This is a genomic window from Acinetobacter sp. CY17 (assembly GCF_059515825.1).
Window position 1 is genome coordinate 114,610 of the sequence record NZ_JCAKMX010000007.1, and the last position, 40,785, is coordinate 155,394.

A 40,785-nucleotide genomic window follows, 5' to 3' on the forward strand; every position below is an offset into this window, starting at 1 on the left:
AGGACTCATCCAAGCGCAAAAACACGGTCAATGGTCTTACTTCTCACGCAACGAAGCCTTAATTCAGCAATATATTGATCATTTACAACACTCGCTGTAATTCGAGTGATGAGGTAATTATGGCTGAACTCAATACTCCCTTAAGCTTGGGCGAATTAAAACTTAAAAACCGTGTGGTAATGGCACCTTTAACGCGTAGCCGTGCGACAGCTGAGCGTGTGCCTACAGCGATGATGGCAGAATACTATGCACAGCGTGCCAGCGCGGGTTTAATTATTGCAGAAGCAACTGTCATTTCAGAACAAGCCAACGGCTATTTAAATACCCCAGGCCTATTTAACCAAGCACAGGTTGAAGGTTGGAAGTTAGTCACTGATGCAGTGCATGCTAAAGGTGGTTTAATCGTATCGCAGTTATGGCATGTAGGCCGTGTTTCACATCCTGATTTACTCGGCGGTGAAACCCCAGTTTCGGCAAGTTCTGTACAACAAGCAGGGCATGTCAGCTTATTGCGTCCAAAACGTCCTTATGTGTTGCCACGTCCTTTGGAAATTGCAGAAATTCATGCGATTACCGAGCAATATAAACAAGCGGCAATTTATGCCAAAGATGCAGGTTTTGATGGCGTTGAATTGCATGCGGCCAATGGTTATTTAATTGACCAGTTTTTACAAAGTAGTACCAACCAACGTGAAGATGAATATGGTGGTTCGATTGAAAACCGTGCCCGTTTCCTACTCGAAGTGGTTGATGCCTTAATTGAAGTCTGGGGTGCGGGACGTGTTGGTGTCCATTTGGCCCCGCGTGGTGATGAGCATGATATGGGTGATGCGACTCCACGTGAAACATTTGGCTATGTGATGCAAGAATTGGGCAAACGTCAGATTGCCTTCTTCTTTACTCGAGAATATTTGGCTGACGACAGCATTTCACAAGACATGAAAGCACGTTCTAATGGCGTACCGTATATTGCCAATATGCGTTTAAGCCGTGAGGATGCCGTTGAGCTATTAGCTTCAGGTCAAGCCGATGCAGTGTCTTTTGGTAAGGCGTATATTGCTAATCCAGATTTATACGAGCGTTTATTAGTAGATGCGCCTTTAAATGAATTAAAGCTTGAAAATATGATTGGAACAGATGTAGCAGAAGGTTATATCGACTATCCAACACTCGAACAGATTTAAGCCTAAATTGCTTATTTCAGCGTCAAGCAATCGCTTGGCGCTTTTTTTATGCCTAATTTTCATGATGTTGCATAGATTTATCCTCTAAACTGTTGGCCTGTTGCTAGATGCTATGTCCGAACACCCGCAGATGATTTTAATCCATTTGAGTTGATATCGGTTGTTCATCGAGCAGATATCATCCAGCATTAATTTGCGTTAAATCTTAATATTTAGACAGATTTCTTTGTTTAAACACTTGATGACTTTTAACTTTAAAATCTTTTATGGGGGCAGCATGGCTGAGCTTTCTTCTGCAATCACTTTTGGTGAATTGCATCTTAAAAACCGCGTGGTTATGGCACCATTAACACGTACTCGAGTGGCGGATGATTTAATCCCAACGCCAATGATGGCAGAGTACTATGCGCAGCGTGCCAGTGCTGGCTTGATTATCTCTGAGGCGATTATTGTCTCGCAGCAGGCGATTGGTTATGCCAACACTCCTGCCTTGTTTACCCCTGAGCAGATTGCGGGCTGGCAGCGTGTAACCAAGGCTGTACATGATAAAGGCGGCTTAATTATGGCGCAGCTCTGGCATGTTGGTCGTATTTCACATCCGCATTTTCAAAATGGTAATCTGCCTGTGTCGGCAAGTGATGTAAAACCTGCAGGTCAGTTAAGTCTGTTACGACCTAAACAAGATTATGTCGCACCGCGTCCACTCACGCTTGCTGAAATTAAAACCACCATTGCTGACTTTAAACAAGCTGCAATCCATGCCAAAGCAGCGGGTTTTGATGGGGTAGAGTTACATGCGGCCAATGGTTATTTGGTTGATCAGTTCTTACAAAGTAGCACTAACTTGCGCGACGATGAATATGGTGGCTCTGTTGAAAATCGTGTGCGTTTTTTACTCGAAGTCATCGATGCTTTAATTGAGGTTTGGGGTGCGGGTCGTGTAGGTGTACATTTAGCACCACGTTGTGATGAAAATGACATGGGCGATGCTGATCCCAAAGAAACTTTTGGCTATGCAGTAGAAGCGCTTGCGCAACGTAAGATTGCCTTTTTCTTTACCCGTGAATATTTGGCAGATGATAGCATCTCGGGTTATATGAAATCGCGTGCCAACGGTGTGCCGTATATCGCCAATATGCGCTTAACCCGTCAAGATGCGATTGATTTACTGGCTTCCAATAAAGCCGATGCAGTGGCATTTGGTAAAGCTTACATTGCCAATCCTGATTTGTATGAGCGTTTGGTTGCAGATGCACAGTTAAATGAGGTGCAGCTCGATAAAATGATTGGTACAGATGTAGCAGAAGGTTATATCGACTATCCAACCTTACAACACGCTGAAGCTTAAATTGATACTCAAGCGTCAAGCAATCGCTTGGCGCTTTTATGCTTAGGAGAGATTAGGCTTTCTATTCTTCTGGCTGCTTCTCTGCTATATTCTGCGCTTTCCTTTCTTGTTATTTGAGGCGAATTCTTGGCTACTCCGTTTTGGTATAACGCAGCGCTCACTTTGATTAAGCCGATCTATCGTGCCCGTATTAAAAAACGTGCCACTAGCCCAGAACAACTTGCCCAAGAACTCACAGAACGCTTTGGCCCTTTTCAAAAGCCTAAGAATCAACAGGCGCTATGGTTTCATGTGGTTTCGGTCGGTGAGACCAATGCCGCGCAGCCAATGATCGAACATTATTTAAAGCAAGGTCATGCAGTTTTGGTGACGAATACCACCAAAACTGGTCAGGAGCGTGCCAAAGCTTTATTTGTAAAACCAGAATTTGAACACTTATTTCAAGCGGTGTACTTACCCGCAGATCAACGTGACTTAGTACGTGATTTTTACCAAAAATATCAACCTAAAATGTTGGCACTCATGGAAACTGAGCTATGGCCCAATTTGATTGATATTGCGCAAGAGTTTAAAGTGCCGTGCATCTTGCTCAATGCACGTTTATCGGCAAAATCAGCGCAAGGTTATGCCAAAGTTAAGCGTTTAACTCAAGGGATGCTCAATGGCTTAACTGCGTTATTAGCACAAGATCAAGCCACCCAAAAACGCTATATTGAATTGGGTATAGCAGCGCAGAACAGCCAAGTTTTAGGTAATGTAAAATTTGATATCAGCCCACCCACACACTTTATACAGCAGGCTCAAAAACTAAAGCAGGACTGGCAATTACAAGGTCGAAAAATGCTGACCCTTGCCAGCACGCATGCGCCTGAAGAAGCAGAGTTGTTGGCACAGCTTAAACCGGCTTTAATGGCAGACCCTCAGTTAACCTGTATTGTCGTACCGCGTCATCCTGAGCGTTTTGATGAGGTTTTTGCTGCCAGTCGCGCTTTAAATTTAACTACGCAACGGCGTAGTTTGGGCGAAAAAATTCAACACGATACTCAAGTCTATTTGGCTGACTCTATGGGTGAAATGTGGCTCTGGTATGCCTTAAGTCAAGCCTGCTATGTAGGGGGTTCACTGAATCAACCCGGTGGTGGGCATAATATTCTAGAGCCAATTGCTTTAAATGTGCCAACGGTTTTAGGAAAGAATTATTTTAATTTTCAAACTATTGTGGATGAGTTTGTTGCTGTAGATGGCGTTAAAGTGGTGAATGATTTTAGTGCGGCAAGTCAGGCATTATTGGCTTTAGTACAGGATCCTAGGCAAGCCCAAGCACTTAATGTGGCTGCGCAGCAGGTGATGCACAATAATCAAGGGGCTTTACATAAACATATTCAGATCATTGATCAATATGTATAAGGAAAGCCAATGAATATTGTCCTACTTGATCCTCGTCAAACCAGTAGCGATACTTGGTCAATTACAGCCAAACGTCAATTAGAGCATTTAAAAACCCATGTTGATGTGCAAGTGGGTGATACCTTAAAAGTAGGTATTGCTGAGGGAAAGCGTTACTTAACTGAAGTGGTTGCAGTAAATGAACAGCAAATTCGCATCAAACCCTTACATGAAGAAAGTGTGCCACAAAAGCTGCCGGTAACCTTAATTGTAGCGTTACCGCGCCCCAAGGTTTTACGCCGTTTAATTATGGATGCAGTGACCTTAGGGGTTGAACAAATTATCCTGATTCATAGTTATCGAGTAGATAAAAGTTATTGGCAAACGCCTCTCTTACAGCAGGTTGAGCATTATGTCACCCTTGGGCTTGAGCAAGCCGGTGATACCATTGCCCCAAAAGTAGCCATGTATAAACGCTTTAAACCTTTTGTTGAAGATGTATTACCAACCCTGATCAGCCAACAGCAACCTGCTTTTTTAGCGCATCCTTATGTAGAGCAGGTCATGCCACATGCAATCAACCAACCCTGTACTATTGTAATTGGGCCAGAGGGTGGTTTTATTCCTTATGAAATTGAATTACTTGTAAAAAACGGCTGCCAAGCCGCAAGCTTAGGCAACCGTATTATCCGGACTGAAACTGTGATTCCGTATTTAATTGGACGCTTATTTAGCAGTTGATGCTGCTGTCTGTTCACCGCGATAAACTTTAACTTCCTGTACAGGATAAGGAATCGAAATCCCGTGTTCAGCAAAGGCATGAATGACACGTTGTTGTACATCACTAATGGAAGCTGACATGGTGGTTTCGGTAGTATTGACCCACCACGTCACCGTTAAGTTGACTGAGAAATCTGCCAACGCATTGACGTTTACGCTAAAGCCTGGCTGACTTAAAATTGCTTGATCTTGATCTAAGATGGTTGTGATCACATCCTTGGCTTTTTGGACATCATCTTCATAACCAATACCCACCACAAACTGACAACGACGACGTGAATACGCGGTGTTTACTGTGACAGGGCTGGTATAAACGGTGGCATTTGGAATCACAATACGACGACCATCTGGTGAGCGTAAGAAAGTCGCACGAATCTGAATATCTTCAACCGTACCTTCCATGCCTGAAACAATAATGTCATCACCAATTTTAAACGGTTCGCCAAGTAGAATTAAAATACCAGATAATAAGTTTTGGAAAATATCTTTAAACGCAAAACCAATCGCGACCGAACCAATCCCTAGCGCACTCATTAATTGCCCTGGTGTAAAGCCGGGAATAGCAATCACCATGGCAATTAAAAAGCCAAAGAAGATAATAGCTGAACTACCGACACGGTTTAAGACCAAAACTAAGTTTTGCTTGGTATAGCTACGGTCAGATAAAGCTTTACGAATAAATAACTTAAACAGTTTTGAGAGCATGTAGAACACTGTAAACACAAAAATGGCGATACAGATATACGGTAAGCGTTCCCAAAATAGATTAATGAAATGGTCAATGGTCGAGTAAGCTTCGAGTGATTTATCGGTATACTCAGCCACAGTTTGAGCGGTTTTTGCGCTTGCTTCTTGTAACAGCTCAGAGGTGCCCTGAGTCACCTCTTTTAAGGTACTTTCTTGTTCAGCCACACGTATTCCAGTCAAAGTTATTTTGTTAGTATTTTGCCTGAAAAACGCTGAGAACTTAAGAATAGTTCGAGCTTAACTGTGTAATTATGCCGCAGCTTCGTGAAGTTGTTAGAAGAACTCGCTGCCTTTTTCTACGATCCGTTCGGCAGGTAAAAAGTCAATGCTTTGTTCATAACTACTTAATAACAGCAGCATACTAATAATCAACACTAGCATCAGCACAATACATGACCATGCAACGAATTTTTCCCAAAATGGGGTGATTCGCGCTGGGGCGTACATGTTACTGGTCGGATGGCCTTTTTTGACTAATAAATAAACAGAGAAAAACAAATTAATCATGGGCACAAAGCTTAACAGTGACCACCAGCCACTGGCATTAATATCATGTAAACGCCGAATAGTGATTACAAAAGCAAAATAGGTATATAGCCCAAAAAAGAGTAAGCTAAAAATATGATTAATAGTAGGTAAAAGGTAGGCGGCCGAATCTAAACTAAATGTGGCAAAGTTAAATAAACCTAAACTAAGCAATAAGCCAAAACCAATACAACAACTCGCCCACCACAGCACAGCATGCCATGCAATAAAGCTTAAACGCCCAAAACGACCTTGATAGCTTTTTAAACGTGGCGTAGATGGTAAGGGAGGTGTATCAAGAGGACTCATAACAGACCATTTTTATCGTAAAGGAATCAAAGATGCTGCAGCATCTAGCGGCATAACACAGCAAAATTATAAGAGTAAATGTTAAACAAGTAAAAATTCAGGGCGACGCGATGTTGCCATTCGATCAAGGAAGTTCGCTATGCAAGAAATTTATCCTGTTCCTGAACATCTTAAAAAAACGGCGCGCACCAATGAAGAACAATATTTTGCGCGCTATCAACATTCCATCACCAACCCAGAGGATTTTTGGCGTGAACAAGCCCTAAAACTCGATTGGACTAAGCCTTTTACTCAAGTCAAAAACAGCAGTTTTAATAAAGATGATTTTAAGATTGAGTGGTTTAGTGATGGTGAGCTCAATGTGTCTTATAACTGTTTAGATCGACATTTAAAAGAACATCCGCATAAACCTGCCATTATTTGGGAAGGTGATCATCCTTCGCGGCATAAAGTGATTTCTTTTGTGTCACTGCATGATGAAGTCTGTCGCTTTGCCAATGTATTGAAAAAAAATGGTATTCAAAAAGGTGATCGGGTCATGCTATATATGCCGATGGTGCCAGAGGCGGCCATTGCCATGTTAGCTTGTACGCGTATTGGTGCAGTGCATTGCGTAGTGTTTGGCGGCTTTTCACCAGAGGCTTTAGCCAGTCGTATTGAAGACTGCCAAGCTAAAATGGTAATTACCGCAGATTCAGCCATGCGCGGTGGCAAGCCCATTTATTTAAAAGCCAATGTTGATTTAGCCCTTGAGCAGCCCAATACCCACTCCATTGAACAGGTGATTGTGGTGCATCGTACGGGCAACGCCATTCATATGCAAATGGGGCGTGATGTGTGGTACCACATTGAAATCATGCAAGTCACAGATGATTGCCCGCCTGAACCGATGAACGCGGAAGATCCTTTATTTATTTTATATACCTCAGGTTCAACGGGTAAGCCTAAAGGTGTATTGCATAGCACAGGGGGCTATTTGACCTATGTCAATTGTACCTTCCGTGAAGTGTTTGATATTAAACAAGATGATGTGTTTTGGTGTACCGCAGATGTGGGTTGGATTACAGGTCATTCTTATGTTTTATATGGCCCTTTATCCAATGGTACTTCAACCGTGATGTACGAAGGTGTGCCGCAATACCCATCATGGGCGCGTACAGGTCATATTGTAGATAAGCATGATATTACCATTTTATATACTGCACCTACTGCGATTCGCTCCATGATGCGTGAGGGTGATGCTTTTGTACGAGAAAGTGATCGTAGCTCATTACGTCTGTTAGGTTCTGTAGGCGAACCGATTAACCCTGAAGCGTGGAATTGGTATTACAACGTTGTTGGAGAAGGGCGTTGTCCGATTGTTGATACGTGGTGGCAGACCGAAACTGGTGGTTTTATGATTAGCCCAATCCCTGGTGCTACAGCACTTAAACCGGGCTCAGCTACGCGCCCATTTTTTGGGGTGCAACCTGCGATTGTTGATGCAGAAGGACGTGAGCTTGAGGGTGAAGCAGAGGGTAACTTAATTATTAAAGACTCTTGGCCAGGGCAAATGCGTGGCATTTGGGGTGACCCAGCGCGTTTTTTTGACGCCTATTTTAGTACCTATGCCAACAGTTACTTTACTGGTGATGGCGCGCGCCGTGATAAAGATGGCTATTATTGGATTACTGGGCGGGTCGACGATGTGCTGAATATTTCCGGTCATCGTTTAGGTACAGCAGAAGTTGAAAGTGCTTTGGTGGCACATGATGCTGTGGCAGAAGCTGCGGTCGTCGGTATGCCACATGAGATTAAAGGTCAAGGTATTTGTACCTTTGTGACTTTGCAAGCCGACGTAGAAGCCACCGATCAATTGCATGATGAATTGATTCAATGGGTACGGAAAATTTTAGGCCCTGTAGCCACACCTGATGCATTGTACTTTGCGCCTGCTTTACCCAAAACCCGCTCTGGTAAAATCATGCGACGTATTTTAAGAAAAATTGCTGCCAATGAACTCGACAGCCTAGGCGATACCTCAACCTTAGCCGAGCCTCAAGTGGTAGACAATTTAATTCAAACAGTTTATCCAAAGCCCGATTAAGAACAACATGCCGCTTGCTTACAGCGGCATTGTATTTTTTTCAATAAGCACAGCAGGCATTTAGCTAAAGGCTTTACAACAGTTCTGCTAAGCTAAAATCACTCGAAGAATCCAGTATTATTATGAATATTGCACACAACAAAATCACTGATCCATTCAAAATTGCCGAAGATTTAGCCCAACAATTTGCCCAAACTGCAGCCGAGCGTGATAAGCAAGGCGGTAATCCTAAATACGAACGTGATTTAATCCGTGCAAGTGGCTTACTGAGTTTGTCGATTCCAAAGGAATTTGCTGGGCAGGAGGCAGATTGGGCCACTATTTTTAAGACTATTCAAATAATTGCCCGTGCGGATAGCTCATTAGCCCATGTATATGGTTTCCATCATTTACTGATTGCTACCGTAGAATTATTTTCTCAAAAACAACAATATGCAGCTTGGTTTGAGCGAACCGTTAAAGAAAATTTATTTTGGGGCAATAGTTTAAATCCCCTAGATCGTCGGACTAGCGCAACCAAAATTTCTGAACATGAGTACATTTTCCATGGGGATAAAAGCTTTTGCTCAGGCTCAATCGATTCGGATATGTTGTTGTGTTCGGGTTATACCCCTGAAGGTCAATTAGTGATTGGTGTCATTCCAACCCAGCGCGAAGGGGTGAGCTTTTTAGGCGATTGGAACAATATGGGGCAACGCCAAACAGACAGCGGCACCAGTCATTTTGAACAGGTTAAAATTCATCAACATGAATTACTGCTCAATCCTGGCCCGTTAAGTACTCCTTATTCGAGTTTACGTCCTTTAATTGCTCAATTGATTTTTGTGCATATGTTCTTAGGCGTAGCAGAAGGTGCATTTAATATTGCCAAAGAGACAGTGCACAACCAAAAAGCATGGTCTAAATCTTTAGCTGAAAATGCAGTCAATGATCCTTATACCCAGCGTCATTTTGCTGACTTTTATGTACAACTTGAAAGCGTACGTTTATTGGCAGCCAAAGCCGTAGCAACCTTACAGCAGGCGTGGGAGATCGGTGAGAACTTAACCGCAGAACAACGTGGTGAGGTCTCAATTGCCATTGCTACAGCTAAGATAGCCGCCACGAATACCTCACTCAACATTACCCAAAATATTTTCCAAGTCATGGGCGCGCGGGCCACTACAGCAAAACTCAATTTAGATCGTTTTTGGCGCAATGTACGCACACAAACTTTACATGACCCAGTCGATTATAAATATCAAGAAATTGGCGAATGGGTGCTCACTGATAAAGTCCCTGATCCAAGTTTCTATTCTTAAACAAAAAGCCCGCATCTGCGGGCTTTTTTATTAGGCTGCACGAGCCAGAATGCCTACTTGCCCCACAAAATAATTGTCACTGTTAGATAGATGCAGTTGATAGACCGGAAGTACCAAAGTTTTTTTATTAATGTGATTCCAGTTCACGCTATTGCGTGAAAAGGGCGCTGTGACCTTAGCAAAGGAATAGTGGTCACTTAAAGGTTGATGATGCACTAAGCCTTCTGGTGAAATATAAATAAATTCATCATCTTGACCATTGGGTTGCAGCTCTTGACTAAAGGTTGAGGCATTTAAACCAAAGGTTTGTTGTTTACGATTGCTGGCAGCAAACACCGGTTTGGGCTGCCATAGACTCAAAGGCTGCTGGCTTAAATTATAAGTACTACAACGATGTTCTTCACTTTCTAGCACTTTAATCCACTCACTGTCAGTGAAAATTTGCTGTTCGGCAGTGGTAAATAGATAATGTACAGTGCAAGGTTGGTCTTGTTGATGTTCTAACAAAGTGCAGCGATAAATTGCCTGCACAGTTTTATCAATTTTCAGAATAGGTTGATAACTGGTTGTACCTTGAGGTGAACGTGTCAAAACTAAATCGCCAACTTGTAAGGCTTGAATAGGTTGTAAACCGCATGGTGTATGCACCACAGTACCACTGACAAATCCTGTCTTTTGATTTTTCACGCTGTTATTCTCTTAATTATGCTGTTGCGAGGGTATTGTAATCGAATGCTAAAAAAATGCACAATTTATGCCAGAAAAATAAGCAATTTAGCTCAAAGTTGTAGATAAGTTGTCAGCTCATTTAGGTAGTATGAAAGATGTAATTAATAAATATAAAAAATATGGCATAAAAAAATCCCTTAAGCCGAGCCTTAAGGGATAAATCTTGGTGCATTTATTATTATTAGAATTTTTAAGCAGATTTTTGTTGCTGTTGTTGCTCAAGCTCGCGCACTAAAGGCAAGACCTTGGCACCAAAATATTCCACTTCTTCAATAAAATGTAAGAAGCCAGATAAAATCAGATCAACACCAATACTTTTCAGTTCAACAATTCGCTCAGCAATTTGCTGTGGCGTGCCAATTAAATTGGTTTTAAAACCATCGTTATACTGCACCAGGTCTTCAAAAGTTGATTTGGCCCAGTTACCTTCGCCTTCAAGGGTTGCAGCACCGGCTTCACGCGTAGCATCGCCAAAAGACTTCACTGCGTCTACATGTGCTTTATCGATAATCTCTTGCAATACAGCTTGCGCTTCTGCTTCGGTATCACGGGCGATAATAAAAGCATTCACGCCAATCTTAATCTGATGCTGATTGGCTGCAGCTTTTTCACGAAGATCATCAATTTGTTTTTTGAGTTCAGTGACTGTATTGCCATTGGTAAAATACCAATCGGATACACGGGATGCCATATCACGCGCAGCACGCGAACTGCCGCCTTGGAAAATTTCAATATGCGGCTTTTGCACAGGTTTTGGACTTAAGGTGTAGTTTTTAAACTGATAGAATTTACCGTCAAAGCTGTAATTATCTTGTGTCCAAACGCCTTTTAATGTGCGAATAAATTCTTCTGAGCGCTGATAACGCACGTCATGCTCAGGCCATTGTTCACCAATCGCATCAAATTCACCGCGGAACCAACCACTCACCACATTAATGGCAATGCGTCCGTTGCTCAGATGGTCAATGGTAGCCAATTGTTTGGCTGCAAGGGCAGGTTTCCAAGGTCCCGGTAAAATTGCTGCAATCACTTTTAAGCGTTCAGTTTTGGCTAATAAACCGTGACTAAAGCTCACTGATTCATGCTGATTTTCTGCATTATAACCGGCAGTAAAACGAATTTGGGTGAGGGCATAGTCAAAGCCTGCTTTTTCCGCAGTTTGTGCTAAACGCACATTGTAGTCATAGCTCCAATCGGTGCGTTGCTCAATGGTGCTGACCACTAAACCGCCACTGACGTTAGGTACCCAATATGCAAAAGTAATTGGCTGAGACATATGCTGACCCTCTGATAAAAATATGAAGATTAAGCCACTTCAGATGTCGCTTTTTTGCCATGTAGGCGTGCTTCGGCTGCATCTAGGCTAGGGACCGCGGCAGAAGGGAGCACTTCTTCTTGTTCAATTTGTTTGTTAATGCCTAGGTTTTGGCTGGCTTGAACAGTTTTCTCTTTCACCACTGCAGCACGTTGGCCTTTAGCAGGAGCCCACTCTAAAATTGGTAAAGCACGTGCAACAGCTAAGGTAATACGGGCACGCAGTAATTCGCTTTTAACGGTATATTCAGGCGTGAAGTCTTTATCTGTGGCATAGACGCCAATTGGTAAAGTTTGTGCTTGGAAGAAGCTAAACAATGGGCGTAATTGGTGCTCAAGAACTAAAGCATGACGCTCAGAACCGCCAGAAGCTGCTAATAAAACCGGTACATCAACTAAGGCAGTTTGTTCTACAAAATCAAAGAAATGCTTAAAAAGACCTGTAAATGATGCACGATACACTGGGGTACCCACAATTAAGGCATCGGCAGCTTCAACCGCAGCTAAATCATTTTGTACACGTTGTGGTAATTGGTTGCGGTAAATCGCTCCACCAAGTAAGTGTCCAATTTCACTAAACTTGATAAAATGCACGTTGATTGGTGTGGCATCACCTAGTTCATTTAAAATTTCTTGTACCAGTGCTTCAGTTTTTGATGGATTATTTAGACCGCCAGAAACAGCGACAATGTTTAATGGTTTTTGTGTTGAAGTTGTCATAATAAACTGCCCAATAGGTTCAATCTCGGATTGCTGTTTATTAATCAATACATCCCCTAATGTGTAAAATAATGAAAAAAAAATAGGTTATCTGTTTTTAAGATATAAGCTTTTTTTTTAGATTTTATGAATTAAAATAAATATAAGTATTTGAATAATAAATTTATATTTCATATGTATAAGGTTTGCGCTGTTCTGAATAAAATTTATATCAAAATCTGCTTAGATTATTCGGAAACGCTGCAAAAAGCGGCTTTTCTTTAACAAAAATGCAGCTTTAGTAAAAAATAATCAATTCTTGCGTATCGCTTCGGCTCGATGTGTGGTTAGAATAGAGCCTAATGTGCACCAGATCTTTCGCGTCACTACTTATGAATATTTTAATCGTTGATGACCATCCGTTATTTCGTCATGCGCTGATTCAAGCCGTACGTTATAGCTTACCGCAAGCCCAAATTCATGAGACTGCTGCTGTAAATGAATTTTACGAACGCTTAGAAAATGGCCCTGAACCTGATCTTGTTTTATTAGACTTAAACCTACCCGGTGCATCAGGCTTTTCGGCGCTGGTGCATGTACGTGCGCAGTATCCGGCACTGCCGATTATTGTCGTTTCAGCGCATGAAGAAGTTTCTATTATTCAACGTTCAATCGCGCACGGTGCGATGGGCTATATTCCAAAATCAGCCCATCCAAGCCATATTGGTGAAGCGATTCGTCAAGTCTTAGAGGGCGAAATTTGGCTACCACCAAATTTACCTGCCAATATGAACTTTGATCCGCGTGCGGCTGACGAGACGGCACTGGCTGAACGTATTCAATCGCTCACGCCACAGCAATTTCGCGTACTAATGATGGTGGCAGAAGGCTTGCTTAATAAGCAAATTGCCTATGAGCTCGATGTGTCAGAAGCTACGATTAAAGCGCATGTGACGGCAATTTTCCGTAAATTAGGCGTGCAAAACCGTACTCAAGCGGTGCTTGCCATTAACGCTTTAAATATTGAAGAACGTAAAGTTTAAAAATATTTAAAAAAAAGACCGCAACTGCGGTCTTTTTTATTTTAGGTGTTAGAGATTTTCAAACCTGACAGCCAAGCACGTAAGCCTGCTGGTTTAAGCGGTTTACGCAGTAGCATAATACTTAAGTCCTTGAGGCGCTGTGGTAACTCCGGATCAGAATCAGCAGTGATGAGTGCTACAGGCACTTGCTCTTGACGATGCGCTAAAATGAAATCCAAGCCTATTTTTTCATGATTCAAATGCTGGTCAACCAACCAAACCTGAATATTTTCGCGCTGAATAATCTCTGCTGCTTGTTCAGGTTCAGTGGCTTTAAACACTTGATAACCCCATTTGGTCAGTAGCGTGCTCATGCCCTCTAAAATGGTTTCATCATTATCTAAACATAAAATTTTGTACGCTTTGGTTTTCAGTGGAACAGCTTGCACCGGTTGTGCCACCACTCTAGGTGCTGCCACAATAGGTACTTCGATCATAAAGCAAGAGCCACGTCCTTGCTCTGAGTAAACATGCACAGGATAGTCCAACATGCTGGTCATGCGTTGTACGATGGCCAAGCCCAGTCCTAGACCTTGCTCACCCCAAGGTGAGGTATGTCCACAGCGTTCAAATTCTTGGAACAGTTTAATGCGCTGTGCTTCAGCAATACCAGGTCCTGTATCCCATACCCCAATTCGAATATGATGGGCACGTTCAGCGGAGCGTAATACCCCAACCACTACACGCCCTTTAGCCGTATAACGTAATGCATTACTGACAAAGTTTTGAATAATACGACGAATCCATTGTGGATCAGTATCAATCCAGAACTGTACATCGTGTACATTAAACTCAATGCCGCGTTGGGCTGCAATCGATTTAAATTGCAGCTCTAAATCGCTAAGTAAATCATGTAAGGGATAAGGCTGACGATTCGGTTGAATGGTTCCGCCCTCTAAACGCGCGATATCGAGTAGGGCAGAGAGCATGCTTTCTGCACCGTGTAAAGAACGGTCAAGCTGTTGCAGTGTCTTACGGTCTTCTTCAGACTGTACGCTTTGTTCAAGTGCAGTACTAAATAAACGTGCCGCATGCATTGGCTGTAATAAATCGTGACTTGCCGCGGCAATAAAACGACTCTTGGACATGTTGGCTTTATCAGCTTGTTCACGTGCCAATTGTTGTTCGGCTAAAGCATCAGCAAGCTGTTGCGTCCGATCTTGTACCCGTCCTTCGAGCAGGGCTTCATTTTCACGGAAAGCGGTAATATCGGCAAAAGTTGTTACAAACCCCCCACCTTCAATCGGATTACCACGCATTTGAATCACGCGGCCATCTTTACGCACGCGTTCAAATTCATGTGCACTACCCACTTTCATCCAATGAATACGTTTACGCACATGTTCTTCGATTGAGCCTGGACCACATTCGCCGCGTTCGGCGTTATAACGAATTAAATCGGCAATTGGGCAACCGACATAAACAATATCTTTTGGATAATCAAATAGTTTTAAATATTGATTGTTCCATGCCACTAAACACATATTCTCATCGACCACACTGACCCCTTGGGTCATATGGTCAATCATGGTCATAATGAGGTTTTGGTTAAAGCGTTGCCATTGAGAAGCTTGGTCTAAAATATTGGCCACCTGACCTAAAGCGAGACCATTATTCACCATGGCGGTGGTGAGTAAGGTTCGTGCTGAGGCTGCACCAATGGTGCCAGCTAAGTATTGTTCGGTAAAACGCCACCACATGCCATTGGCACTGCTATTTTCATTCAGAATAACGTTGTTTTGCGCGCAAAATTGCTGGAAGGCTTGAATGGTTGGACCATCACCGGTAATACGCTTGGCTAAGGCAATTAAATCCCCGACCTTTAGGCGTGCTACATCATGCTGCAAATAGCTCATTTCAGTTGAGCTACTTTGTGCAGGTAAAGGTTTGGTTTCGTAATAGAAGAAACTTTCTGCTTGGATTTGTTCAGCAATACTCGGGCGGAAAATTTTAGAGACCCAAATATACAATAAAACATTTAAACCTAAGGCCCAAATCACGCCATGGGTCAGTGGAGCAAAAGATTGAAAACCAAATAAAGCTTCAGGACGCAACCATGCTAAACCAAATGGACCTTGGTTTAAAAAGGCTTCGCTCATGACCAAATAATCAATTGGTAGACTGCGTAATACAGTAGGTAAAAATAGGGTATAGGCCCACATCGCAAAGCCTACAATCAGACCGGCATACACCCCTTGCTTACTGCCACCACGCCAATACAAACCGCCAATTAATGCAGGAGCAAACTGCGCCACAGCACTAAATGCGAGTAAACCAAATACCGAAAGTTGATCAATATCATTAAAGAAATGGAAGAATAAAAAGCCCAGTAGCATGACTGCCAAAATACAGACACGGCGCGTAAATTTAAGCACTAAAGGTAAGCGCTTATCATGACGTGACAACAAGCCTAAACGCCAAAGCCCTGGCATAATCAGGTCGTTACTGAGCATAATGGATAATGCCACCGAAGACACCAATAACATCCCTGTAGAGGCAGAGAAACCGCCCAAAAAGGCCAAGATGCTGAGCCAATCTTGGTTATAGCTTAAAGGTAGAGATAACACTGCAACATCTGGAATCGCCAGATATTCAGGCGCTGCATGTAGAGCCCAACTGGCAATCGGAATAATGGCAATGGTGGTTAAAATTAAATAAGTCGCAAACCAACGCCGCGCCCCGCGAATATGTTTTTCATCACGCAATTCCACCACAGCAACATGAAATTGACGCGGTAAACAAATAATCGCCAGTGCAGCAAGGAGGGTTTGAATCCAGAAGGTATCTGGCACCCCAAACAACTGTACTTGATGAAAAGTATGTGCAGCATCACGAGAAATTTGTTGTAAATTTCCAGGGTCAGCGCAAATAAAAAAGATCGCTACAGCAAGCAGCGCAAATAATTTAACAAAAGACTCAAATGCCACTGCCAGCATTAAACCACCATGCTGTTCGGTATTGGCAATTTGCCGAGTCCCAAAAATCATGGCTAAGATGGCTAAAATCGCAGTGAGTAACAGCACGCCATTGCTGGTAGCAGCTAAACTGGTGTTCTGATCCATAATCACCGTTGCACTTAAGGCAATGGCACGTAGCTGTAAGGCCAAATAGGGAATAATGGCAATTACTGCCAAAATGGTCACCAGTGAAGCTAAAGAGCCACTTTTGCCATAACGCGCTGCCACAAAGTCAGCAATTGACGAAATAGCATGATGCTGACGGACGCGTCCTAGACGGCGCCAGATATCGTAGCCTAAAGCCACAAACAAGAGTGGACCTAAATAAATAGGTAAAAAGATAATCCCTTCACGTACCGCAGCCCCTGTTGCGCCATAAAAAGTCCAAGATGAACAGTACACACCTAAAGTTAAACTAAACAATAACATGCGACCGCGCGTGCTTAAGCGACTGGCGTGTTTTTCACCAAAGAATGCACAGATAAAGAGAAGTGCGATATAGAGGGCCAGCACCCCCATGATAAGCCAACTGTTCATATTGCCTACAGGGTACAAATTATGCAGCTATGATAACCGATTGCTGAACTGCTCAGTCAGAATTGCTTAATTTTTAACGACCAAAGTCTAAATTACAAGCCCAGCGCAGATTGCTACTTTGGCAGCATAGATAATTCGAATTAAAAAATCGCGCTGAATGGTTTTCGCGCAGGGAGTACAACATGGATCAGGTACAAGTAGAACGTATTCTACAAAATCCAAAATTCAAAGAAATGGTGGCACGAAAAAGTCGCTTGAGCTGGACGCTCACGGCAATCATGCTTTTTGTTTATGTCGGTTTTATGCTCCTTGTGGGCTATAACAAAGAATTCTTATTGCAGTCCTTAAATGGCGGTGTCACGACTATAGGTATTCCCTTGGGTCTTGGCATTATTGTGCTGTCGTTTGTGCTATGCGGCGTGTATTCGTATATCGCCAACAACAAGCTCGATAGTTTAAATGACGACGCGATTCGCGAAGTTGAAGCCATTGCTCAGGAAAAAGGACCGCAGGTATGATTAAAGCTAAAGTTTTTGCTGCAGCAAGCTTGCTGCTGACGTCAGGTCTCGCATTTGCGGGCCCTGATTTGGGTGCCGCCGAGAAGCAACCGACCAACTGGCCTGCAATTATCATGTTTATGATCTTTGTTGGCGCAACCTTATTTATTACCAAATGGGCCGCAAAACAAACCACCAATACCAATGATTTCTATACTGCAGGTGGTGGTATTTCAGGTTTCCAAAATGGCTTAGCGATTGCGGGTGACTACATGTCTGCTGCATCGTTTTTAGGTATTTCAGCGATGGTGTTTATGTCAGGCTTTGATGGCTTGCTGTATTCACTCGGCTTCATGGTTGGCTGGCCAATCGTCCTGTTTTTAGTGGCTGAACGCTTACGTAACTTAGGTAAATTTAACCTTTCTGACGTGGTGTCTTTCCGTTTACAAGAAAAGCCAGTACGTACTTTGGCGGCTTTTAGCTCGCTGGTGGTGGTTGCGTTTTACCTCATTGCACAGATGGTCGGCGCAGGTCAGCTCATCAAACTACTGTTTGGCTTAAACTACAATATTGCAGTAGTGATTGTCGGTCTATTGATGATGGCGTATGTGATGTTTGGCGGCATGCTGGCAACCACATGGGTACAGATCATTAAAGCAGTCATGCTATTGTCTGGTGCAACGTTTATGGCCTTTATGGTAATGAAGGGCGTGGGCTTTAGCTTTACTGGCATGTTTGAACAATCAATCCAAGTGTTCTCTAAAGTACATGATCTTAATTTAGATGATGCAGCAAAAATTATGGGGCCGGGCAGTTTAGCGTCTAACCCAATTGATGCGATTTCTTTAGGCTTGGCGCTGATGTTTGGTACAGCTGGTTTACCACATATCTTAATGCGTTTCTTTACCGTTAAAGATGCCAAAGAAGCACGTAAATCAGTGGTAGTGGCAACAGGCTTTATTGGTTACTTCTACCTACTCACCTTTATTATTGGTTTCGGTGCGATCCTTTACGTATCAAACAACCCACAGTTCCTTGATGTAGCTAAAATGGCTGTTACAGGTAAGTTAGAGTTGGTGGGTGGTAATAACATGGCTGCGGTGCATCTATCTGATGCTGTGGGCGGCGACTTGTTTATGGGCTTTATTTCTGCGGTTGCCTTTGCCACGATTTTGGCGGTGGTTGCAGGTTTAACCCTGTCTGGCGCTTCAGCAATCTCGCATGACTTATATGCCAATGTATTTAAGAAAGGTCAAACCACCCCTGAATCTGAGCTGCGTATGTCAAAAATCGCAACTTTAGGTTTAGCGATCTTTGCCATGATTTTGGGTATTTTGTTTGAAAAACAAAACGTGGCCTTTATGGTGGGCTTGGCTTTCTCTGTAGCAGCATGTGCCAACTTCCCAGTTTTAGTGCTATCCATGTTCTGGAAAGGCTTAACCACACGCGGTGCAGTGGTGGGTGGTTTAGTGGGTCTTCTGCTTGCAGTATTGTTAATTATCTTATCTAAAGCCGTTTGGGTAGATACTTTAGGTATTTCGGATACAGCAGTGAATCCATTTAATGGCCCAGCCATCTTTGCAATGCCATTGGCTTTCCTTTGCTGCTGGTTATTCTCTGTTACCGATAATTCGCCACAAGCACAAGAAGAACGCCGTGCTTTTGATGCGCAGTTTGTACGTTCACAAACAGGTATTGGTATCTCGGGTGCATCTGATCACTAAGAGATGTTAAACCTAAAAAAAAGACCCTATTGGGTCTTTTTTTTATTCAGGTACACGATATTGGCTTGGCTCAATCAAAATATTACGCCAATAGACAGTTAGATTTTGTGCCACAATTTTATTGGGTAAATAGGCAGAATAAAGCGTCTGTTCAGGCTGATTGGTAGCCTTTAAACTAGAATATGTTCTTGAATCTGCGACATCCTGAATTCTCAGCTCACCTGCGTTAGGCAGGGTATTAGGTGCTTTAATTTGCCATGCAGTCGGGGTGCTAAATTTCACATGATAAGGAGTAGAGGCTGTTGTGACTTTGAGCTCACCACTCATAGCATAACGTTGGGTGGTGGCAAATTCATCCTCAGGTAAAGCCCGTTTTAAATCTGTAAAAAGATACTGCGTCCCTTGTGAATCAGCAATACTAAAATCTTGACTGGTGATGTACTGCGCTTCATAGGCATGCGGCTGATGAATTCGACCGTTTAAAGTAAATTTTTGACCATTAAGATCTAATACCAGATCGTAGAAGTCGAGTTCATAGCCATCTTGGTAATACACCACATTATCCACGCTATGAATGCCAAAATATGAAGTCTTGGCAATAGAGCCTGAACGGACAATAAAATCATCGCCGTGGTCATAAGCAATACGGCAAACTGCTGCTTCAGGGTCGACCTCTATACCCTCAACCGCTGGTCCATCTACTGTGGCCGATGCGTAATAAAGTACACTATCAGGACAGCGCTCAGCCAGTTCATCGTAGGTATATAAACCACGGTCTAAAAAGCCCCGATTGAGGCTTTCATTGCTAATCACATTACGCAAAAAGTCAGCGCTGATTCGTTCGGGACCATCCTTAGGTAAGGTTGAAGCATTTTTTTTACTGTCTGAGCCGCAACCTGCCACAAACACAGTACTTAAAGCTAAACTCAGACAAAGGAGCTTCGACATAGTTATTGTCCTTAAATTATTATTGTTTAGCGTATATTGAATAAAATTTAAGCGAAAAATACAAATACAGGCGATTTATTACATAACTATTCGGATGATTTAAAGTTGATTTAGCGCTTAAATTTCTGTTGTAGATCACGGTATAAGGCACTGTCTTGATCAAACCATGTGGCTTTGGCATTCAGTAATAAGCGTGCCACCAAATACGCACCTGTGACTTGTCCAATCACTGGTAAACCCAGCATTAAGCCAATGGCAGCAATTTTACTCACCTTTAAGCCAGAAACTTTGGCTGCCATCCATTTAAACTCTTGCCAACTGATCTCTTGTTGTTGATAGCGTTTAAATAATGCATAAATAGCCAACGATACGCTAACAATAGAAATAGCAGGGAAATAATCCCAAAAATGCTCATCGTTAGGATCTTTGGCAGTGACCCAAAGATCTACTGCATCTTCAACACTTTGCAACAGGAGTTTATCCGCACTGCTATTTTGATCTGGCAGAGACGCTAAAATTTGCTGTCCGGCAATTAAACTTTCTTCAGTGTTTTTTAGCTGCCAATGGCTTTGACCAGCGTGTACACTCACTTCAAACGTTAAGAGAAGGCCATCGCCCCACAGGGTTTGCATACACACTTCAAGCTGTTGAGTTTGATGTTTTAAATAGGCGACAAAGATGTAATCTTGCTCATGCTGTAATTTTAAAACATGGATGACAGCAAGCTGTGCTTTAATTTTTGCTACCACGTTGACAATCTGCGCTGCATCAATATGGCTTAAAAATTCCTGAATTTCAGGCAGATCAGCAGATTTTAATTGCGGCTCACTTAAGCGCAATGCCAACAGTACCGTATGAATTTTTTCATTTAAGCGCTGTTGCTGTAAGACGCTGACCAAGCATTGTGTGATGCTTAAGCGATTTATTTGTGTGTCTAAATAACAATATGGTTTTGGCACTTAGTCATCCTTTTGCTGTTGTTGTGCTTGGCCTTGTTGTTTACCTTGCTGAAAGGCTTCTTGCCAAATGGCTTTAATTTGCGCTTCACTGACACTTTCATGACGCGCTTTAGCTGCAAAATATCGATCCGCGACTTTCATAATGGCATAAGTTAAGGCATAGACCAGCGGAATAGACAGTAAGCCACCAAAGCCAAAAGTCACCGTTTTCCATACCCCAAGTGCCAATTGCTGCGCCAGCATGCCCAAACCTACCAAGCCAATCATTTCTTTAACCCAATCTAAAGCTTCATTTTCAGTGAGCGGTACGCCATGAATAGCCGCAATACGACTGGCAAAATAACCCTGTAATGGGGTCAACACTAAAATGTCGGCAAAGGGTAAGGGCTGAATCGAGACACCCGCACACGTCGCACAGGCGATATGTGTAATATTAGAAATTTTCTTCTCTTTTGATAAATCATCCCGTAATTCAATCTGTGTGATTTCTTGGCGTAGTTTAGCTGTGATTTTCATACAATTTTTGCTCATCGGCAGATGAGCTTCATGCTAAGTTAAGATTGCATAAAAAGACAACAGTGAACATCACATGCAAGCATTTGTGGATTTCTGGCGCACCTTTCGCCGTTTACCGTCAGCATGGCTTTTGGCTTTACAGTGCTTGATGTTGCTGTTGGCCCTGTTTAGTAATTATAGCCAGTCCTATCGTGCTTTAACGTGGTTACTTGGGGTATTAGTGTTATTGGTGATTGCTAAAGTCATCCGTCAGACCCCCGTATTTACCATTTTAGGGCTGACCTTTGTCGGGGTGGCAGTGTTATTTTCATTTTTAATTTTGCTGGGTTCATCTTCAGGTTTAATACAAATTATTGCTCATATATTTGAAGCATTTGCCTATTTTAGTGCTGCTTATGGGCTATTACGTTATATGTTTGAAGATCGTTATTTAACCTTAGATGAGTTATTTGCCGCAGCGGCAGTATTTACCTTATTGGCATGGGGCTTTGCCTTTTTATATAGTGCTTGCCAGTTGCTGATTCCAAATAGTTTTAGTCATTCAAGCGCGGCAGAACTGCAGAACTGGTTAGATTTACTGTTTTTAAGTTTTAGCTTGCAGTCTGCTACAGGCTTGTCGGACGTTATGCCCATCAGTCCTTTGGCACGGGTATTGGCCATGCTACAAATGTTTTGTGGTGTCATGTATTTGGCGGTCATCGTGTCGCGTTTAATTGCCTTACAATATATCCGTCATCTGCCAAAATCTTAAAGCTTACAGTAACCTTACTGTTTTTTTATGTAGTTTATCTTAGTCTTATTTAGAGTTTATTTTTTAATCTTGAACTCCGCTCTTGTTCTTTAGAACGCTATTTTTGATCGTTTGATCTGTCTTTATACAATAATATTTGGAGGAGTTATGCCCTCAAAAAATACATCTTGGTCGAGTAATATCAAGCCAAATGTTTTTTTCAGTACGGTTGCCATCATCGTTAGTTTTTTAGCAATCGTTATTCTTGCCCCAAATGCGTTTGAGTTAGTCACGCAACGTTTAAACCAATGGATTACTCATTCCTTTAGCTGGTTTTATGTATTAAGTGTTGCGATTTTTCTGATCTTACTGATTTATATTGCTGCCTCTAATATGGGCAAAATCAAATTAGGTCCTGACCATAGCCAACCTGAATATAGCAATGCCTCTTGGTTTGCCATGCTATTTACTGCAGGGATGGGGATTGGCTTAATGTTCTTTGGCGTCGCAGAGCCTGTGATGCATCATATCTCGCCACCCATTGGCGAAGGGCAAACAGTTGCCGCTGCTCAACAGGCCATGCGAGTGACGTTCTTCCATTGGGGCTTACATGCTTGGGCAATTTACGCCATTGTCGCTTTGGCATTGGCTTATTTTGCTTATCGACATAATTTACCTTTAAAAATCCGTTCTGCCTTGTATCCCTTAATTGGCAATAAAATTTACGGACCGATTGGCGATAGTGTCGATACCTTTGCCACAATTGGTACCGTATTTGGGGTTGCCACCACTTTAGGTTTTGGTGTTACACAAATTAATTCAGGTCTCAATTATTTATTTGGCTTACCCCAGTCCAACACGATGCAAGTGCTGTTAATTGTCGTGGTCAGTGCTATGGCAGCCACATCAGTCTGTCTAGGTCTAGATAAGGGAGTAAAACGTTTAGCTGAACTGAATTTGTTACTTGCCATTATTTTATTGCTATTTGTATTTTTGAGTGGACCAAGTATTTACTTGCTACAAACAACGATTCAAAACATTGGACAGTACAGCTCTAATTTATTTGCCATGACCTTTAATCTATATGCTTATCAATCGGATGATTGGATTGGGGGCTGGACCATTATGTATTGGGCTTGGTGGATTTCATGGTCACCTTTCGTGGGGATGTTTATTGCCCGCGTGTCGAAAGGACGTCAAATTCGTGAATTTATTGTAGGGGTAATGCTGATTCCTACTGGATTTACCCTGATTTGGATGGGCTTTATGGGGAATGCGGCTTTATATAGCATTTTGCATGACGGCAATAATGCTTTAATGGCAGCTGTACAGCGTGATTCGTCTATGGCTTTGTTTGAATTTTTACAACATTTACCATTTAGCCAAGGCATGAGTATCTTAGCGACCTTACTGATTATGCTGTTTTTTGTGACCTCGGCAGATTCGGGTGCCTTAGTGACAGACTACTTAACGGCTAAATCTGAAAACTCTCCAACATGGCAACGCCTATTTTGGATTGTGATCATGGCGACTTTAGCCATTAGCTTACTTTTAGTGGGCGGCTTAAGTGCTTTGCAATCAGCGACCATTATGAGTGCATTACCCTTTACTTTGATTATGCTGTTGATCTGTTGGGGCTTATTAAAGGCATTACGTTTAGATGCGATAAAAATGCAGGCCTTAGCAGCAGCACGAATTACGCCACGTGCTATTCAAAATCCACGCAGTTGGCAACAACGTTTAGGTTTGATTATGCATTATCCACATAGTCAGCCAGAAGTTGAAGCTTATATTCAACGCCAAGTGTTACGTGCCTTTAAACATATACAGGCAGAGTTTCATCGTCGTGGTTTACAGGTCAAAATTGTGCATGTAGAACATGGTTTACAATTGCGTGTGAATCATCAAAATGAGATGAATTTTGTCTATCAAGTGGTGGCTCGTGAAACACTGCCCCCAAGTTTTATGCCACAAGATCAGCAAAGTAGTTACTACCAAGCGGAAGTCTTTCTACGTGAGGGTGGACAAAACTATGATGTGATGGAATGGACGGAAGAAGACTTATTACAAGATATTATTGATCAATATGAACGTCATTTGCATTTTTTAAACTTGGTTCGCCAAGAATAAAAAAAGGACGCTTAGCGTCCTTTTTTAGATTCAGTTTCTAAATATTAGAAACGGAATTTAGCATTTAAGCCAACAGTTTCTGTATCAAGACGAGAGTTGTCTTCTGCATTTGCTTTCACAAATGATGCGCCTACTGCAACAGCTGGAGTGATGAAGTAGTTTACGTTCGCACCTAAAGCTGAGTCGGGAGAAGTAGCAAAGCTAGACTCGTAGTAAGACACGCCTAAACCTAATTTAGGTGTTACATAAAGCGTAGAACCTAAGTTAAATGCAGTGTCGTCGCCATAAACTAAGCCAGATTCAAATGCAACTGACATATTAGTACCGTCAATACCACCTACGTATTTAGTACGTGCAGTGATTGCATCTTGGTCTTCACCTAAAGTTTCAGCTTCGCCGTAACCTGCAACAACACCGTTGTTGGCTACTTTGAATGCGTCATAAGCAGTTTGGTTAGCAGCACTTGTATAACCTACCGCAACTAAGAAGTTAGGTAATGCTAAAGCACCAAGTTCTAATGCATAACGGTCGCCATTGTCTTCTAAACCAGCAGCTTTAGTAAGTTGGTTTTTCGCATCAGCGATTGTTGCGCTGTAAGATGCGCTTGCATATACAGGAACAACTGAAGTTGGGATGTAAGCTTCACCTTTAGCACCAAAGTTGTGTGCTACAAGGTCGATACCGTCGTTGCCTAATTCAGCATAGTTGTATGCAACTGCAACGTTAGAAGCATGGTTTAAGAATGCAGCTTCAGCTAAAGGACCTTTAGTCGCATCCACATTTTTAAAGTAGTAAGTACCTTGAACACCACCAACAAAATCTTTGTCATTTACTGTAGCGTCTACGTATTCAGCTTGGCCTTGTACTTCGAATTGGTAAGCTTGAGCACCGGTTACGGCTAAAAGTAGAGCAGTGGCTAAACCGAGTTTTTTCATAAGAGATACCAGCGATATTTAAAAATGTATTAAATTTACACTAGTAATTGTATTGTAACATTTTATTAAGTCAATGAAGTAAAAGAAGATTGTATTTTGGTTATTTGCTCTAAAATATGCTATAGAGCGAAAAATAAGCAAATAGAAAAATAGCAGTCAACGCGGAAAAAACTTTTCAGAACAAAAGAATAAGTAAATTTTGTGACAAGAAAAGTCAAAAAATATGAAAAATAGTGTGAAAAATATCCAAGATAAAATCGATAAAAATCAGTAAATTTATCGTTAAAAACTTTTATAGTGTTGTATTCGTGTAACTCAATTCATGTGATATTGAAATTAAAACTTAAAAATTCTCTATATAAGTAGCTGTGAATGGCTAGAAAATCTCGAGCTAAAATTTTTTTCAGATATTATGTGATATATACCACATTTTAAAGAGAAAAAACGTTTAAAAAAAATACATATCGTTAGAGCAGGCTTTACTTCGTCTATATTTTATTTCATAATTTTCTACACAAAGTTGACTAGTTTAGTCGGCTTTTGTTGGTTTTCGATTTTCTATGAATCATTCAAATCGTAAGCTCTAAAACCTTGTGATTCTCCACGATATTGATATCGTTTTTATCCGCCCAGCTTTCCCCAAGGCTGGGCTTTTTTTTAGCTAAAATTTGTAATTTATCTAATCAATTTTCTATATTTATTGCACTAAATTGGTGCAATTTTAGGATGAGATAGATTTTCATTGGCATAAAAAAAACCCACTTTTCAAAGAAAAGTGGGTTTTTTAGCCAAAATCTGCGGGAAAATTAAAAAATCTGCTGAGGAATATTTTAATCTGCCCTAATGCGGTGCATTATGCACTTGTTTGTGGCATGTGTAAATATTTTCTTAAGATAAATATTGAAAAAAGACTAAATTTTTCAGCACTTTTTTTGCATTAATAAGGGTATCTAATTTTAAGTTTTTAATTTTTATATAATTTTTAATTCAGGCTTTTCATTATGTTTTTTTGATTGTTACAAGCGAAGATCATAAAATAACTTGGTCATTTGTACTTAGGCATTGGGATGCTTTTGCTTTGAAGTCATGCCATGAATAGATAACGTTTTATAAATTTTACTGGGCTTTAGGGCGTATAGATTGATGTATAAGCTACGTTCTGAGCGTATTCGCACGCATTTGCAGATTTCAATTATTGTTATTTTTGTCTGTTTAATTATTTTGGCAGTGCCCTTAATTTCTAAAACCTATCAGCAATATCAAAAAGATCAACATAACTTATTAGAAATTCAGGCATTAATCGCAATGTCGGATTTGTCTGAGATGATGTTAGCTGAAAGAATGCCTATGAATTTGCTGAATCATAGTCCTGCCCATCAGCGTGCGTTTTATTTGAATCAGCTACAGCAGCATCGTAAGCAGGTGAATCATAAACTGCTAAAAACTGCAGATATGTTACAACAAGCAGGTCTTTACGATATTGCATTGCAATTGCGTGAGCAGATTGTGCCTGAATTGGCACAGGCCAGACAATCCATTGACCATTATATGCAGCAGCCCTATGCACAGCGCCAACCACAACAGCTAAACCATGAGATTCAGAAAATTTTTCAGGCATGGGGTAAAGTTCATCTCCTGTTAAAAAAAACTCTAACTGAATCTAAAAGTTATGGGATGGAAAGTAGCCATCACTATACCATGTTGCTGATCTCGAGTTTGCAAGAACATGCCAGCCGAATTGCTTCTTACATTAAAGCCCCGGTAAGCTTTGGTCAGCCCATTCAAGAACAACAAAAACACAGCACACTGCAGACTTATCATCATGCGCTTTATTTATGGGGTTTGATTGGTAATATTCAGCCCTTTAATGAACGTAATCCTAAATTTATAGAGTTACAACAACGAGTTAAGCATGATTTTTTAGATGCAAGTGACAAAATGCTGCAAACTTTATTGGCGCAAAGTGCAGCAAAACAGCCCTATAGTTATACGCCCAAACAAATTACAGCCATAGCAGTAGACAGCTTTAGCGTAGTGCTCGATTTGCAACGTTATGTGTTAAACCAACGTTTAGATATGATTCAGCAACAACAGCAACAGACCCAACACGCCTTTTGGGTTACGTGTTTGGTGGTGGGTATTTGTTTACTGGCAGTTTTATTTACGGTCTTATACGCACGGCATCGAGTATTTTTACCGTTAATTTTGGCGCGTCATATGTTGCTAGAGCTCATGGATAATGAATCTAAGCGTGATTTAAATCATTCGCCAACCTTGATTGAGGCCATTGAAAAGATGAAGGAAACCCTTAAGCAGCGCGATGCCTTAGCCTTTCAATTAAAAAATTTAGCCAATACCGATGCTTTAACTGGTGTATCCAATCGAGTCGCTTTAGAAGAATATTTAAATTTAAAAGCTTACCAAGAGCAGGCTTTTGCTCAGACTGCCTTAATTGTTTTAGATATTGATAATTTTAAGCAGGTGAATGACCAGTATGGACATTTGCTAGGGGATGATGTGATTCGGCATATTGCCGAGCAACTTAAAGCCAATGTACGCAGTAGTGATTTAAGTGGTGCGTTATGGTGGTGATGAGTTTTTAGTCATTTTAGAAAACTGTACTTCTGGTGCGGCTTTATACATTGCCGATCAGATACGCTGTGCGATTAGTCATACCCCAGTAAATGTTGAAGGGCACTCGAGTTTATATGTGTCGGTGAGTGCTGGTGTGGCTGTAGGTGCAGATTCTTGGAAAGCTTTATTAGATAAAGCCGATCAAAGTTTATTAAGGGTTAAAGCGAGTGGGAAAAATGGGGTGGAGGGATAATGGATAAAAAAGCACAACGCTTAGAAGAAATTTTTAAGAAAAATAACAATGCAGGGATAGCAATAGCTATTACAGGAAGTTGGGGAATTGGAAAGTCTTTCTTTTGGAATAAATTCATAGAATCTAGAGTAAAAGAAGAAAAAAATACAAGGGATTCTTATCACTATAGATTAGCCAGTTTAAGTGACCATAAGGCGATTTTTAATAAGAAATATGCTTATGTTTCTCTATTTGGTGTTGAAAGTTTGGGTGATTTAAAAACCCAAATTTATACGCAGTTAAGTGGACATCATTTCTCAACGAAAGATCAGCCTAAATTTGAAGTACCGCGTTGGATGAAAGCTATTGCTTCGGGTTTAAAGGACGAAAAATTTTCACAGTGGGGCTTTTCGGCATCCATGCGATTTTTTGATGCTATGTTATTTACCCAAATCAAAGATGCAATTATTTGCTTTGATGACTTTGAAAGGATGTCGAATAAATTAGACATTAAAGATGTTATGGGTTTGGCAAATCAGTTGAAGTTAGAAAAGAATTGCCAAGTTTTTTTAATTTTAGATGAAAATAAAACAGAAGGTGAAAGTAAGAATAAATATGCTGAATATAAGGAAAAGTTAATAGATGAAGTCATAAAAATTACTTCTGTTGAGCCTTTAATTCGAGCTAAAGCAAAAGAAGTAAATATAGACGATGAATTGATTGATTTAATGATGAAATTTGCTGATGAGTTAGAAATTCATAATTTTCGGTTTTTTCAAAAAGTCATTAAATTATATAAAAAATTTAGGGAAGAGTTGCCTGATGAAGTTGCTTTCTCAACTAAAAAAATTATTTTAATTAGAGTTTTACAGGGATATTTAATTGAAGATTTTGGATCATTTCTACATATCAAATGGGAAGATTTTAATCTGTCTCATAGTATTGCTCGCAGAGTAAAAGAAGATAAAGATAAAAATAATATATTTAATAGACTAGAAAAAATTAATTTTAGCTTAGGCAACGCTAGTGATGAATGGGCATTAGAATTTCAAAAAGAATTTCAGCAAGAGGGGCAGACTGATTTTGATTTACTAAGTAAGCTAGCTAAATCACATTTAATCTCTAATGAAAACAATGCTGTAAAAGATGAATTTCATAACTTAATACAAAGTTTTTGGGGGTTACAAGCGGATGAAGATTTTGCGGAAAACCTTTATAAAAGCACCCAAAAGGTTATTGGCTTAGAAAATTTAAGCAACATTAGTTTTGCAATCAATTTAATAGAGCTAACCCAACCAAACAAAGAAATTAAAGAATTGGAAATACTGACTATAGATTGGATTAAAGAAAAAATAATTGCTGATAAGAGAGCATTTTATGGTGCAGAAAATTGGGGGGAGATTAGAGAAATTTTTAAAAATTCTATAGAAAATTTTCAAGAGAATTCAGTTTGTTTACCCAATTTAATAGATGCAATCTTTAAAAGATATATTCAAGGTGCTTTTAGTCCAGAGGATGAGTTAACCTTAGAAACAGCAAGTAAAGCTCACTGGAAAGAGTTGCTTTTTAATGAGATACCTCAAGACGAAAGGTTTTATAATGTGAATAGCAGTTATGTAGTAAAAAAAATCTTAACTGACTCTAGCAGCTTAGAATTTAAAAACTCATTTAGGAAAATAGTTATAGAGATATATGAGGAAAAAGGAAAAGAATCAGAGTTTTATAAAAACTATATGAATTATTTAATTTCACGACTAGACAATTAAAGACGGGCTCTTACGAGCCCTTTCTAAATCACTTTAACATCGGTTTTAAGAAACGACCAGTATGTGAAAGCTCAACATTTACAATCTCTTCAGGTGTCCCTTTAGCAATAATCATACCGCCACCTGAACCACCCTCAGGACCTAAGTCTACAATCCAATCTGCAGTTTTAATCACATCCAAATTATGCTCAATCACCACAATGGTATTACCCTTGTTACGCAGTTGATGCAAAATATCTAGCAACTTGGCAATATCATGGAAATGCAAACCTGTGGTTGGCTCATCTAACACATACAAAGTTTTACCTGTATCACGCTTAGCTAATTCACGCGCAAGTTTTACACGCTGTGCTTCACCACCTGATAAGGTGGTTGCCGATTGACCCAAACGGATATAACCCAAACCGACTTGATGTAAGGTTTCTAAACGACGATGAATCACCGGAATCGCATCAAAGAAATGCATTGCATCTTCTACGGTCATTTCTAAGACATCGGCAATGTTTTTGCCTTTGTAGCCCACTTCCAAGGTTTCGCGGTTATAGCGTTTGGCATGACAAGCATCACACGGCACATACATATCCGGTAAGAAATGCATTGCCACTTTAATCATGCCGTCACCTTCACAGGCTTCACAGCGACCGCCTTTGACGTTAAATGAGAAACGCCCTGCGGTATAACCACGCGCTTTGGCTTCTTGCGTTTGTGCAAACAATTCACGAATTGGGGTAAACAAACCTGTGTAAGTTGCAGGATTGGAACGTGGGGTACGGCCAATTGGGCTTTGGTCAATATCAACCACTTTATCTAAGAACTGCAAACCGTCAATCGAATCGAATTTCTCAGCGGTTAAGGTGGTGGCACCGTTTAATTGCGTGGCTGCTAAAGGCAATAAAGTCCGATTAATTAAAGTTGATTTACCTGAACCTGAAACACCTGTGACACAGGTCATGATGCCAAGGGGAATGGTGAGATCGACATTTTTTAGGTTATGACCTGCCGCACCCATGAGCTTAATCTGCTCATCAGGCTTAGGGGGGTGAATACGTGTTTTAGGCACTTCAATCTTCAGTTTGCCTGATAGATACTGACCCGTTAATGAATCAGGATTTGCCAAAATTTCATCATAGGTCCCTTCAGCAATCACATGACCGCCATGCACACCTGCACCCGGGCCAATATCAATAATATGATCGGCAGCGCGAATGGCATCTTCATCATGCTCTACCACAAGTACCGTATTACCCAAATCTCGTAAACGTACCAAGGTTTCTAATAAACGGTCGTTATCACGTTGATGTAAACCAATTGATGGTTCATCCAACACGTACATAACACCCATTAATCCTGCGCCAATTTGCGAAGCCAAACGAATCCGCTGTGCTTCACCGCCCGATAAGGTTTCGGCAGAACGCGATAGACTTAAATAATTTAAACCGACTGAAACTAAGAAATGCAGACGGTCTCGAATCTCTTTAAAGATTTTGTCGGCAATTTCACCTTTAGCGCCTTGCAGCTCTAAGCCTTGATAATATTGCTCAGCATCACCAATCGACATTTTGGTAATTTGGGCAATGGTCTTGTCCAAAATTTTGACATGCCGCGAAATTTCATTTAAACGTGAACCATCACAGGCATCACAAGCAGCATTGGATAAATACTGGGATAAATCGTCACGCACATAATTGCTTTCAGTTTCGCGGTAACGGCGCTCTAAATGCGGCAAAATTCCTTCAAAGGGCATGATCCGATTATGACGACGACCACGTTCATCAATATAACTTAAGTCAATTTTGTCGCGACCTGTGCCGTATAAGAATTTCTTTTGCGTGTCTTTATCCAATTCATTCCATGGCGTTTCCATAGAAAAACCATAATGATCCGCGACTTTTTGCAGCATGCTGTAATAATACGGACGTTGACGATCCCAACCACGAATCGTACCTTGGCTAATCGACAGTTCTGGATTATGAATCAGTTTATCTGCGCTAAAATGATTACGTGTTCCTAAGCCATCACAAACAGGGCAGGCACCAAAGGGATTGTTAAATGAGAATAAACGTGGCTCAAGTTCTGCAACTGCACGGTCACATTCAGGGCAAGAGTGTTTCGCTGAAAACACACGATCTGGATGTTCGCCTTTCATCCACGATAAAATCGCAATATCGCCACCTAAACGTAGTGCGGTTTCAAAACTTTCCGCAATACGGTTGCCTAAGTCGTCACGCACTTTAAAACGATCCACCACCACTTCAATGCTGTGTTTTTTCTTTTTGTCTAATTCAGGGATTGGATCTAAATCGACAATTTCACCATCGACACGGGCACGCACAAAACCCTGACCTTGTAACTGCTCAAATAAATTTGAATATTCACCTTTACGTTCACGTACTACAGGCGCAAGTAGCATTAAGGCAGTGCCTTCCTCTAAACCTTTGACCACATCGACCATTTCTGACACAGTTTGCGCCACCATCGGCAAATCATGTTCAGGGCAGTATGGCGTACCAACACGGGCATATAGCAAACGCAGATAGTCGTAAATTTCTGTGATTGTTCCTACGGTTGAACGCGGGTTATGACTGGTCGACTTCTGCTCAATGGCAATCGCTGGACTTAAACCTTCAATCGAGTCGACTTCAGGTTTTTCCATTTGCGATAAAAATTGGCGCGCATAAGCAGACAGTGATTCTACATAGCGACGTTGACCTTCGGCATATAAGGTATCAAAAGCAAGGGATGATTTACCTGAACCCGAAAGCCCCGTAATCACCACAAACTTATCGCGTGGAATATCAAGGTTCACATTTTTTAAATTATGGGTACGTGCACCTCGAATACGGATGTGACTTTGGCTCATGCAATGATCCTAAACATTAATCTTAAGAGCTTTATATGATAGCGCATGAAAAATGTTCAAGTGGACTTTGACTACATTTGTACGTCAAATTATGTCGGATCGTTTTGTTTGTGGGCAAAATGCTTGGCGTGATGCCTGAGATCAGAGCAAAAGCACCATGACCTAAAGGCACTTATTGGGTCAATCAAAAAGCCTGAGGATAGATCATCAGGCTGGGTATGCTTGATTGAAGTGATTTTAATGTTAGTCGTCTTATAGCGGCCAAGTGCGCTCATGGTAAGCACTGTCCCAAAATAGCCATTCTAATTCTGCACCGCGGCGATACGCTGCATGCATTTTAGCTAAGGTGTCAGCATCACAACGTGCCGCAACACGGTCAATGGTGGCCACCACTTCGCGTACTGCACTATGGAATTCTTCGCCAGCATAGGTATCAATCCAAGCTTGATACGGATTATTGGGTACCGATTGCGCCACAATATCGCGGCCGACTTCGGCATAAATCCAAAAACACGGCAACAGTGATGCTAACACTACAGGATAACTTTCTGACCATGCTGTCGCGGTTAAAAAGCTGGTGTAATGATGACAAGCTAAAGACAAGGGCGTGTTTTCAAATTCAGCTTGGCTGATTTGAAATTGACCTAAAAAGCTATTGTGCATTTCACGTTCAAACACAATTGCCAGTTTGGCGGCTTCGGCAAATTGAATCACATCTTGCGTATCAAAGGCTTTAGCGGCACACACTGCCAATGCACGGCCGTAGGCCACTAAATAATGTGCGTCTTGAATAATATAATGTTGAAAAGCAGTTTTGCTTAAGTTGCCTTGGCTTAAATGTTGATTAAATGGATGCGCTAAAATTTTTTGATAAATGTCGGCATGTTGTTGCCAAAGTTGGGCTGAAAAAAGCATTTTCTATTCTCATATGAAAAAACGCCTCGACTATAACAATTAAAACAACAGCGCCATAGGGCAAAAAATGCCGTGCTTTGAGCAATAAAAGCAGTCGGTATTTTGGCCTTTAGGAGTACAATAGCGCCAAATTATAAAATCCTGACCACCTGTTGTTGGTCACCATTTTATTGCAAATCTCTAATTTTAAGGTCAAATCGTTATGTGGAAACATTTTGGTTTCTCGATCATGTTTACGGTCGTGTGTCTTGCCTTATCTGCCTACTGGGGCTATACCCATGGGCCAGAAGCTGGCGTAAAAACAATGCTAACAGCACTCACCGTAACGGCCATTTTAGCCGTAATGGAAGTGTCACTATCCTTTGATAACGCCGTGGTCAATGCCTCGGTATTACGTGGTTGGGATCATTTTTGGAAAATGCTATTCCTGACTGTGGGCATTGTAATTGCCGTGTTTGGTATGCGTCTGATTTTCCCTGTGGTGATTGTGGCGGTCACGGCTGACATGGGCGCGATGGAAGTGGTCAATTTAGCCCTCAATGATCCAAAGAGCTATTCAGAAAAACTAATGGCCCATCATGCTGAAATTGCTGCCTTTGGTGGTTCTTTCTTATTACTAGTATTTTTAAATTTCTTCTTAGATGAAGAAAAAGATACCCATTGGTTCCGATTTTTAGAGCGTCGTTTGGCACATTTGGCGAGCGTGCCTGCAATGTCGGTATTTGTGGCTTTAATTGCCTTATTGGTGATGGCGGCGAATATTGCCGAAGAAACCCGTTTAGCGGTGGTGATGGCAGGGATTTGGGGCATTGTGGTCTATATTGGCGTACAAGTGCTGAGTCATTTATTGGGTGGTGAACCTGAAATTGACGAAAATGGTAATGCGATTGGCCATGACTCAAATGGCGCCTCAACAGGGGTAGTTAAAGCCGGTTTAGGTGGTTTCCTGTACTTAGAAGTATTAGATGCCTCATTTAGTTTTGACGGAGTGATTGGTGCTTTTGCGATTACTTCTGATGTTGTCATCATTATGCTCGGTCTTGCTATTGGTGCCATGTTTGTGCGTTCTATGACGATTTATTTGGTGGATAAAGGTACTTTAGATGCATATATCTACCTAGAACATGGCGCACATTATGCCATTGGTGCATTGGCATTTATTATGATTGCCAGCGGCACAGGTTTGCATGTCCCTGAAGTGGTAACAGGTTTGATTGGTGTGGCATTTATTGTTTGGGCGGTGATTGCCTCCATTCAATATCGTAAACAGCAAGAAAAGCTTAATTCCTAAAACCGATATTCACTATGGCGCATTTCAATGCGCCTTTTTTATGCCTGAAATAGCAGCTTGATGCTGAATGATGTAGCATATCGCTGACCTTGACATAAAATCCCAAACCCTATGATGAATGCCTTAGAACGACGCGCAACTTTTGCTTTAAGCAGTATTTTTGCTTTACGCATGTTGGGCTTATTCATGATTATTCCGGTGTTTTCAGTGGCAGGGCAGCAATATGCACATGCCACACCGATGCTGATTGGTTTAGCAGTTGGGGTCTATGGCCTGACTCAAGCCTTATTACAAATACCGTTTAGCCTGATTGCGGATCGTTATAGTCGTAAGCCTCTGGTGGTATTGGGGTTACTCATGTTTGCCTTGGGTGGTGCGGTCGCAGCCATGTCAGAGAGTATTTATGGGGTGATTATTGGTCGTGCCATTGCCGGTGGTGGGGCAGTCTCTGCGGTGGTGATGGCATTACTTGCTGATGTCACCCGTGAAGAGCAGCGCTCTAAAGCCATGGCCATGATGGGGATGAGTATTGGCTTATCTTTTGTGGTGGCATTTAGCTTGGGGCCGTGGCTGACCAGTTTGGTTGGCATTTCAGGTTTGTTTTGGGTCACCACCATCATGGGCTTAGCCGCAATTGTAATGCTAGCCTTAGTGCCTAAAGTGATCCGTCATCATAAAAATTTCCAACAAGGTTATCTGGCACAATTACAGCAAGTGCTAAAAATGGGTGATCTAAATCGTTTGCATGTTTCAGTGTTTAGCTTACATTTACTGCTGACAGCCATGTTTATTTATATGCCATCGCAGTTAATTAGCATGGCTGATTTACCGCTGTCGAGTCACGGATTAGTCTACTTGCCACTGTTGGTTTTAAGCCTGTTTTTTGCCTTTCCAAGCATTATTTTGGCAGAGAAATATCGCAAAATGCGCGGGATTTTTTTAACTGCCATTGGCGGCATTATTTTAGGGTTATTGGTACTGATTTTTGGTTTTGAATCAAAATATATCTTGCTGTTGGGCTTAGCTTTATTCTTTATTGCTTTTAATGTGATGGAAGCTTTATTGCCATCTTGGTTATCTAAATCTGCACCGATTCAGTCTAAAGCAACAGCGATGGGGGTGAATGCCTCGAGCCAATTCTTGGGTGCATTTTTTGGTGGTTTATTGGGTGGCCAGCTGTTGTTACTTAATAACACGGCCTTAGGTTGGAGCATTTTAAGTGCTATTGCTATACTGTGGTTGCTGATCAGCTTTGGTTTAAAACAACCGCGTTATTTATCCTCTATGGTATTTCGTTTGCCTGAGCAGCATAATACTCAAGATTGGACGGCAGAATTATTGGCCATTCGTGGTATTGAAGAAGTGTTAATCATGCCAGAGCAAAACGTGGCCTATGTTAAGGTTGAAAAACAACTGCTTGATGAGGCAGCGCGACAACAATTAACGCACTTGTTAGGGAAAGATATAGCCATTTAGGCTGAAGTCTTATAAAGTAAAACAAGCAAAAAATAGTGTTTAGGTATAGAACTCATGCGTGGTGTAAATAAAGTTATTTTAGTGGGTACGTTGGGTAAAGATCCGGAAACTAAACAGTTTCCAAATGGTGGTTCCATTACTCAATTTTCGATTGCAACCAGCGAAGCTTGGGTAGATAAAGCCAGCGGTGAACGTAAAGAACAAACCGAATGGCACCGTATTGTGCTCAATAACCGTTTAGGTGAAATTGCGCAGCAATATCTACGTAAAGGCTCTAAAGTGTACATCGAAGGTTCATTACGTACACGTAAGTGGACAGATCAAAATGGTCAAGAGCGTTACAGCACAGAAATCCGTGGCGACCAAATGCAAATGTTAGATTCACGCGGTCAAAGTGATGGCGCACAAGAAGGCGGTTTTGCTCAGCCACGTTTTAACAACAATCAAGGCAACCCAGGCGGTTATAACAACAACCAAGGTGGTTATAGCAATGCCAATCAAGGCGGCTATAACAATAATAACCAAGGTGGTTTTAATAACAACCAAGCAGGTTATGGTAACAATAATCCAGGTGCTTTTGCGCCACAAGCTGCACCTAAAGCGCCGGCTGCACAGCCACCAGCGGATATGGATGATGACTTACCGTTCTAAGGGCAGTCTTTTTAAAAAGCTCATCTTTGGATGAGCTTTTTTACAAACTTATAATCTAATAATTCGATCAATTTTATAAAAACAAACTGTTTTACCTATTTTTGAATTCGACGTATTCTAGCTTCACAGATAAGCAATCTCCGAAATTCAACCAAAGGAACATCTCATGAGCTTGATCAATACTGAAGTTAAACCGTTTAACGCGACAGCTTACCAAAACGGTCAATTCATCGAAGTGTCTGAAGCAGACATGAAAGGTAAATGGTCAGTTGTGTTCTTCTATCCAGCTGATTTTACGTTTGTATGTCCAACTGAGCTTGGCGACCTTGCAGACAATTATGCAGAGTTCCAAAAGTTAGGCGTGGAAATTTACGGTGTATCAACTGATACACATTTCACTCACAAGGCTTGGCACGATACCTCTGATGTGATTGGTAAAATCCAATACCCATTAATCGGCGATCCAACTTGGACTTTATCTAAAAACTTCGAAGTATTAATTGAATCTGCTGGTCTTGCTGACCGTGGTACTTTCGTTATCGATCCAGAAGGTAAAATCCAAATCGTTGAAATCAATGCAGGTGGGATTGGTCGTGATGCGCAAGAACTGCTTCGTAAAGTAAAAGCGGCGCAATATGTACATGCGCACCCAGGCGAAGTTTGCCCAGCAAAATGGAAAGAAGGCGAAGCAACTCTTGCACCTTCAATTGACTTAGTCGGTAAAATCTAAGTTCTTATTGAGTGTAGAAATAAAAAGCCAAAACCCAAAGCCTCGTGCTTTGGGTTTTTTTATGCCTGATAGCCCGGCGCCTGCTTGAGATGGCGTAAACCATCAATTAAAAATTCAATCAGTAAACGCATACTTAAGCGTTGGCCTTTACGTGAGGCATAGACCAATTGTACGGTACCTAAATTAGAACACCATTCGGGGAGGAGGTGAACTAAGCGGCCGGCTATAATATCTTGCTCAACTGTCAAATAAGGTAAATCTGCAATGCCTAAAGCATCGAGTGTGGCGTAGTAAACACCAGCTAAATCATTACTTTTAATTCTAGGCTCAAGCGGAACCACAAAGCTTTCTTGACCGTTAATATGTTGCATATACCAGCTATAGTGCTGTTGTTGGGTACCTAGGACAATACTTGGAAAATGCTGCAAATCGGCAAAATTTTGAATGCTGTGGCCTTGTAATAAATTGGGACTGGCTACCAAGCAATGCTGGGTTTTAATCACATCGCGCACAATTAAATTAGAGTTTTCAGTGGCATGAAAATTAGTTCGAATTGCCAAATCAATATCATCATGAATAAGATCAACACGGCGACTCGTAAGTTCTAATTCAACTTGTACTTTTGGATACTGTTTTAAAAAAGCATTGAGTAGATGACGAATCTGAAATTGCATCATCATATTTGGGCAGCTGATTTTAATCAGCCCTTCAGGTTCGCTACGTTGTTTGAGTAACACATCATCGGCATATTGCATTTGCGCCACGATTTTCGCGCATTCTTCATAAAACTCTTGACCTAAAGGAGTTACTTTAAAATGTCGAGTCGAACGTTGAATTAAACTAATTTGATGGCGTTCTTCTAAAGCCAAAATGCGTCGGCTAAGCTTGGATTTGGTAATTAAACTGGCTTCGCTTGCGGCACTAAAGCCACCATGCTTGACCACCAAATAAAAATAATAATAGTCGTCTAAGGTCTGCATGTTGCACATTACCTCATCATCATAAGAAAGGCTCAAATGCTAAAACACATTTGAGCCTTAGAGAGAGAATTTAACTTATTTTTTATTAAATTCATAACCGTGGATGAGGTTACGGTAGTCAGGAATATGTTGTGATAACAAGTTACCTAAGCCTTCCACATCATTACGCCAATCACGATGTAGCTCACACGCTAAACCAAACCAAGTAATCAATTGCGCGCCTGCTTGGCTCATACGGTTCCATGCTGAATCACGGGTTAAATGATTAAAAGTACCTGAAGCATCAGTGACTACAAATACATCATAGTCTTCAGCTAAGGCTGAAAGCGTTGGGAAAGCCACACATACTTCGGTAACTACACCGGCAATAATAATTTGTTTTTTGCCTGTCGCTTTGACTGCATCGACAAAATCTTGGTTATCCCATGCGTTAATTTGACCAGGACGGGCAATAAACGGTGCATCTGGGAACATTTCTTTGAGTTCTGGAACTAAGGGACCATTTGGACCTTGTTCGAAGCTGGTGGTTAAAATGGTCGGTAAATTAAAGTATTGAGCTGCTGCTGCCAGTGCCAATACGTTATTTTTAAATTTATCAGGGTCAATATCACGTACTAAAGACAATAGACCTGTTTGATGGTCAACCAAAAGTACAACCGCATTATCTTTATCTAAACGCACATAAGGTTTAGCCATGAGAAGTTCCTCGTTGTTATCAGCAGCACTTCGCTGCACTTGTTATGACTTTAGGGGTTAAAGTGAAAAAGCAGAAGAGACAAAAATGTGATAGTTATTTTCAAAATTAGGATAATTAAAAACCTGATCCAGTATAGTCATTTATTAGACCTCTTGCGAAAGTAAAAATCACCTCCATATAAATTTCATGAGATATAGCTAAATATAAAACATAAGCTACATCATCCTAAACGCAATATCCAAAGCTTCCGGAAGTGTTTTATTATTCTGAGCAACCATATGTCTGACTTTACTTTTTAAGACAGACCATGCTTTCTCAATAGGATTTAGATCAGGACTATATGCAGGCAGATAAACAATTCTTGTTTGATATCGTGCTGCCAAGTCATCAATTACGGGACCTTTATGAATCGATGCATTGTCTAAGATCAGCAAATATTTTTGAGTCTGCTCATCCTTTTGTTTTAAATCCTTCAACAAATATTCCAACCAACAGACAAAAACATTCCGATCACACGAGCCTTGAAATACTAAAGGTTGAATAAAATTGAATGGTGTATTCGATCTGACGGCACTGATCATACTGATTCTCGTGCCATGTCCACCTGACTTTAAAGCATGACAGCGCTGACCTCTTGGAGACCAACCATATTGTGCGGTTTCATGGGTGTTGATGCCTGATTCATCGATATAAAGAATGTGATCTTCACCATATTGCTGCTTCCACTGAGGCAAACACCACTCAAATACAGCACGGCTTAACTTGCAGGCTTGTTTGTAAAGAAAACTCTTTTTTTACGCGTCCAACCCATCTTATTCAGGGCTTTTAAAATGACATGATAGCCAACGCTATAACCGAATTGCTGTTCAAACAAGGGAATAAGATCTTTGGCTTGGGTAAATGGGGTTGTTTTTACAAATGCTTCAAAGGCTTGCAGGTCCAGAATCTTTGAGGGGCGTCCTACATTTGGAGATTTAGGTTGTTTGAGCTGACCGGTCTGCTGTTCGATCAGGATCCAATCATCGAGCGTGGTTCTGGCAATATTAAATATTTCGCACGTCTTCGATTTATGCTTTGACTCTTTATAAAACTGCATGGCTTTTTCGCGTAGATCGACAGAATATGTTTTTGGCATGATCTTAAAGATTAGAGTTTTTTCTATTGTAGCTCATCTTAAGTTTTTAGCTATA

Annotated in this window: 35 protein-coding genes (1 of these 35 only partly in view); 19 read left to right on the forward strand and 16 right to left on the reverse strand. The window is 41.2% G+C overall.

What is annotated here, in order from left to right:
- From AC5YCI_RS07155 to AC5YCI_RS07175, 5 genes are all read left to right on the forward strand, one after another.
- A protein-coding gene (locus AC5YCI_RS07155; RefSeq protein WP_496130286.1) for an ArsR/SmtB family transcription factor crosses the window boundary here: on the forward strand, positions 1-100 show its final stretch. The gene continues 200 nt to the left of window position 1, outside the view; the window shows 100 of its 300 coding nt (coding positions 201-300); its start codon lies beyond the left edge, outside the window; its stop codon occupies positions 98-100.
- Positions 101-119: 19 nt separating this feature from the next.
- Positions 120-1,184: an alkene reductase gene (locus AC5YCI_RS07160; RefSeq protein WP_496130253.1), complete on the forward strand. Its 1,065-nt coding sequence runs from the start codon at positions 120-122 to the stop codon at positions 1,182-1,184.
- Positions 1,185-1,461: 277 nt separating this feature from the next.
- Complete coding sequence (locus tag AC5YCI_RS07165; RefSeq protein ID WP_496130254.1) at positions 1,462-2,532, forward strand: alkene reductase; 1,071 nt, start codon at positions 1,462-1,464, stop codon at positions 2,530-2,532.
- 126 nt (positions 2,533-2,658) lie between these two features.
- Positions 2,659-3,939 (forward strand): 3-deoxy-D-manno-octulosonic acid transferase, encoded by a 1,281-nt coding sequence (locus tag AC5YCI_RS07170; RefSeq protein WP_496175342.1) that lies wholly within the window; start codon positions 2,659-2,661, stop codon positions 3,937-3,939.
- Between the two features lie 9 nt (positions 3,940-3,948).
- On the forward strand, positions 3,949-4,659 hold the full coding sequence (locus AC5YCI_RS07175) for a 16S rRNA (uracil(1498)-N(3))-methyltransferase (RefSeq protein WP_496175343.1): 711 nt from the start codon (positions 3,949-3,951) through the stop codon (positions 4,657-4,659).
- On the opposite strand, the gene AC5YCI_RS07180 is transcribed toward AC5YCI_RS07175, so the two are convergent.
- Positions 4,645-5,610 carry a mechanosensitive ion channel family protein gene (locus AC5YCI_RS07180; protein ID WP_496130257.1) on the reverse strand — a complete coding sequence of 322 codons (966 nt, stop codon included), beginning with the start codon at positions 5,608-5,610 and terminating at the stop codon, positions 4,645-4,647. The two genes, AC5YCI_RS07175 and AC5YCI_RS07180, sit on opposite strands and share 15 nt — an antisense overlap.
- A gap of 108 nt (positions 5,611-5,718) precedes the next feature.
- A complete protein-coding gene (locus tag AC5YCI_RS07185; protein WP_496130258.1) occupies positions 5,719-6,279 on the reverse strand; it encodes a DUF805 domain-containing protein in 561 nt (186 codons plus the stop codon).
- Between the two features lie 139 nt (positions 6,280-6,418).
- Here AC5YCI_RS07185 and acs point away from each other — a divergent pair, with 139 nt between their 5' ends.
- Entirely contained in the window at positions 6,419-8,365 is a 1,947-nt protein-coding gene (acs, locus tag AC5YCI_RS07190; protein WP_496130259.1) for an acetate--CoA ligase, read from the forward strand.
- 122 nt (positions 8,366-8,487) lie between these two features.
- Positions 8,488-9,666, forward strand: coding sequence for an acyl-CoA dehydrogenase family protein (locus AC5YCI_RS07195; protein WP_496130260.1), 1,179 nt, complete (start codon positions 8,488-8,490; stop codon positions 9,664-9,666).
- A gap of 30 nt (positions 9,667-9,696) precedes the next feature.
- On the opposite strand, the gene AC5YCI_RS07200 is transcribed toward AC5YCI_RS07195, so the two are convergent.
- The 3 genes from AC5YCI_RS07200 to msuE form a co-directional block, all read right to left on the reverse strand.
- Positions 9,697-10,353, reverse strand: a complete 657-nt coding sequence (locus AC5YCI_RS07200; protein ID WP_496130261.1) for a hypothetical protein — start codon at positions 10,351-10,353, stop codon at positions 9,697-9,699.
- Between the two features lie 232 nt (positions 10,354-10,585).
- Complete coding sequence (gene sfnG, locus AC5YCI_RS07205; protein WP_496130262.1) at positions 10,586-11,671, reverse strand: dimethylsulfone monooxygenase SfnG; 1,086 nt, start codon at positions 11,669-11,671, stop codon at positions 10,586-10,588.
- Between the two features lie 29 nt (positions 11,672-11,700).
- On the reverse strand, positions 11,701-12,429 hold the full coding sequence (gene msuE, locus AC5YCI_RS07210; protein WP_496130263.1) for an FMN reductase: 729 nt from the start codon (positions 12,427-12,429) through the stop codon (positions 11,701-11,703).
- A 371-nt stretch (positions 12,430-12,800) separates the two neighbouring features.
- Between msuE and AC5YCI_RS07215 the strand changes: the two genes are divergently transcribed.
- Complete coding sequence (locus tag AC5YCI_RS07215) at positions 12,801-13,451, forward strand: response regulator (protein ID WP_122900595.1); 651 nt, start codon at positions 12,801-12,803, stop codon at positions 13,449-13,451.
- 41 nt (positions 13,452-13,492) lie between these two features.
- Here AC5YCI_RS07215 and AC5YCI_RS07220 read toward each other — a convergent pair whose 3' ends face one another.
- A complete protein-coding gene (locus tag AC5YCI_RS07220) occupies positions 13,493-16,984 on the reverse strand; it encodes a PAS domain-containing hybrid sensor histidine kinase/response regulator (protein ID WP_496175344.1) in 3,492 nt (1,163 codons plus the stop codon).
- Between the two features lie 182 nt (positions 16,985-17,166).
- Here AC5YCI_RS07220 and AC5YCI_RS07225 point away from each other — a divergent pair, with 182 nt between their 5' ends.
- Positions 17,167-17,502, forward strand: a complete 336-nt coding sequence (locus AC5YCI_RS07225) for a DUF485 domain-containing protein (RefSeq protein ID WP_496130265.1) — start codon at positions 17,167-17,169, stop codon at positions 17,500-17,502.
- Positions 17,499-19,205: a cation acetate symporter gene (locus AC5YCI_RS07230; protein ID WP_496130266.1), complete on the forward strand. Its 1,707-nt coding sequence runs from the start codon at positions 17,499-17,501 to the stop codon at positions 19,203-19,205. Before AC5YCI_RS07225 ends, AC5YCI_RS07230 begins: the two co-directional genes overlap by 4 nt.
- Positions 19,206-19,247: 42 nt before the next feature.
- Here AC5YCI_RS07230 and AC5YCI_RS07235 read toward each other — a convergent pair whose 3' ends face one another.
- The 3 genes from AC5YCI_RS07235 to AC5YCI_RS07245 form a co-directional block, all read right to left on the reverse strand.
- Complete coding sequence (locus tag AC5YCI_RS07235; protein WP_496130267.1) at positions 19,248-20,153, reverse strand: protein-tyrosine phosphatase family protein; 906 nt, start codon at positions 20,151-20,153, stop codon at positions 19,248-19,250.
- Positions 20,154-20,263: 110 nt separating this feature from the next.
- Complete coding sequence (locus tag AC5YCI_RS07240; RefSeq protein ID WP_496130268.1) at positions 20,264-21,112, reverse strand: hypothetical protein; 849 nt, start codon at positions 21,110-21,112, stop codon at positions 20,264-20,266.
- Positions 21,113-21,628: a hypothetical protein gene (locus AC5YCI_RS07245; protein WP_496130269.1), complete on the reverse strand. Its 516-nt coding sequence runs from the start codon at positions 21,626-21,628 to the stop codon at positions 21,113-21,115. It abuts the gene before it with no gap.
- Positions 21,629-21,701: 73 nt separating this feature from the next.
- Between AC5YCI_RS07245 and AC5YCI_RS07250 the strand changes: the two genes are divergently transcribed.
- A complete protein-coding gene (locus AC5YCI_RS07250) occupies positions 21,702-22,379 on the forward strand; it encodes an ion channel (RefSeq protein ID WP_496130270.1) in 678 nt (225 codons plus the stop codon).
- A gap of 147 nt (positions 22,380-22,526) precedes the next feature.
- Positions 22,527-24,488 (forward strand): glycine betaine transporter, encoded by a 1,962-nt coding sequence (locus AC5YCI_RS07255; protein ID WP_496130271.1) that lies wholly within the window; start codon positions 22,527-22,529, stop codon positions 24,486-24,488.
- 44 nt (positions 24,489-24,532) lie between these two features.
- Here AC5YCI_RS07255 and omp33-36 read toward each other — a convergent pair whose 3' ends face one another.
- Entirely contained in the window at positions 24,533-25,423 is an 891-nt protein-coding gene (gene omp33-36 / locus AC5YCI_RS07260) for a porin Omp33-36 (protein ID WP_496130272.1), read from the reverse strand.
- 1,143 nt (positions 25,424-26,566) lie between these two features.
- On the opposite strand from omp33-36, the gene AC5YCI_RS07265 reads away from it, so the two are divergent.
- Genes AC5YCI_RS07265 through AC5YCI_RS07275 form a run of 3 tightly spaced genes read left to right on the forward strand, consistent with a single transcriptional unit; the run spans position 26,567 to position 29,995 of the window.
- Positions 26,567-28,015, forward strand: a complete 1,449-nt coding sequence (locus AC5YCI_RS07265; RefSeq protein WP_496130273.1) for a GGDEF domain-containing protein — start codon at positions 26,567-26,569, stop codon at positions 28,013-28,015.
- Complete coding sequence (locus AC5YCI_RS07270) at positions 27,996-28,250, forward strand: GGDEF domain-containing protein (RefSeq protein ID WP_496130274.1); 255 nt, start codon at positions 27,996-27,998, stop codon at positions 28,248-28,250. The genes AC5YCI_RS07265 and AC5YCI_RS07270 overlap by 20 nt, the downstream gene beginning before the upstream one ends.
- Positions 28,250-29,995, forward strand: a complete 1,746-nt coding sequence (locus tag AC5YCI_RS07275) for a P-loop NTPase fold protein (RefSeq protein WP_496175345.1) — start codon at positions 28,250-28,252, stop codon at positions 29,993-29,995. The genes AC5YCI_RS07270 and AC5YCI_RS07275 overlap by 1 nt, the downstream gene beginning before the upstream one ends.
- 28 nt (positions 29,996-30,023) lie before the next feature.
- On the opposite strand, the gene uvrA is transcribed toward AC5YCI_RS07275, so the two are convergent.
- Entirely contained in the window at positions 30,024-32,855 is a 2,832-nt protein-coding gene (gene uvrA / locus AC5YCI_RS07280; protein WP_496130276.1) for an excinuclease ABC subunit UvrA, read from the reverse strand.
- Between the two features lie 252 nt (positions 32,856-33,107).
- Entirely contained in the window at positions 33,108-33,770 is a 663-nt protein-coding gene (gene tenA / locus AC5YCI_RS07285; RefSeq protein WP_496130277.1) for a thiaminase II, read from the reverse strand.
- A gap of 202 nt (positions 33,771-33,972) precedes the next feature.
- Between tenA and AC5YCI_RS07290 the strand changes: the two genes are divergently transcribed.
- The 4 genes from AC5YCI_RS07290 (at position 33,973) to ahpC (ending at position 37,918) form a co-directional block, all read left to right on the forward strand.
- Complete coding sequence (locus AC5YCI_RS07290; protein ID WP_496130278.1) at positions 33,973-35,061, forward strand: DUF475 domain-containing protein; 1,089 nt, start codon at positions 33,973-33,975, stop codon at positions 35,059-35,061.
- A 111-nt stretch (positions 35,062-35,172) separates the two neighbouring features.
- On the forward strand, positions 35,173-36,537 hold the full coding sequence (locus tag AC5YCI_RS07295) for an MFS transporter (protein WP_496130279.1): 1,365 nt from the start codon (positions 35,173-35,175) through the stop codon (positions 36,535-36,537).
- A 54-nt stretch (positions 36,538-36,591) separates the two neighbouring features.
- Complete coding sequence (gene ssb, locus AC5YCI_RS07300) at positions 36,592-37,188, forward strand: single-stranded DNA-binding protein (RefSeq protein WP_496130280.1); 597 nt, start codon at positions 36,592-36,594, stop codon at positions 37,186-37,188.
- 166 nt (positions 37,189-37,354) lie between these two features.
- On the forward strand, positions 37,355-37,918 hold the full coding sequence (gene ahpC / locus AC5YCI_RS07305) for an alkyl hydroperoxide reductase subunit C (protein ID WP_496130281.1): 564 nt from the start codon (positions 37,355-37,357) through the stop codon (positions 37,916-37,918).
- 59 nt (positions 37,919-37,977) lie between these two features.
- On the opposite strand, the gene AC5YCI_RS07310 is transcribed toward ahpC, so the two are convergent.
- The 4 genes from AC5YCI_RS07310 to AC5YCI_RS07325 all read right to left on the reverse strand — a co-directional run bounded on the left by AC5YCI_RS07310 (position 37,978) and on the right by AC5YCI_RS07325 (position 40,730).
- Entirely contained in the window at positions 37,978-38,898 is a 921-nt protein-coding gene (locus AC5YCI_RS07310; RefSeq protein ID WP_496130282.1) for a LysR substrate-binding domain-containing protein, read from the reverse strand.
- Between the two features lie 75 nt (positions 38,899-38,973).
- Positions 38,974-39,594, reverse strand: a complete 621-nt coding sequence (gene ycaC, locus AC5YCI_RS07315) for an isochorismate family cysteine hydrolase YcaC (RefSeq protein WP_496130283.1) — start codon at positions 39,592-39,594, stop codon at positions 38,974-38,976.
- Between the two features lie 216 nt (positions 39,595-39,810).
- Positions 39,811-40,329, reverse strand: a complete 519-nt coding sequence (locus tag AC5YCI_RS07320; protein WP_496130284.1) for an IS630 family transposase — start codon at positions 40,327-40,329, stop codon at positions 39,811-39,813.
- Positions 40,330-40,352: 23 nt separating this feature from the next.
- Positions 40,353-40,730 carry an IS630 transposase-related protein gene (locus tag AC5YCI_RS07325; RefSeq protein WP_496130285.1) on the reverse strand — a complete coding sequence of 126 codons (378 nt, stop codon included), beginning with the start codon at positions 40,728-40,730 and terminating at the stop codon, positions 40,353-40,355.
- Between the last annotated feature and the right edge of the window lie 55 nt (positions 40,731-40,785).

Coding starts and splice junctions, on each gene's coding strand:
- AC5YCI_RS07160 (WP_496130253.1), top strand. CDS start 120: ATGGCTGAACTCAATACTCCCTTAAGCTTGGGCGAATTAAAACTTAAA.
- AC5YCI_RS07165 (WP_496130254.1), top strand. CDS start 1,462: ATGGCTGAGCTTTCTTCTGCAATCACTTTTGGTGAATTGCATCTTAAA.
- AC5YCI_RS07175 (WP_496175343.1), top strand. CDS start 3,949: ATGAATATTGTCCTACTTGATCCTCGTCAAACCAGTAGCGATACTTGG.
- AC5YCI_RS07185 (WP_496130258.1), bottom strand. CDS start 6,279: ATGAGTCCTCTTGATACACCTCCCTTACCATCTACGCCACGTTTAAAA.
- acs (WP_496130259.1), top strand. CDS start 6,419: ATGCAAGAAATTTATCCTGTTCCTGAACATCTTAAAAAAACGGCGCGC.
- AC5YCI_RS07195 (WP_496130260.1), top strand. CDS start 8,488: ATGAATATTGCACACAACAAAATCACTGATCCATTCAAAATTGCCGAA.
- sfnG (WP_496130262.1), bottom strand. CDS start 11,671: ATGTCTCAGCCAATTACTTTTGCATATTGGGTACCTAACGTCAGTGGC.
- msuE (WP_496130263.1), bottom strand. CDS start 12,429: ATGACAACTTCAACACAAAAACCATTAAACATTGTCGCTGTTTCTGGC.
- AC5YCI_RS07215 (WP_122900595.1), top strand. CDS start 12,801: ATGAATATTTTAATCGTTGATGACCATCCGTTATTTCGTCATGCGCTG.
- AC5YCI_RS07220 (WP_496175344.1), bottom strand. CDS start 16,984: ATGAACAGTTGGCTTATCATGGGGGTGCTGGCCCTCTATATCGCACTT.
- AC5YCI_RS07225 (WP_496130265.1), top strand. CDS start 17,167: ATGGATCAGGTACAAGTAGAACGTATTCTACAAAATCCAAAATTCAAA.
- AC5YCI_RS07230 (WP_496130266.1), top strand. CDS start 17,499: ATGATTAAAGCTAAAGTTTTTGCTGCAGCAAGCTTGCTGCTGACGTCA.
- AC5YCI_RS07235 (WP_496130267.1), bottom strand. CDS start 20,153: ATGTCGAAGCTCCTTTGTCTGAGTTTAGCTTTAAGTACTGTGTTTGTG.
- AC5YCI_RS07245 (WP_496130269.1), bottom strand. CDS start 21,628: ATGAAAATCACAGCTAAACTACGCCAAGAAATCACACAGATTGAATTA.
- AC5YCI_RS07250 (WP_496130270.1), top strand. CDS start 21,702: ATGCAAGCATTTGTGGATTTCTGGCGCACCTTTCGCCGTTTACCGTCA.
- AC5YCI_RS07255 (WP_496130271.1), top strand. CDS start 22,527: ATGCCCTCAAAAAATACATCTTGGTCGAGTAATATCAAGCCAAATGTT.
- omp33-36 (WP_496130272.1), bottom strand. CDS start 25,423: ATGAAAAAACTCGGTTTAGCCACTGCTCTACTTTTAGCCGTAACCGGT.
- AC5YCI_RS07265 (WP_496130273.1), top strand. CDS start 26,567: ATGTATAAGCTACGTTCTGAGCGTATTCGCACGCATTTGCAGATTTCA.
- AC5YCI_RS07275 (WP_496175345.1), top strand. CDS start 28,250: ATGGATAAAAAAGCACAACGCTTAGAAGAAATTTTTAAGAAAAATAAC.
- uvrA (WP_496130276.1), bottom strand. CDS start 32,855: ATGAGCCAAAGTCACATCCGTATTCGAGGTGCACGTACCCATAATTTA.
- tenA (WP_496130277.1), bottom strand. CDS start 33,770: ATGCTTTTTTCAGCCCAACTTTGGCAACAACATGCCGACATTTATCAA.
- AC5YCI_RS07290 (WP_496130278.1), top strand. CDS start 33,973: ATGTGGAAACATTTTGGTTTCTCGATCATGTTTACGGTCGTGTGTCTT.
- AC5YCI_RS07295 (WP_496130279.1), top strand. CDS start 35,173: ATGATGAATGCCTTAGAACGACGCGCAACTTTTGCTTTAAGCAGTATT.
- ssb (WP_496130280.1), top strand. CDS start 36,592: ATGCGTGGTGTAAATAAAGTTATTTTAGTGGGTACGTTGGGTAAAGAT.
- ahpC (WP_496130281.1), top strand. CDS start 37,355: ATGAGCTTGATCAATACTGAAGTTAAACCGTTTAACGCGACAGCTTAC.
- AC5YCI_RS07310 (WP_496130282.1), bottom strand. CDS start 38,898: ATGCAGACCTTAGACGACTATTATTATTTTTATTTGGTGGTCAAGCAT.
- ycaC (WP_496130283.1), bottom strand. CDS start 39,594: ATGGCTAAACCTTATGTGCGTTTAGATAAAGATAATGCGGTTGTACTT.
- AC5YCI_RS07325 (WP_496130285.1), bottom strand. CDS start 40,730: ATGCCAAAAACATATTCTGTCGATCTACGCGAAAAAGCCATGCAGTTT.